Genomic DNA, 40,483 nt, shown 5'->3' with positions numbered 1-40,483 from the left:
ATAGACCACGGTAAATAATTACAATCTGTGGATCACACGCTGATACCACTCAGCCTATAAAGATAAGGGTGGTCTTGGTTTTTTATACAACTGGCCTAAAAATCGAAGATTTTTATGTAGGTTTGCATACAGGTTCACTTAGTAAAATATTAACTTGAAATACAGATATGGTTTCTTTCTTTCAGACCCTTTCCAAAAGTATTATTGCTGTTCAAACAAACTCGACACTAAACAACGATTTCATCCGGCGCCTGACATGGGCTTTTAGTGGTGCAACTATGCTTGATTCTGATAAAGTTTCAGGCTTTTTTGTTGGTCCGCGCAGGGAAATGATCACTCCGTGGAGTACCAATGCCGTAGAAATAACCCAAAATATGGGAATCGAAGGCATTGTGCGTATCGAAGAGTTCTTTCCTGTAAATACCGGCGATGCTGAGCACGACCCTATGCTTCAACGTATTTATGACGGACTGAATCAGGATGTGTTTACTATTAACCGTAAACCCGAACCGATCATCGAGATTGATAATATCGAACTATATAACCAACAGGAAGGACTCGCGTTGAGCAGCGACGAGATCGAATATCTGGACAGTGTAAGCCAAAGATTGGGCCGAAAGTTGACCGACAGCGAAGTATTCGGCTTTTCGCAAGTGAACTCCGAACACTGCCGCCACAAGATTTTCAACGGAACATTTATTATAGACGGAGAAGAAAAAGAAAGTTCTCTGTTCAAACTGATAAAGAAAACATCGCAAACCAATCCAAATAAATTAGTTTCAGCATATAAAGATAATGTTGCTTTCAACAAGGGGCCCGAAATAGAACAGTTCGCTCCGGCAGATGGAGACAAACCAAGTTATTTCGAGGTGAAGCCGATCAAATCGGTTATCTCCCTGAAAGCTGAAACGCACAATTTCCCTACCACAGTAGAACCGTTCAATGGTGCAGCCACCGGTTCGGGAGGCGAAATACGTGACCGCTTAGGCGGAGGAAAAGCTTCCTTGCCAATTGCCGGAACGGCCGTTTATATGACAGCTTATCCACGCACAAAAGCAGGCAAACAATGGGAAGAAGCCGTACCGGAACGCCCTTGGTTATACCAGACACCGGAAGAAATTCTGATCAAAGCGTCGAACGGAGCTTCCGATTTTGGCAACAAATACGGGCAACCTCTTATCTGCGGATCGTTACTTACATTCGAACACGAAGAAAACCAAAAGAAATTTGCATACGACAAAGTAATCATGCTCGCCGGAGGTGTCGGTTACGCTAACAAGCGCGATGCCCTGAAAGGTGAACCTAAACCGGGCGAAAAAGTAGTTATTCTCGGAGGAGACAACTACCGTATCGGTATGGGTGGTGGCGCGGTATCGTCTGTGGATACAGGGCAATTTTCGAGCGGTATAGAACTGAACGCCGTTCAGCGTGCCAATCCCGAAATGCAGAAACGTGCAGCGAATGTCATCCGCGCCCTGTCCGAATCGGATAACAACCCGATCGTATCTATCCATGACCACGGCGCGGGAGGACATCTGAATTGCCTGTCTGAATTAGTGGAAGCTACAGGTGGGAAAATAGATATATCGAAACTTCCCATAGGCGACCCAACCCTCTCGTCGAAAGAAATTGTAGGAAATGAAAGTCAGGAACGTATGGGCTTGCTCATTCCGGCCGACGCGGCAGAACGCATCAAGCGCATAGCAGACCGCGAACGCTCGCCGATGTATATAGTAGGCGAAACCACAGACGATATGAAGTTTGTATTCGAACAGGCTGACGGAAAACGCCCTATCGACCTGAAACTCGAAGATTTCTTCGGCAAAGCGCCAAAAACTATTATGCGTGATGAAACAATCGAAGAAATATATGCGAATCCCGAATATGAGATTTCCAAACTGGAAGAATATATAAAGAATGTGCTCCGGCTCGAAGCTGTGGCATGTAAAGATTGGCTGACAAATAAGGTAGACCGTTCCGTAACGGGAAAAGTCGCCCGCCAGCAAACACAAGGAGAAATTCAGCTACCGCTGAGCGACCTTGGCGCTGTTGCTCTCGATTATAAGGGAAGAACAGGTATCGCCACTTCGATAGGTCATGCGCCACAGGCAGCAATGGTAGATCCCGCGGCAGGATCGGTGCTGGCAATAGCCGAATCGCTGACAAACATAGTATTTGCACCGATAGAGGACGGCATAAAAGGAATCTCATTAAGCGCCAACTGGATGTGGCCATGCAAAAATCCCGGCGAAGACGCACGCTTATACAAAGCCGTAGAAGCCTGTTCCGATTTTGCCTGCGAGCTGGGAATCAATATCCCGACAGGAAAAGATTCCTTGTCGATGACTCAGAAATATGGTGACGAAAAAGTTTATTCTCCGGGTACAGTGATTATTTCCGCCGCCGGCGAAGTGAAAAATATCCGCAAGATCGTATCGCCCGTATTGGCATACATCAAAGGAACATATTTATATTATATCGATTTCTCGTTCGATACTTTCAAACTGGGAGGCTCGGCCTTTGCCCAGACAATGAGCAAAGTAGGAGAAGAAGTTCCGACAGTGAAAGATCCGGAATATTTCAGGAATGCCTTTAACGCTGTACAGGAACTGGTTGACAGGGGGCTTGTGCTTGCCGGTCACGATATATCGGCAGGTGGTCTGGTGACAGCCATGCTGGAAATGTGTTTTGCTAATCCGGACGGAGGTCTTGAAGCACGCTTAGACAAGTTACACCATGCAGACCTGATCAAAGTATTGTTCTCCGAAAATCCGGGTGTATTGCTTCAGATAAAACACAATCATCTGGTAGAAAAAATTCTTGACGACTACGGCATCGGTTTTGGCATTATAGCACGACCGATAGAAGACCGCAAACTGGTTATTCAGAAAGATACTTTCGTACAGGAATTTAATATCGACGAACTGCGTGATGTATGGTTCGAACCGTCCTATCTGCTCGACAGGAAACAATCAGGTGAGAAACTTGCCAAAGAACGTTTCGAAAATTATAAGAATCAGCCATTACAATTCAACTTCAACCCGTCATTTACAGGCAGGTTTGTTCAATACGGAATTAATCCGAACAGAACGGCTCCTACCGGACTAAAGGCTGCCGTTATACGCGAGAAAGGTACGAATAGCGAACGTGAGATGGCTTATGCCCTGTATCTTGCCGGATTCGATGTAAGAGATGTACATATGACCGACCTTGCGTCGGGCAGGGAAACACTGGAAGATATAAATCTGATCGTTTTCTGCGGCGGCTTCTCCAATTCGGATGTACTTGGTTCGGCGAAAGGCTGGGCAGGAAGCTTTATCTATAACGAAACAGCCAAAGAAACCCTCCGTAAATATTACGGGCGCAAAGATACATTGAGTCTCGGAGTATGTAACGGTTGCCAACTGATGATGGAACTTGGCCTTATATATCCGGAGCATGATGTGAAGCCCAAGATGGAACACAACAATTCCCATAAATACGAATCGATCTATTTAACGGTAGAAATTCCTCAGAACAAATCGGTTATGTTCGGCTCATTGTCGGGCAGCAAGATAGGCATCTGGGTGTCGCACGGTGAAGGACGTTTCTCCATGCCGAAGGCCGAATCGGAATACAACGTTATCGCTAAATACATTTACAGCGGATATCCGGGTAACCCGAACGGTTCCGATTATGATATAGCGGGGGTCGTTTCCAAAGACGGACGCCATCTGGCTATAATGCCGCATCCGGAACGGGCTCTGTTCCCCTGGCAGTGCGGACACCATCCTTTCGAACATCGTAAAGATGATTTTACTCCTTGGATGGAAGCATTCGTCAATGCAAGAGAATGGATCAAGAATGTGAAGTAAAAAAAACAATAATAATAAAGAGAGGCACAGGAATTATCTTGTGCCTCTTTCGTTTTATTTTAGTAATAGTCGTTCTCTCGTCATTGGTAGCCTAAAACCCTGCCGGCGCGGATATTTATCCATGCCAACGATAGTTTAGGATTAGGATTTCTTATCTTTCAAACATTTACAATTAATAAATACCACATAGCCGATATATAGTCCCGATATAATAATGATAAAGACCGATGTTATAACGGTGGTTGATTCTGATTCGTTACACAACATATATAATAATAGAGAACATACTCCCAAAAAAATGCTTACTCCAAAGTAAATTATGTAAAAAGGTTTATGGTAATTTAACTTACAAGCATAGATAAGAAAACAAATTGAAGCAAATGCCACTCCTATTGTTGTAATAAATAAGCATCTATCTGAGAATTTGAAAGCTATCCATAAAGATATTGAAACCAATAAATCGGGAATGTAATAATAACTCTTTTTTATTTCTCCAGGGTATTTCTCCTTGAGATTTTTATATAAATGACAATAGTCTGCAACATACATAGCGACAATAAAACATTGTATGAAAAACAACATATCAAACACAAAGCCTTTTCCCTTTGTTGGAAATAAATCATATATCATAGAACCTAAAATAGCAGGATAAATAAGTCCATAAATTAGGATTTCTTTTACGGATTTCTTTTCTGTGCACATAATTTCAAATTTTAGAAGAATTTATAACATCTGAAATCTAGAATAAAATGAAAAAGCCATATTACAAAAAATTCTATTTCTCCGCGCCGGCAACGGGCTTCTCTCGTCATTGTGAGCCTGCAAGGTGAAGCAATCTAGTATATCGGATATAATAATATTCTGGATTGCTTCACTCCGTTCGCAATGACGAGATACTCTCTCAGCGTTTTGTTATTTTCACAACATAACCTCCGCCCGGAGCCATCGAAATCGGCAGCTTCCTGTTTGCGGGTATATCGATTATTTCCTTCTTGTAGTCGCGTCCTACACGGCGGGCATTTACTCCATCCCTGAACACTTCGCCTTTAAAGTTTCCTTCACCCAAAAAAGATAAATCCAGTTCCATATCGCGGGCAGCCCAATTGGTAAGAGCGCCTACGTACCAATCTCCTCCTTTTTGGCGCGCAATTGCCACATACGCCCCTATTTTCCCATCCAGCGATATAGTATTATCCCATACGGTGGGAACAGAAGCAATAAACTCTGTACATTCCTTTTCCGCCATATAATTCGATGGGTTATCGCAAAGCATGTTAAGCGGCGATTCGAAAATTATATATTCCGCCAACTGACGGCAACGTGTACCTTGGCTCATAGCCTCCGAGCTTACCGGACGGAAATTTCCTTTGCCGGCATTACGCATAGCGCCCTGTGTATAATCCATAGGTCCGGCTACCTGACGAATGAATGGAATTGTAACATCATACGTCACCTGATCTAATTCTTCGGTCGACCACTTCAATTGTTCCAGGCCATTCACCCCTTCGAAGTTGATAACATTCGGATAAGTACGTTGTAGCCCTGTAGGCTTGTATGTGCCGTGAAAGTCAATCAGCATCTTATACTTAGCTCCTATTTCCGCTGCCCGGTGATGAAAGTCGACCATAAGCTGGTCATCCCTGTCCATGAAGTCTACTTTAAAACCTTTGATACCCATTTCGCTATAATGCTTGCAGATGCCTTCTATATCCCTGTTGAACGCATAATAACCTGCCCAAAGAATAAGCCCTACATTTTTACTATTCGCATAACTTACAAGTTCTTTCAAATTTATTTCGGGCACAACCTGAAGCAAATCGGCCTTTTTGTTAACAGCCCAGCCCTCGTCAAGAATAACATATTCGATACCATATTCAGAAGCAAAATCGATGTAATATTTATATGTTTCATTATTTACCCCCGAACGAAAATCGACATTATACAAATTCCACGCGTTCCACCAGTCCCACGCTACTTTTCCGGGTTTTACCCATGAGAAATCTCCCTGAGATGGAGTTGCCAGTTTATAAACCATATCGTTATCAGCCAATTGAGAGTCTTTCTCGGCAACAATCACAGCTCGCCAAGGAAAATTCGTTGCTCCGTCATATTTAGCGATATATGATTCACGCGATCTGACAAGTTCCTGCAACATATTATGTCCTCCTTGCTCAACATTTTCAGGATAAGGAGCAAATACACCTTTCAGACCATTCGCTGCGTCTGCAGGGTACAAGAACATGCCCGGATAATTCATCAGGTCGGCTTCTACGATACAAACTTTTTTTCCGTTCGCCCCCTCGACCACAAGCGGAGAAATACCTAACCGTTTTTTATTCCAATCTGATAAAGCGATGTTATGATACGGTTGTTCGAAAGAATTCATGTATTGGCTTTCGAGTGCGCCTTCGGGCTTATTAGCATAAGCTACGAAAATCTTTTGACCGGCCGGAAAATTAAATTCTGCTTTTTCATTATTCACTTCGAAAGGCTTTTTAGAGGCCGAAACAAAACGGTAGGCTATACCATCGTTATATGCCCTGAAGATGATGTTATAATCTCCCTTAAATTTAAGGGTCAGCTCGTTGTAATTGTCGGTAATCCGACTCCGTTTGTAAATAGGCGAGCTGATAAATTGATTGACAGCCCTGGTTGACGATCCTGATAGTTTGGTATCGACACCATATGCCGTACCATCGTTCAACAGTAAAGCAATGGCTGATTTGTCGAGCATAATATCACCCTTGTGAGCGACAGTGTATTCTACCGTTTTTCCGACCGTAATGTTAGCCTCCAGTTTTCCATCAGGAGCCTTCAACGTAAATTGTTTCTGGGCGGACATTGCCAGCGAAAAGCAAAATAAAAAACTAATTAAAATTATCAAGTTGTGTTTTCTCATTATATCGTATTTTTAATTATACATTATTATACAGCAATAGAAACCGAATCTAAAAAAGACTTATGCTAAATTAAGCCTTTTTTTAGATTCAATTCATACAGATTCGAACATTTTTAAGCACTCAGTAAAAATTAATGACGCATTTAAGCATTTCAAATAGCCCTTAATATTTTAATCCTGTTTTTTTGACAGCTTCAGCCGGATTATTTATCGGAATCAGAGTGAATCCCCAATTATATTCCTGATTAGCAAAAATACTGTATTGAGGTAATACTCGGTCTCCCCAACTATCATGTCCGGCAACACCCGATTGCTTCATATCCACACATACTTCGACATAGTCGCGGGGTACAATATCCGCTTCATGTGTTTGTTTGCGCAGTACATTTTTGGCTTTCTCCGGATCGTTGTTTGCTATTTCCTCCGGTGAGAAGTTTCGCCATTGGTAATCAACGTTTTTATTTTCTTCGCCGTCAAAATCTTCCACTGAATTTCTCAAAGCATTGAAGCCGATGGTTTTATCCGCTTCGATAAGAAGACCTTCGCCTTTACCGGTATTCAATGCTACCCAACGGGTATCCATATGATGTCCGTTTTCCTGAGGACGCACATACGGATAATACATATCTTCGGCAGTAGTCTTGTATAAACCAACGATCGTACCCATATGCCTGTCGGCATAGTTATCTTGTGGCCCGCGTCCCAGATATTGCACCTGATTCATCGTCGCAGGCAGGCGGAAACGGACGCCAATACGAGGTACTTCCAGTTTCGCGGTTTTAGATCTTTGCTGGCTGGCGCCTACGGTTGTACTACCCAAAGCCGTAAACTCGAGAGCCTCGCGCGAAAGCTGAGCCTCCCGCTCATTCGCGTCGGCAGAAGTAAATCTGACCGTTGCATTCACGATACCCGACGGATATACTTTATAATTTACGATATAGAAGTTTCCGGCAGCAAGGGCATAAGTAACGGACATAACTGCTGTGTTACCTTCCATTTTTGCTACGGCAGAAGCGATTTTAAAGTTTTTGCTCGATTCTTTCCATATTTGCAGGCGTTGAGGCGCGCCATTGCCATAATCATTATCATTCGGCGCCCGCCAGAAATTAGGCTGTATACCGAATCCACCGGCAAAATATTCCATTCCGTCTACTTTGTAAGAAGTTACGATGCCCTGTTGCTTGTCGAACGTAAAGTTTACTTTCGATGATGTTACCGACAGGTTGTTCCCTGATTCGGATACAGAAAGCTTAGGCCCGTTCGTGTTTGTATAAGCTGATTTTTCTTCTTTTACAGGCAACACGAACTGATCGTATGCTATAACATGCCCTGCCGGAACAAGAGGTTCGGCTACTTTTGACGTAACTTCGAAATTAACGAAATATTCTACACCCGGTTTTGCTTTCAATTGCTCCACAGGGATATTTACAATTACGGAGTCTTGCGGCGCAAGGCTAAGATTCAGAGGGCTTTCTTTAATTATTTTTCCGTTCTCCAAAATCTGATATTTCACATTGTATTTTGACAAATCGGTAAAGTAGAAACGATTCTTGATTTTCACCTGCCCTTTGCTCAGATCTCCTGCTTCGAAGCCCACATTCTGATGCGTATATTTCACCTCTGCCATTGCCGGATGCGGGTCTTGGCCGGGATTGACAATTCCGTCGGCCACAAAGTTCCCGTCCGAAGGCTGGTCTTTACCAAAGTCGCCGCCATATGCCCATATTGTCCTGCCGTCTTTTTCATATTTCACGGCATGGTCTATCCATTCCCAGATATATCCGCCTTGCAGGATCGGATATTTATATATTTCCACCCATTGGTCGTACAAGTTACCATTCGAGTTACCCATAGCGTGGGAATATTCCGACGGAACAACAGGTACCGCATAGCCCGATTGGTGATTTCCTCCGGTTTCAGCCCAATTTTTCAGATGTTTTGCCGTAGGATATTGAGGCACGTACATATCTGTATTCCATTCCCACAGCGATCTCTCATAATTTACAGGGCGCGCCGTCAGGTCTTTGTCCAGTTCTTTCAATAGTACGTAACCATTATAGAAGTTGTATCCGTTTCCGGCTTCGTTACCCATCGACCAGATAGTTACTGAAGGATAATTCTTGTTACGCTCAAACATATTTTTCATACGGGACAAATGGCTTTCCAGGAAATCGGGGTTATGCGCCAAAGTACCACGTTTCCGGCCATCGATGTGCCCTACCGCGCCTTTGCGCATATCGTCCGGCCAACGGGTGTAATACATGCCGTGAGATTCGATATTGGCTTCATCGTAGACGTAAAGACCGTATTCGTTGCACATTTCATAGAATTTACGATCCTGAGGATAGTGGCTCAGACGCACCGAATTGATATTGTTCAACTTCATCAGTTCGAAGTTGCGGCGCATTTGTTCGGGAGTCAGGTAGTGTCCGTTTTCTCCAGTTTCGTGGATATTTGTACCTTTCAGTTTGATAGGTTGGTTGTTTACATAGAATAGTCTCAGGTTTTTACCATTAACTTTCATTCCGCTATCCTTAATTTCTATTTTACGGAAACCGACTTTGAAAGGAACGACTTCTACAACCATGCCGCCCACTTCTACCGTCATCATCAGCTTATAAAGATTCGGGCTTTCGGCAGTCCATGTGGCCACATCCGGCAATGTGTAACCGAAGTCCACGGTAGTGACTCCGTTTGCATTAACTGCGACAAACTTTGAACCGGAAGTAACAGTATTACCGGCGGCATCTGTAAGATCATACTTCACAGTAACATTTTCATCTGTCGGATTGGCGTTTTTCAAATCGATGCCCAGCTTGAAGATACCATCTTTATATGTATCATTCAAGGTAGAAACCACCCTGAAATCTTTGATTGCTGTTTTAGGTTGCGACCAGATAAATATATCGCGCTCGATACCACTCATACGCAGGAAGTCCTGACATTCGAGCCAGGAACCTGTACTCCAACGGAATATTTTGAGGGTAAGTACATTTTTACCCGGATTAAGATATTTATTTATCAGGAATTCGGCGGGATCTTTTGAGTCTTCGCTATATCCTACTTCTTTTCCGTTAACATATACGTATACACCCGATTTAGCTCCGGCGATATGCAAAAATATATCACGGCTCAAGCTCATCCAATCGGCCGGAATATCTATATCGCGGCGGTAGACTCCCACCGGATTGTTTTCAGGCAACAGCGGAGGAGTCGGGTTATATGTCGCAAACTCGTATGGATGGTTTACATAGAAGGCTTCGCCATACCCCTGAAGTTCCCAGTTGCCCGGAACTTTTATATCCGTCCATCCGCTAAGGCTGGTGTTTGGATCGGTAATATTCGCAGGCAGCTTTTTATAAGCATCTACAAAATAAAATTTCCATGTGCCGTTGAGCGGATAATAATACTGACTGTTTTCGTAATGAGAATACGGCGCCGCAATAGATTTAGCAGCATCGGCTGCATTGCCGTAACTCATAAATGTAGTACGCGGAGCCTCTTTATTTACTCCTACAACGCTTACGTCTTTCCAGTAGGGCAACGCTTCCTGTGCTTCTGTGATGGTTGGAAAGATAAGGCATACCAAAATGGTATAAAAAAAATTTCTTGTAATAATGTTCATAATATAGAGTAAAAGTGTTTTATATTTTCAGGAAAAAAGATCACCGGAATAATCCTTTGTCCAAAAGTTTATTTTCAGTTCTTATACCGGTCAGACATCATAACATACCTTCTCCGTAAAAGAAACCACTTATAAAAAACAATACAAATAAATTAATACAGAGTTTAGCCGGCTAAACTCTATACAACATGGGGGAAGTAAATACCTTCTTTCCTAAAATTATAGGCCGAACTGGTATTTAATACAAAAATGGGAATTTATTTTGGAATAAAGAAATAAGGGTGCTATTAATTAGGGCAGACCCATCTAAATTTATTTCTTTTTATGGATTGCTTCACTACGTTCGCAAAGACGAACAATATATCCCGCCCGCAAAGACAGAGCTATCCATTATCTTATCGGCCAATCAATAATCCTCTTCGTTAGCCATGTGCCACATATTCAAGAAGGTGACTTTAGCTATTTCGGTTACTTTATCGAAATTTATTTTATCGGAATGATCCGTCAATTTGTGGTAATCCTTATGCAGGTCGGTATGATAAAAGATGATTGGCGCTCCTGCCGACATAAACGGCATATGGTCGCTGCCTCCGTTCTGATTATCCATTGAACGGAATTCCGGTTCCAAGTTTAGATTATAACCCTCTATATCGTCATTTATCCATGTCTGGAATATCTCCTTTTCGGGAGAATAGTAGGCGATAACGTGTTTTGTATTATCATCCTTGTTCCTTCCCACCATATCGCAATTGATATATGCTTTTATCTCAGGTGCTGCTGTTAACGGGATAGGAATATTTTTATAATAATCGTCTACAAAGTGATATGAACCTAACAGTCCCATCTCTTCACCATCCCAGAATCCGAAAATGATCGTCCGTTCGGGTTGTCGCCCCGATGCCATAAAAGCCTTCGCTACCTGCAATACGGCTGCCACACCCGAAGCATTATCATCCGCTCCATTGAATATACTGTCGTTATCTATCGGGGTCTTTCTTATTCCAATATGATCGTAATGTGCGCCAACCATCACCACTTCATTCGCGTTCTTTCCCCTGATATATCCCAAAACATTACGCATTTCGTTCGATGTAGCTCTGAAACTTGTGCTTGTAAAAGGCTGAAAATAATCTTTTTTCCAAGGTTTCACTCCCATGCTTTTCAGTTCGGCACGAATGTATTCCGCTGCTTTCAAACCTCCGGGTTCCCCGCCTTTTCGTCCTTCGAGGCTATCACTTGCCAAAATAGTTATAAATCGTTCGGCATCGTGCCTGACTATTGACGAAAGACCTTTTTCTTCGGCAGACTGAGAAAAAACAAATGAGGGCAGAATGAATAAAAGTGCTAATAATATCTTGTTTTTCATATAGTTATATTGTATCAAGTAACTAATAGGCATCTGAATTTGCCAAATTCCAAGTGTTAAGGTAAGCAGCTTTGGTGATATCTACAAGCTTATTCCAATTTATTTTATCTGTATGATCGCCCGGTTTATGATAATCAGGATGCCCATCGGTATGATACCAAAGAATGGGAACCCCTCTCTTGGCAAAAGACGCGTTGTCGCTACCACTAACAGGTTTATCCCAGGGACGGTAATCAGGTTTCAGATTTAATCCGTAATCACGAATATCGTTTCGAAGCCAGTCACCGAATGCCGGACGCGAATCTGTATAGAAGAAAACGACATGTTCAGGATTCGACTCATCATTGTTACGCCCGATCATATCGAAGTTCAGGTAAGCTTTGATTTGAGAAGTAACCGGACAATTGAGCATAAAATATTCCGAACCGAGTAATCCAGATTCTTCTCCATCCCAAAAAGCAAAGATTATAGTCCGTCCGGGTTGCTGCCCCGATTCTACAAATGCTTTAGCAATCTGCAATACAGCCGACACGCCGGATGCATTATCGTCAGCGCCGTTGTATATGCTGTCGCCATTCACAGCTTCACCGATTCCCAGATGATCGTAATGAGCGCCTACGACTACAAACCCGGACTCGTTTTTTCCTTCAATAACCCCAAACACATTCTGCAAATCTACCTTACTGTATGTTTTACCTGCCGTCCATTTAGCAATAGAATCGGGATTGACAGAATAACGTTTCCGCCCGTCTGCCTTGTAAGCTTCGAAGTGTTGGAAATAAGTTTCCCTGTAAGGGGATACCCCTATAGCTTGCAGTTGTGATTTGATATACCCGGCTGCAATTCGCCCGCCACGATGTCCGGCTTGCCGTCCTTCGAGGGCATCACTTGCCAAAAAGCCGACATGAGCCTCAGCTGCCTGTCTATTTATCGTCTGCAAACCTTTTTCCTTCGCTGATTGCGGATAAGCAGCCAAAGAAAGCAGGAAAACGAAAAGGAATAAACTTTGTTTCATTCTAAATATTTTGCTAATGACTGATCAAAAATTTCAGGCTTTTTTACTTTTCCATCTATCATACATGCCGTTTCAACCCTGGCGGTCGAACATACTTTATTATCTTTCAAACGAACTATTTTTTGATTGAAGATAATCCGTACCCCATCCCTCTCAACAGAGTCCACGGTGCAAATAAAATCATTGGCTCCCCGCAAAGAGTGCTTGTAACGGATATATACGCTGACCACTACGGCATCGATACCTTTCCCGTGCAATTCATAAAAATTCAAACCGTGTTGTTCCAAGAACTCATGACGGGCAACTTCGTAGTAATGCTGATAGTTAGCATTATTTACAATACCCTGCGCATCACATTCATAATCACGCACTTTCATTTTATATTCGTATACTGGTGTCATTTATTGTCCCGATTTTATGTTTCGACAGGGCAAAAATATAAAAATAGTTGTGAGTAAAAAACATTTTACACTACATGTTTTTTGCCCTTAAGTTTCTATCTTTGTGGTTCTAAAAATAAAAAATAAAAAAAACTATCATATATGACCAAGAAATACAATAGGACTCTTGTTACTTCGGCTCTTCCATATGCTAACGGACCGGTACATATAGGGCACCTTGCGGGTGTTTATATTCCGGCGGATATTTATGTCCGTTACCTCAGACTGAAAGGAGAGGAAGTTATACATATCGGCGGATCGGACGAACACGGAGTGCCTATTACTATCCGGGCAAAAAAAGAAGGTGTAACCCCTCAGGATGTTGTGGATAAGTATCATGCGATTATCAAAAAATCATTTGCCGATTTTGGTATCGCGTTCGATATTTATTCGCGTACCAGCTCGGAGATACATAAGGAAACGGCTTCCGATTTTTTCCTTAAGTTATATAATAAGGGAGAATTTGAAGAAAAAACCAGCGAACAATATTACGACGAAGAGGCCCGTATGTTCCTCGCCGACCGTTACATTATGGGCGAATGCCCTCATTGCGGCAACCCGAACGCATACGGTGACCAATGCGAATCGTGCGGGACTTCGCTTAGTCCTACCGACCTGAAAAATCCACGTTCCACCATATCCGGTTCTACTCCGGTGATGCGCGAAACCAAACACTGGTATTTGCCACTCGACAAGCATGAATCGTGGCTCCGTCGGTGGATACTCGAAGACCATAAAGAATGGAAACCGAATGTATACGGACAATGCAAATCGTGGCTCGACATGGGCTTGCAACCACGTGCCGTAAGCCGTGACCTTGATTGGGGTGTGCCTGTTCCGCTGCCTGACGCGCAGGGCAAAGTATTGTATGTATGGTTCGACGCGCCGATAGGATATATCTCGAATACAATCGAGTTATTGCCCGACAGTTGGGAAAAATGGTGGAAATCGGAAGATACAAAACTGGTACATTTCATCGGGAAAGACAATATCGTATTCCACTGCATTGTATTCCCTGCCATGCTGAAAGCCGAAGGTTCGTTTATCTTGCCGGAAAACGTCCCTGCAAACGAGTTCCTGAATCTGGAAGGTGACAAAATATCTACATCCCGCAACTGGGCGGTATGGCTGCACGAATATCTTGAAGATTTTCCGGGACAACAAGACATACTTCGCTATGTACTTACTGCCAATGCTCCGGAGACAAAAGACAATGACTTTACGTGGAAAGATTTTCAGGCACGAAATAACAATGAATTGGTGGCCATACTCGGTAATTTTATCAACCGGGCATTAGTGTTGACTCAAAAATATTTTGACAATAAAGTACCCCAAGCCAATGAACTGACCGACTACGACAAGGAAACCCTAAAAGAGTTTGCCGATGTAAAAACGGTTGTTGAATCCTATCTGAATACTTTCCGTTTCCGAGATGCGCAGAAGGAAGCAATGAATCTGGCACGCATCGGGAACAAATATCTGGCAGATACAGAACCTTGGAAAGTGGCAAAGGCAGATATGGCGCGCGTGGAAACAATACTGAACATTGCCTTACAGATAACAGCCAATCTGGCTATTGCTTTCGAACCATTCCTTCCGTTCAGCGTGAAGAAGATTCGCCAGTTTATCAACATGGAAAATCTGACATGGGATCAGTTGGGACGAATAGACCTGCTTCCTGTGGGACATCAATTGAATGCTTCGGAATTATTGTTCTCTAAAATAGAAGATGAAACAATAGAAAAACAAGTGCAAAAACTTTTAGATACCAAGAAAGCAAACGAAGCCACAGAAGTGAAAGTCGCACCGCAAAAGGCAAATATTGCTTTCGATGATTTTGCTAAACTCGATTTGCGTGTAGGTACAGTATTGGAATGTATCAAAATGCCAAAAGCAGACAAACTGCTTCAATTCCTGATAGACGATGGTATGAGCAAGCGCACGATCATTTCGGGCATAGCGGCATGGTACAAGCCGGAAGACCTTGTTGGCAAACAGGTTTGTTTTGTAGCCAACCTGGAACCTCGCAAGCTGAAAGGAGTGGAATCGCAAGGGATGCTGCTTTCGGTAGAAGATACCGACGGAACGCTATCCCTGATACAACCGCCTAAGAATGTTACACCCGGTAGCCAGATAGGATAAAACTATCCGATATTATACTTCGGCATTTCCATTGTTTCTACAGCAAAAGGAGATGCCTCACAGCCTCTATAAAACAGAGATATAACATACTCCTGATAAACAAAAAAAGAAGCTGTCCCAAAAGGTCTTTTTCTCCGTCATTGAGACTTTTGGGACAGCTATATTCAAAAGCTAATATAAATTCTAAATCTATTTTATCGGGATACACAGATTTACTAACCAGGGTGCATCAGCATCCTGCATATCGCCCAAGCAACTCACGTATAGCTCATAGTGATCGCGTGTATCGCATTCATAGCCTTTTTCGTTAACCGCAGCGTCCACTTTTTCCCAGGCTTCACCATATTCGGACATAGTTACCTCTACCTGCATCACAAAATACTTACCTCCACTTATTGTATAGCGATGCATTCCATCGCCGGGTTCAATTCCCGAAAGATCTTCCAAACAAGCTTCGGAGCGTAATTTGTCTACCGGAGTACTCATCGGGTCATCATGGTAAATCCCTGCCATTTTTGGAGAGGCTGCCCAAAGATTGTTTGTACCTGCCCACATGGCAAGCTTCTCAAATGTATCGCCAATACCTGAATAATCGCCAATGTGTGAAATTGCAATCGTTTTAATCGGTTCGAGATTTTTTATTTCTTCACTATTAATTTTCATACGTAATAATTTGTTTTTTAATGATTGTATGGAATTTGCATGACATGATCGTGCTCATTTCATACGTCTAATTTCTGAACGATTTGTTTTATAATATCTTTTACTGCAACGGGTTTAACTACCGTTGTTGTGTCGGCATTCGCCAATACCCACCTTGCTATAGGTTCGAGTGAATATGCCATGTAGATTTGTTCTACTTGTCCGTTTTCAAGTTCATTCTCTTCCGTCAGTCCCATAAAATAACATCTGTCGGCAAAATATTTCGACAACTCTTTGCTTGTATGTAATACTACTTCTATCAAACATTGAGGATCGTCACACCCAAGAAGCGATTCCAAAGGCGGGTGCACTTTCGTATGCGCGTTGCCCGTTGTTTTTATATTACTGATACGGTCGAGCCTGAACATCCGGTATTCTTTCCGCAAATGGCACCAGGCTGAAAGATACCACCGAGGATGCGAATAGGTAATACCGACTGCTTCTAATGCTCTTTTACTTTTATTTTCATCTGCATTGGTATAGTCAATTTCGATGATCAGCTTATCGTTTATACTGCCTAATATTACCTGCATCGAATTGGGTAAACTTTCGCCTGCATTCCGGCTTTTATACACTGCGATACTATCGCCCATGTTGTGGAGGTACTTTTTATCCACAGCTCGCAATGCAGCACGAATCTTATCCATTCCCTGACGAAAATAATTGCTGTTCTGGGCATCCGTAAGCTGCTCGATAATCTTTTCGGCAGTAAGGAATGCTATTGCTTCCTCTTTGGTAAACATGAGTGAGGGCAACTTATAACCCTCAATTAAAGAGTAACCGATTCCCGAATTACCACAAATAGGCACACCTGCTTCCGACAGGGTATGCATATCACGATAGATAGTACGAAGGCTTACAGCAAAACGCTCTGCCATTTCAGATGCTTTAACAATCGGCCGTGATTGTAATTGCACCAGTAGCGCGGATATTCGGTCAAACCGGTTCAAGTCTTTATTCACTCTCTCATTCTATAATCAATGCCCAAAGTACGCCAAATTTATCTAAAATTTCTGCATATAGTTTAGCATAACCCGGCTGACAAAGTTCGCATTTTATTTGTCCACCCACAGGCAATTTAGTATAAATATCATTAAGTTGTTGCTCTGTGTCGCAAAATATAGTAATTGTATGTCCCAAAGAACCAAAATCAGCCTTTGTCCCCGGCATTGTATCTGCCACGCTGATAGTACAACCATTAAAACTAAGGCACGAATGGATTATTTTGTCCTTATAGTCAGCAGGACTTTCCATTTCCTTCCACTCCCCATAACGATAGATTTCGCCGATAGTTCCATTGAATACTCCGGCATAAAAGTTTAGCGCTTCTTCTGCATTGCCATTAAACGATAGGTAAGATTTGATTTTCATAATAAAATATTTTAAATTAGTTTGCACTGCAAAGATATTCTCCCGGTTTGACAACAGTATGTCAGTAAGTTTTTTAAATTATACAAAAGATTAAGAGATATGGAATTTATCCATTCTTGAAAACTCAAATCAGAAATAGGATTAATTTCAGCAGTGTTTTAGGGCAATCCAAAAATTTATTTCTTTTTCTGGATTGCTTCACTATGTTACCAATGGCAGATTTTTATATACTGTTGATAATGAGTGAAATGAAAACATATTCAACATATCAAAAATGTAGCGATTTAGCATTCTGTCATATACACATTGTGCCCAAAAAATTGGGTTCCACCTCGCAATGACGGGAGTTTTATCTTTTGACACACCCTCTTTTTTATGTTGTATGATTATCAGTTACATTTAAACTTGTTTCTTCTTAAGAAATAATGAGATGGCTCCCCAAAATACAGATGATATTCCCGCTACCATAAAAGATATCCATATATTGATAAAATTATCAGCATTAGAAAGGTTGATTATCATGTAGATGTTTGAGCAGAGAATGGGCTTTAAGCATCAGGGTGGAGATTTCTTGTTCACTCTTTCCAACCCCAACACTTTCTAGAACTTTATACCGACCCCTTAATTTGGAGATAATTTGAATACTGGTACTGCCCGATTTATTCAACTTTTTACGGATAAACATACGCAAATATAGCACGGGACACCCAAAATAGCAAACAAAGAACCGATTAATAGCTATAAATCAAATAGTTGAATTTTTATTTTTCAGACTTGTCGAAAACAGGAGAACCGTGAAATGTAGGAAAAAACAATAGTGGAAAAAGAAAGAGAAAAACTATAGGAAAACGAGTCATAGGATAAAAAAGGCCATCTCAAATCTATTTTGAGACAACCTCCTTTTTCTTTTTATAGTTAAGCTACTATTTGGCAATAGCTTTTAGTTTATTATTCTCTTTATCTACTTCGAAGCTTATAGTACCGCCCTCTTTTACTACTCCTGAAAGTATCAGTTCGGCGATTTCATCTTCTACATAGTTCTGAATAGCGCGTTTTAGCGGACGGGCGCCGAATTGTACATCATACCCCTTATCAGCAAGGAAGTCTTTTACTTCCTGGCTTAGGTCAATGGTATATCCCAACTCGATCATACGCTTATAGAACCCTTTCAATTCGATGTCGATAATCTTCTCAATGGATGTCTTATCCAACTGGTCGAATGTGATGATGTCATCCACACGATTCAGAAACTCGGGTGAAAAGGTCTTGTTCAATGCTTTTTGAAGCACGCTTCTTGAATATTCTCTGTTAGCCGCATCATGTCTGTTGAACCCGATGCCTCCGCCAAAATCTTTCAGTTGACGTGTGCCTACATTGGATGTCATAATCAGGATAGTATTCTTGAAATCTATTTTACGTCCAAGACTATCCGTTAAATGACCTTCGTCCATCACCTGAAGCAAAATGTTATAAACATCAGGGTGGGCTTTTTCAATTTCATCCAATAATATTACCGAATACGGTTTGCGGCGTACTTTCTCGCTCAATAATCCACCTTCTTCGTATCCTACATATCCCGGAGGCGCTCCGACCAGGCGCGATACGTTGAATTTCTCCATATATTCGCTCATGTCGATGCGAATAAGGGCATCAGCCGAATCAAACAGTTGTTCCGCGATCATTTTCGCTAAGTGAGTCTTACCGACACCTGTAGGGCCAAGGAACATGAACGAACCAATCGGACGGTTAGGATCTTTCAGCCCTATGCGGTTACGCTGTATAGCTTTTACTATTTTGTTAACAGCTTCATCTTGCCCCACAACAGAGGCTTTCAGGCTATCCTTCATGCCTACAAGTTTAAGACCTTCCGATTCACCGATTCGTTGTACAGGTATCCCCGACATCATAGAAACCACTGCCGCTACCATTTCTGCGTCTACAGTTTCCGGCTTCTCTTTCAATGAAGCTTTCCATTCCGCTTCCGCGTTTTCCAGTTTAGCCATCAATTGTCGTTGCGTGTCACGGAAACTGGCAGCTAATTCATATTTCTGTGCCTTAACAGCTTCACCTTTTTGCTCTATTACACTATTTAGTTCTGCTTCTATATCTTCTATCTCTTTCGGTACCTGTATGTTGGCAATGTGCATACGCGATCCGGATTCGTCCAGGGCATCAATGGCCTTATCCGGGAAGTTGCGGTCTGTAATATACCTGTCAGTCAGTTTTACGCAAGCTTCGAGGGCATCCTCTGTATATTTCACATTGTGATGTTCTTCGTATCTGTCCTTGATGTTATGTAATATCTGCAATGTTTCTTCGGCTGTGGTAGGGTCTACCATAACTTTCTGGAAACGACGCTCCAAGGCTCCGTCTTTTTCTATATTCTTACGATATTCGTCCAGTGTTGTAGCGCCGATACATTGTATTTCGCCACGTGCCAGAGCCGGTTTCAGCATGTTAGCCGCATCCAGGGAACCGGTAGCGCCACCTGCGCCCACAATTGTATGGATCTCGTCGATGAACAGAATTATATTCGGGTTCTTCGATAGTTCGTTCAATATAGCTTTGATACGCTCTTCAAATTGTCCACGGTATTTTGTGCCGGCTACAACCGAAGCCATGTCAAGAGCTATCACGCGTTTATCGAAGAGTATACGTGATACCTTTTTTTGAGTAATACGCAGGGCGAGTCCTTCTACTATAGCCGATTTACCTACACCGGGTTCCCCTATCAGTATAGGGTTATTCTTTTTTCGACGGCTAAGTATTTGTGCCAAACGTTCTATTTCTTTTTCGCGGCCAACTATCGGATCTAATTTATTCTCCATAGCAGCCTTGGTCATATCTGTACCAAAATTGTCAAGAACAGGTGTATCCGTTGCCTGACGCGACTGTGTGCCTACGTTTGAATTTCCGCTTACGACTTCATCGTCATCGTCATCGTCGTCCGTAAAATCAGCGCCCATGAGAGGTGATTGTTTATTATTATTGTTGTGTAGAATGTCACTCATACTTTTGATGTAGGTAAACGCTCCATTATAGTCCATATGATATTTTTCCAACAGCATCGCAGCCACATTGTCATGATCTTTAAGTATGGCCAGAAGAAGGTGTTCAGAATCGGTTTCCTGACTTCTGGTTAACCTGGCTTCCAATATGCTCATTTTCAAGATCTTTTCAGTGCTTTTATTTAATACGATTTCACTGTTTGGGTATGCATCCTCCTGTTGCTTTAATATGTTATTATCAATATTGTCTTTTAACTCCAGTAAATCTATTCCGAAATCTTTTAATGCCTGTATGGCTAATCCCTCTCCGTTGCGGAGAATCCCAAGCATCAAATGTTCCGGCGCAAGATAGTTTGTCTGTAGACGTCCGGCCTCCTCACGACTGTAAGTCATGATTTTGCGAACTCTTTGTGAAAAATTATTTTCCATAACCGTTTATTTGATGTTTCCAACGCATGCTACAAATATAAGACTTAATTCTAATTGCTTTTGTCCAATAAATTCTTATTAACTCTAATTAATTTATTACAATTCAAACAAAAATGATGCCATAAAGTTTTTGTCTTTGATACAAAGCTAACTATTATCTTTTAAATATGTTGTAAATTAGCTATCTAAAATGACTTTTTGAATAATTATTTGTTTAGTTTGTGTTACATTGATGTTAAATATTTAATTTTAATGTTATTTTGTTTGTGTATATAAAAAATATCCTTTACATTTGTAATGTATTTTTCATGGTATTAGATTTATGGTTAGGAGTGAAGATTGGTTGTCGTGAGACAACCATTCCTATTTTTATATATACAGACTTATTTTAGTATAAAAATCATATAATAAGCGAGTTATATATATCAAAAAGACGGGCTAAATACCTAAAAAGGCATATTTTTGAAAACTTCCTATGATTTATAAACCCTAAAACCCACTAACCACTATTCGTTCATGTCGCAATTTCATGTTGTAAAATGAAAATGCCGCGATTAAACTCATAACAATTTAATTTTAAGATGTTTACATTAAACTTTAAGGGATCACCAAATCCTAAGAATGATAAACTGGTTAAAATTGAAGTGGTTTTTTACAGGTCTGGTTATTCAGTAAATGATTTGAATGAAAGAGTAACCCAAATCGAGGAAAATCTTCGTAAGTGAATAAGAATACCCATCTGAAATAATGTTGATAACTAAAAGTTAATAAAGTTGCCTCTTCAAACATAACCTAATAATTTTGCACCATTAATTGATCGGCTATGAAATTTACAAATAAATCACTTGGTGATTTTGAGATTCAAACAAAGGAAGACTTAGGGGAACTGATTTCTCAATTAGTAAACAAAGATGTTGATGATTACCGTTTTGCTGATGATGAAAGAGGCGAGTGCCCTGAAGGATATAATTATTTGTTTCAGTTAAAATTTGAGGATGAGGACGGTTACTGGACCGTCGGATACAGTGATATTAATTCCATTAATATATAGATAGGGCAACTATCATTGGTTTAGGTTAAGGCAGTAATTCACTTTACTGCTTTTTTATTAAAAAACCGTCACGATCTCTCATCGCAACGGTCCCTAAAAACCAACCAATCCTGATAGTTATTAACCCAGACCTAAATAATAATTGTCTTCACTACAAACCAACTTGTTCCTTTCAAAGTATCTTCAATTCACAACAAAGAATAGGGTGTTAATATAAAAAAAGTTGAAAAGAGTAAACAAAATTTCTTTAACTTACTGATTAAATACGTTCAAACTCAAGAAAATAATTTAATATTTTTGTGTTAAAATATAAACATCTGTAATCCAGTGTTATATAATTACAGATATTTACATAATAAATAACATATTTGTATAATTTTTCTGCTTTCATAATATACATGCCTGATATTTCTTGCAAATTCACTTTTAAATCGTAAATTTGCAAGAAATGTATTTTACTATGATAGAACGTGAGTTACAAAATAAATTAAAAGAGATGGCGGGAAAATATCCGGTTGTTACTTTGACCGGCCCTCGCCAATCGGGAAAATCAACGCTCTTAAAAACCACATTTCCAAATTACAGCTATGTAACCGTTGAAGATCCCGATATCCGGTTGTTTGCATCAGAAGATCCCCGGGGCTTTCTGGCAACCTATCCGGACAAAACTATAATAGATGAAATTCAGCGTGTGCCGGAGTTATTTTCTTACATACAAGGACATGTAGACAAAGAAAATAAAGAAGGGATGTACCTTCTGGCCGGTTCTCATAATTTCCTGCTGATGCAACATGTCGGCCAATCGCTTGCCGGTAGAACTGCGATTCTACGGCTATTGCCATTTTCCCACTCAGAAATGCAAGCCGGAAACGTTTTGCCGGAAACTGTTGATCAGGAAATTTTCAAGGGAGGTTATCCACGTCTTTATGATAAAGACATTGCTCCTGGCGACTTCTATCCTTTTTATATCCAGACTTATGTAGAAAGGGATGTACGGTTAATAAAGAATATCGGTGATCTGAGCAAATTCATCCGTTTTATAAAACTATGTGCCGGACGTATCGGGCAGTTATTAAACCTCTCTTCGCTTGCCAATGAATGCGGAGTGGCTGTTTCTACCGCACAGGCTTGGGTGTCATTACTTGAAGCCGGTTATATCCTTTACTTACTCAAACCGGATCACAATAACTATGCAAAACGGTTGGTCAAAAGCCCTAAGTTATATTTTTACGATACAGGGCTGGCTTGTTCACTTTTGGATATTAACGATGCCAAACAGCTTTCCACACATTTTCTGCGGGGAGGACTTTTCGAAAATCTTGTGATAAATGAATTTATTAAAAAATCACTCAACACCGGTAAAGAGCCTGAAATTACATTTTGGCGGGATAGTACCGGAAACGAGGTAGATTTACTCAATATTGTGAATGGAAGGCAAAACGCCTGGGAGATTAAGTCGGGAGCGACCTTTTCTTCCGATTATTTTAAGGGCATCGGCAAATGGGCACAATTATCCGGCACAGCTACGGAACAACTTCATGCAGTATATACAGGCGACAAATCGATGAAAACATCAAATGGAGATGTTGTTGCCTGGAAAGATTTAGTAAATTTTATTGAATGACTTCAATATCAATACTTCAGCAAATATCACAATACTATGGATTCAAAGCAGATTGAGCTATTTGCCGCAAACAGGGTCAAGGATAAAATTATTTCAACAGATAGGTAGGCTACCGATTGTTGATTTTTTAATATAAAGCCGCACCAAATAAATAGTGTGATTCCATAAAATAGATAAACCTTAGATCGTATCCCCATTGCTTATGTAAACTTTTCGAATATGTAACCTTTTTTGTACAGATATCTGATAATCAGCATGTATTCATTTCAATAAGATTACATAATATTGAAGGATCAGATCGTATCTCCATCCCTTATGTAAACAAATAGAATTTGTAAAGTTTAAAAGATAAGTAATTGTAATTCAGAAGTAATATAAAATAAATCTTTACATAATAAATAAGAATATAGTATAATTTATATGCTTTATAATATACATGCCCGGTATTTCTCGCAAATTTACTTTTTAATCGTAAATTTGCAAGAAATAATAAACAAGGCCGGGCCTGATGTGGTGATCGTAGCTGTGGGTGCTCCCATTACTTATCAGGCTGCTATAAATGAAGTAGCTTTTACCGGACGGGTAGTTTATATCGGTTACGCCAATACTGGAATAGCCTTTGATACCAAAAATTTCGTACAAAAAGAACTGGACATCAGAGGATCAAGGTATACTAAAGTCACTTTCATACCGGGCAGAATACCAGTGATCTTTTATAAAATATTTTGGGGGCATTATGTTTAAACTTACAATACGCAAAAAGAAGACTATTGTAATTGTCTATCAAATTGTAGCCGATAGAGTTATGAATATTTGGCTCAAAACAGCATAAAAGCTAATAATCAAGAGTTTTATCCATAAAAAAACTCTATAAAATTCTGAAACTAAGAGCTAATATAATACTCTTTACAACATCATTTTTTTGACATTTACTGTATTTTTGAACCTGTATTCACTTGTGGATATATTTTTTTTAGCTTTATTTACACAAAATAATTATATCAGTATTCTTTCTAAGTTGCAATCTCACTAAACTCTTATCCCCTTTTATGTGTAATGTTTTTGTCCCGAAACGCGTTTCTACAACCATAATATTTTTATTATGCGGTTTCTTATATGTCTTTTCACAACAGGGAGAGGCCGTAAATAAAGTTATTGTAAAACTAAAGACAGAACTAGAGAAAGATATCACGGATAAAAAGTCATTGAAGAAAATAAGTGAGCTATTGATTAACAGCGGCGATTACAATCAAACTATACATTATGCACTGCTTTTGGATAGTGTAGCTCGACTAACCAATGATGAAACTGCTAAGATGTACTCCTATATATATCTGGGCCAGGCTATGATGATGAATGGAGAAGAACGGAAATCCAAGTATTATATTGACAAGTCTCTGGAACTGGCTACAAAATTATCCAACGATTCTGCATTAGCATCTGTATATAACGGATTAGGGCTGTATGCATCTAATGTAGAAATGGACTATTACAGGTCTGTTAATTATTTCTTTCAAGGCATCGAAGCCGCAAAACGAAGTTCTCACGAACGTTTATATTCAATATTACTATGCAACATATCCGGGATATACTATCTGAAAAGAGATACGCAAGGCCTCAAATATGCATTGGAATGTTATACTTTGGGACACGAAAAAGGTGATGCCTACCTTATTTATTGCGGCTCTACCAATTCGGCTTATATGTTCTTCTTGTTGGGAAACTATGACGAAGCACTGAAGTATATTAAAGAAGCTGAGTTTATTACTGAAAAAAATAATTTCCACGACAAAACGAATTTATATAACTTATACGGAAATATATTATTCAAGTCGGGTGATAATAAGTCTGCAATAGAAGCTTATAACAAGGCTTTGAAATTTAAAGACCAATCCCAGATTTCTTCCATAGCCAGTACATACCTTGGTATGTCCAAAGTTTTTATTCAACAAAAGCAATATAAAGAATCTGTCCGGTTACTACAACAGGGGCTGGATATTTCTTTAAAAAACAAAAATACGATTCATGTCCCCGAATTATATGAGTATATATCCATCTCTTATGAGCTGGATAACGATTACGGTAATGCATTGAAATATTATAAGATTTTCCAATCCTTTTCGGATAGCATATACAATGCAGAGAAAGAACGTTCCTTAAGCGAACTGAGAATAAAGTATGATACTGAAAAGCATGAAAATGAAATAAAACAGAGTAAGCTGAGTTTGCTACAGAAGGAAAAAAAATTCCAGCTACTCCTTTTCGCTTTTATCCTGATCTTTCTTATACTAGGAGGAACCTATATTTCTTATTATAAAAAAAACAAATTATACCTTCAAATAGTAAAAAGAAATAAGGAAGCCATAAAAAGAGAAGCAGACCTGAGGGAACAAATTGATGAATTCAAAAATAAAATGGGAAAAGAGCCTGTTCCGGAAAAGTATTCCGTATCGTCGATGACAGAAGAAAAAGAAATAAAGCTATACGAGGAACTCTCTACCCTTATGCGCAATGAGCAATATAAACAAAAAGACCTGACAATAGAAAAGTTGGCTGCGCTCCTTAATACAAACAGGACTTATCTGTCGCAGGTCATAAATAAATATTCCGGTTTGTCATTTACTCATTTCATCAACACCTTTCGCATAGAAGATGCCCTTCGGGTTCTGTCCGATCCCGGTAACAACATTCCGCTCAAGGCTCTTTCCGCCGATCTTGGATTTAATTCGGCGACAACTTTCTATACCGCATTCCAATCTTCGGTTGGTATGGCACCGTCTCTTTACAGAGATAAAGTACATCAATTGGAAAAGCAGGAGCGAAAGAAATTGTGACCGAATGCTTGCTTGTCGTTGATAGTTTTGCCATTTTATCACTAAAAGTTTTACAAAAACAACAATTGTTAATATTGATATACTGTTTTCGGTTGTTTTAACAATTGTATTCTTTTATTTTGCCCTCTCGAATGTATTATTTGAAATAAGGTCTAATATGAAGAAAACCATAGCTTTTAGTATTCTTATGCTCTTTATCTTGTCAGGTATAGATAAAGCAGATGCACAAAACAACACGAAATCTGAATTTACAGTTTCCGGAATTGTTACTGATGAAGACCAACTCCCGATAATAGGAGCGGTCATTTCAGTAAAAAGAGATGGAAAAATTACAGGTGGTACAACAACGGAAACTGATGGGCATTATACTATAAATGTCAGGTCGGAATCGGATTCTCTTATATTCTCATATTTAGGATATATTCCCCGGAATTATATTATAGGAGGAAGGAGGGTTCTGAATGTCGAGATGCGATCATCGATAACGGGTCTGGATGAAGTAGTTGTTACCGGTTATCAGACTATCTCGAAAGAACGGGCTACCGGATCTTTCTCTAAGGTAACATCAGGAACACTTGACAAACAACGGCTGAGCGACCTCAATACACTCCTTGAAGGGCAGGTTGCCGGTTTTACCGGAGGATTATTGAGAGGTACAACCTCAATGTATGGAACAACACAACCATTATATGTGGTAGACGGTTTCCCTATAGAAAATGTCAGGTATGATGCATATACCGGCAAAGCGACAGAAGGCCTCCCCGAACTTAATATGGAAGATATAGAAAGTATTACAGTATTGAAAGATGCCGCTGCAACATCTATTTATGGTGCCAGAGCTGCAAATGGAGTCGTTGTTATTATCACAAAAAAAGCATCGAAAGGAAAAGTGCAGGTATCTTTCTCCAGTACGTTCACGTTTTCTCCATATTCTTATTATAAAGACGGATTAACCAATTCAGGTGACATTATCGATATAGAAAGGGAATGGGCTTCAAACAATAAATCATTACAAGGTACCGATGCCCCGGCTTATGCTCAGCGTATGCTTGATTCCAATATATATCCGACCCAGGGAATAACATCTATTCTTAATTATTATGCCGGAAAGATATCCGAAACTGAACTTGAGCAGAAATTAAATACACTCTCTGCGCAAGGTTACAGCTATTATAATGATGTAGAGAAATATGCTAAACGAAACCCATTTTATCAGCAATATAATCTGTCGGTAGGAAAAACAACAGATAATAATATGTTCAAGACCTCCATTACATATCGCGATAACAAGCAGGCAGACCGTTACACCGACGATCAGTCAATAGGTGTTAACATTACAAATAACCTTGAGGTAACCAAATGGCTGAAACTTGACATAGGAACTTATAATTACTACCAGAAGCAAAATAAACAATCTTATGATGCCTTATCTCCGGGATACAAGTATATGCCTTATGATGTACTGAAAAACACAGATGGCAGTAATTATACGTCATTAGCTTCGTCACGGTTGACTAACGATAATTATGCGCTGATAAACGATTATGGTTTGTATAATATGGATATAACTCCGCTTAACGAACTGGGTCTGAATAGAGCGAAAACCAACAGTTTTCAAAACAGGACTTATGGCAGATTAAACATAGCATTTGCAGAATGGCTCAATTTCAGTAGCATGTTCCAATATGAATATGGTTCTGACCAGTATTCTAAACTATCAACCAAAGATTCTTACGCTGTACGGTCAAGGGTGAATAATCTGGCTTCGCGGACAAACAATACAACAGTATTTAATATTCCATATGGTAATATTTATAATACGGTTGATTTTTATTCTAAAGCATACACATTGCGCCAGCAACTCAATTTTGATAAAACTTTCGGCCAGAAACATCAGGTAACCGCTTTGATCGGAAATGAGGTCCGCGAAAATAAATATGAAATATCCAACAATACATTATTTAACTATGATCCTGATATTCTATCATATACTCTTATCGATGCAGCAACATTAGCTAAAGGAGTAAGTCCTTTCTGGGGAGGAACATTCTATTCTTCAGACATTGCTTCCAGGAGTGAAGTGACAAACAGATTTGTTTCTTATTATGGAAATGCTGCTTATTCCTACGATGATAAATATTTGTTTACAGGGAGTTTGCGTTGGGACAGGTCCAATCTTTGGGGAACAGCCTCCAAATATCAAAACAAGCCTATCTGGTCTACCGGCTTGGGCTGGAATATAGATAAAGAACCATTTATGACCATTGGATGGATAGATCGCCTTAAACTGAGAACTTCTTATGGGATTGGTGGCAATATAGCTAAAGACAAAGCCCCGTATATGGTTGCTTATTACTCAACAAATGCAAATGTGGGAGGAACTCAGGGATCTATATCTTCTCGTCCCAATCCTTCATTATCATGGGAAAAAACAACCACAACTAATATCGGTATAGATTTCGCCTTGTTTAAAAACAGATTAAGCGGGACTATAGAATATTATAATAAATACGGTAAAGACCTGCTTTCGAGCACAATGGGGGTACCAACCGAAGGATTCGGCTATTCCACGTATCAGATCAATAATGGTGAAATGAGAAACAGAGGTGTGGAAATAACCTTATCCGGAGATATTATCCGCACTAAAGATTTTACTTTAAACTCTACTTTAATTTACGGATACAATAAGAATAAAGTAACATATGTGAATGTTGAAGCACCCGTTTACTATCTTCAGATAGACTATCCGACAGCTTATCCCCGCATAGGAAATCCATATCAGGCTATATATGCCTATAAATGGGCCGGACTCAGCGCCGACGGGCTACCTCAGGTATATAATGAAAAGGGAGATGTTGTATCCTCTGTGCCTACCAGTCTTGATGCGATTGTATATGCAGGTACTACAGTACCGGTTCATAGTGGTTCGTTTAGCAGTAATATACGTTATAAGGATTTTGATTTATCGTTTATGTTGATATATGAAACAGGACACAAAATGCGTAATACTTTCTTGCCTACATTAGGTACTTCATATTCCAGCGCAGCTTATTCTTATATAACCAATATTACCGCAACCAACAAAGATATTGTAAACCGTTGGCGTACCTCCGGAGATGAAGCTCATACAAATATACCTCGCATTATTTTTGCAGAAAGCCCTTTCTATAGTAGTGATCTGTATAGTATATATGCCAATGCGGATATAAATGTAATTGATGCAGCCAATCTCAGATTGAGTAATATTTCCCTGTCATATAGCGTTCCTGCACATATTTGCAAGAAGGCATTCCTGCGAAACGCACGTTTACAGTTCAATATAGAGAACCTGTTCACTCTCACTAAAAGCCATGAGGCCAAATACCTGCTAGGCGGATACAATAGCCCTAACTATGTATGGGGATTATACTTAAACTTTTAAATAATTAAATACAATTTGATATATGAAAACCAATATATTTTCCATAAAATCATTATCTGTATTTCTCCTTATCTTGTCGTTTACAGCATGTAACGATTATCTCGATATTCTGCCGAAGGGTCAAAGAATTCCTACCACCCTTGCCGATTTTGAGGCTTTACTGAGAGATGAATACGGAGTTCACAGGCTGGATGCATCCAATGCTATCAACCTGCTGAATGACAGGTATCAGACAATTTCCAATTTGAATTATTATCCTTTAACCAAGGCAAACTATATGTGGGATGAAAATGCAAACCGCATAGAGCTGAATAATTCGGATGAAACAATGTATTACGCCACTTATGCCTCTATCTCTACATGTAACCTGATTATAGGACATGCACCAACTGCGACAGAAAGCACAGATGCTGAACGTAATGAAGTTATTGCCTATGCAAAAGTACTACGTGCTATAAATTATTTTTATCTGGCAAATTTCTATGCTGATACTTATCAGGAGAGCAATGCCTCTGCCAAAGGAGGAGTTCCTCTAATAACAAGTGCAGACATAAATGCCCCTTATCAACAATTGACTTTAAAAGGAATATACGATTTTATCCTGAATGACATGCAGGAAGCCTTGCCATTCCTGAAATCTGAATCACCAACTCCTTTACATCCGAACTTAGGAGCAGCTTGTGCATTCTATGCACGTGTGTATCTACAGATGAACAATTATACGAAAGCCCTGGAATATGCAAACCTGGCTTTGGCCGAGAATAGCCAATTGTATGATTGGACAACGTATTATTCAGAAAATAAAACACAGATAGAAACTCCTGATTCATACACCACGACAGCTTCGCCAACAGGACATTACTATATTGAAAATTATTATTTCAGGCATGGAGCTTCATCCTATTCTTCAACAGAAAATCCTATTTCTGTCGAACGCAAAGCTAAATTTGAAGATGGGGATGCCAGAGCTGCAGCTCGCTGGAAAGTCAGAATTGTAGGGTCGGAAACATATTGCGTAAGCACTACCCGCGGATTCTTCAACGCAGGAGGTATCACGACTACAGAAGTTTATCTTATTAAGGCGGAATGCCTTGCCCGTAGCGGAAAGTACAGTGAAGCAATGAATGAGCTCAACAGGGTCCGGGAAAAACGTATTTTATCCGAAAAATATATGCCACTTACAGCTTCTACAGAGGAGGAAGCGATAGAATATATCCGCCGTACGAAAGACAATGAGTTGATATTGACTATTATTCCTTTTGCCGATGCACGCCGATATAATACTGAGAGTAAATATGCCCGTACACTGAGCAAAATGGCAGACGGACAAACAATTTCACTGTCACCGGCATCTCACATGTGGACAATGTCTTTCCCTATGGGAGCAATTAAGAATCCGGGGAATGGTACAATTATACAAAACGTAAGTAAATAATAAAAAACATAATCGTCATGAAAATTTTAAAGAATCTATCGGCTTTTTTAATAGCAAGTACAATAATGATTTCTTGTACTGAAAAACCAGCTACATCATACACCATTGAGGGAAACCTTCAAGGCATACCGGATGGGGCTAAAGTTGAATTAATTACGGGAGCTACCCATAAGGATGAAAAACCTGTTGCAGAGTCTGTTGTTACAGATGGAAAATTTACATTTACAGGAGCGACCGATGAACCCCGGATATTTTATATACATATAGCTGAAAGCCGGGGCTTGGCAAAACTTATGGTTGAAAACGGGAGAATCGAAGTAACCGGAGATGTAAAAAAGAATGAACAAGCTGATAATATTAATTATAATTTCGACGGTATACTGGTAAAAGGGAGTAAATCACATGACCTTTATCTGCAAAAAATATCTCCGAGAAAAATGTTGGACTCTTTATACACTGCTTACCATGACAATAATAAGGAAATATCAGAAGCTATAGGTCAGGCGCATGCAGTCAAAAATAAGGTTCTGTTGGACTCATTAAACCAGACTGATGCTGCAAAGAAACTGGCTGCAGATGAAAAAAACTTCTTTGAAACTGTAGAAAAAACAATGAAGGGTATTATCATGGATAATAAGGACTCATGGTGGGGTCCGATGCTGATGCTGGATGTTATGGGTTATTTTACTGAAAAAGAAAAGCCTTGGTATGAAGAGTTCTCTCCGGAAGCAAAAAACAGCTATTATGGAAAAATCCTTAAAGCTGAATTATTCCCTGAAGGATTTGTAGGAAAGGCCCTGCCTGCATTTAACCTCGTAGGCAAAGACAATAAAGACACAACTGTGGGAGAAATAAGTAAAGCTAAGAAATATACTCTTATCGATTTCTGGGCTTCATGGTGTGGTCCTTGCCGTAAGGAAATTCCTAATCTGAAAAAATTATATGGAAAATACTCATCCAAGGGCTTTGAAATTATCAGTATTTCGATAGATAAAAAAGAAGCTGACTGGGAAAAGGCCTTAAAAGAAGAAAATTTGACGTGGCCTAATTTCCTGGATACAAAAGGAGCCAGTGATTCTCTTAATGTGAAAGCTATCCCGGCAATGTTTTTAATCGATGAGAAAGGTGTTATTATCGCAGAAAAAATAAGAGGTGAAGAGTTAGAAAATAAACTTGCAGAGTTGTTTAAATAAGTTATCACTAATAATTATCACAACATTTCACCTTTCAACCCCTCGCCCTTAGGACACTCCCTTTCTACGAGGGGAGAGACGCAAAGCGGGATGTCGTCCGTCAGGCATTCTTCCCTTTTGATAAAGGGAAGTCCCCAAAGGGGCAGGGTTAGAATGTTGTAATAAATCATTTTTATTACTTAAAACAAGGCAGCCTATGAAAAAAATATTTTTTGCATTATTACTCTCCGTTTCTGCAATCGGTTCCATTGCTCAGATTCAGGAACCTGTAAAATTTTCGGCCGAACTGAAAATTACTTCAGATTCAGAAGCGGAAATAATTTTCACAGGAACGATTGATGATGGCTGGCATGTTTATTCTACTGAGCTACCATCCGGAGGCCCAATTTCCTCATCCCTTACGATAGAAGAAATCAAAGGAGCTGAAACAGATGGAAAACTTACATTCAGAGGCTCGGAAATTAAAGCATTCGATAAAGTATTTGAAATTAATCTTCGTTATTTTGAGAAAAACGTAGTATTTGTTCAAAAAATAAAGATTACAGCTCCCGAATATCAAATAAAAGGGTATCTCGAATATGCAGCATGCAATGAGGAAAGCTGTTTGCCTCCGGCAGATGTTTCTTTCAATTATACAAACGGGAATGTTGAGGTTACAACCGGGAACAGCCAGACTGGCGTTTCCGGTGTATCCGGCCTATCGGAGGTAAGTTCAGACTATTGGACGCCTGTCATCAAAGAGTTGGATAGCTTTGGTGAAACATTTGGAAAGAGTGACATATCCTGGATATATATTTTTATTACCGGTTTTTTAGGCGGACTGCTTGCATTATTCACTCCTTGTGTATGGCCGATAATACCTATGACCGTGAGCTTCTTCCTGAAAAAGAATAAGGACAGGAAGAAAGGTATCAGGGATGCTATAACTTATGGTATATCTATAATTGTGATATATGTTCTTCTGGGATTGGCCGTAACTCTGATATTTGGGGCCAGTGCGCTTAATGCGCTATCGACAAATGCAATATTCAATATATTGTTTTTCCTTATGCTGGTTATATTTGCTGCGTCATTCTTCGGAGCTTTCGAAATCACACTGCCTTCCTCGTGGAGTACCGCAGTAGACAGCAAAGCTGAGAAAACCGGAGGGCTTATAGGTATTTTCCTTATGGCATTTACTCTGGCTTTGGTTTCATTTTCCTGTACCGGGCCTATTATAGGGTTTCTGTTAGTAGAAGTATCTACGACCGGGAGTATTGTGGCTCCGGCCATCGGGATGCTAGGATTTGCAGTAGCTTTGGCTTTGCCCTTTACATTCTTTGCTTTGTTTCCGTCTTTTCTTAAATCAGCGCCGAAGTCCGGTGGATGGATGAATGTGGTAAAAGTCTTTTTAGGATTTATAGAACTTGCATTCGCCCTTAAATTCCTATCCGTTGCAGATCTTGCGTATGGTTGGGGAATCCTTGACAGGGAAACATTCCTCTCGCTATGGATCGTTATATTCGGCCTGTTAGGGATATATATGCTCGGCAAGCTCAAATTTTCCCACGATGATGACGGTACTAAAGTCAGTATCCCGCGTTTCTTGACCGGCTTGTTTTCTATTGCTTTTGCAATATATATGATACCCGGATTATGGGGAGCCCCGTTAAAAGCGATCAGCGCTTTCTCTCCGCCGATGAATACTCAGGATTTCAATCTGTATACAAAAGAAGTACATGCGAAATTCGATGACTTCGATATAGGTATGGAGTATGCAAAAAAGAGCGGGAAGCCTGTCATGATTGATTTTACCGGATATGGGTGTGTAAACTGCAGGAAAATGGAATTAGCGGTTTGGACCGACAGTAGAGTAAGCAAGATCATCGATAATGACTATATACTTATTACATTGTTTGTTGATGATAAACGACCACTACCACAACCGATAACAGTTAATGAAAACGGAAAAGAAATTTCGCTTAAATCGATTGGAGACAAATGGAGTTATCTACAACGGATAAAATTTGGCGCAAATGCTCAACCATTTTATATACTGCTCGATAATGACGGAAAGCCTCTTAACAAATCATATGCTTATGATGAAAGTATATACAAATATGTCGAATTTCTGCAAACAGGCCTGAATAATTATAAAAAGTAAATAATACTCTTTTCTTACAGATGATCATAGAGGGAATTTTATAGTATTAATAATACTGAAGTTCCCTCTGGTTATATTTTATAAAAGATACAGAAAGAATAGATATGAAAGATTACGAAAAAATAATATCTCTGATAAAAAAGGAGGTTATTCCTGCTATTGGCTGTACCGAGCCTATTGCTGTAGCTTTATGCGCGGCTAAATCAAGAGAAATATTAGGAGGCCTGAGCATATTCAAGTACGTTTAAGTGAAAATGTTCTTAAAAACGCAATGGGTGTAGGTATTCCCGGTACCGGAGGAATGATTGGTTTACCTATTGCTATTGCATTGGGGATATTGGTAGGTAATTCCGATTATCAGCTCGAAGTCCTCAAAGATGTTACACCTGATGTGGTTGAAAAGGGAAGGATGATACTTCATTTTAAGCTGTTTTATATGAGAAATATTGTATATATTTGTCAAGCGTAAAAATTATAGTATTAACCGAGTCTACGTTGCGTTTTTTTGTCGGATATTGGCATTTTGGACTTATAAGGTTTTAATGATACTGAATTATAGCAAGTTACAACCCACGATTGGACTTCGGGATGACAACCTTTTCTTTTTTATATAGGTTTGCAAAATTTCAGAGAAAAACACCTCCCTTTTTGGTATGATATTCCAATAGTCTTTTTTACCTTTGGTCTCAAATTCGATAATAAAAATATCCCGATGTCTCAAAAAAAGTTCTCTACACGAATAATTAGTGAAAAATTTAACAAAAAAGACGTACACGGTGCTATTACCATGCCGGTTTATCGCAATGCCGCGTTCGAATTTCCCGATTCAGAAAGTATCGCTGCTGCTTTCCAGTACAAAGAAGAAATAGCCTCGCATACATACACGCGTATAACGAACCCTTCGGTGGAGAATCTGGAGCATAAAATTAAAGTTGCGTCGGGTGCGGAAAATGTAATGACCGTAGCGTCGGGGATGGCAGCTATATCCAATACATTTCTTTCCATAGCATATGCGGGAAGCAATATTGTTACCTCGCCCCATCTGTTTGGAAATACTTTTTCGCTGTTCAAATTTACACTGGCGGCATTCGATGTAGAAGTCCGATTTGTAAACACCGACAATCCGGAAGAGATAGCTTCGGCGATAGATGAAAACACATGCGCTTTCTTTTGCGAGCTTATCACAAACCCGCATATGGAGATAGCCGATCTTCCGGAAATATCTAAAATATTAAAGGCCAGAAACGTTCCAATGATAGTGGATACAACCATTGTACCCTGGTGCGGCTTCGATGCAAAAAAAGCAGGAACCGATATCGAAATCGTTTCTACGACAAAATATATATCGGGAGGTGCAACCAGCATAGGTGGAGCGATTCTTGATTACGGAACTTTCGACTGGTCGCACAATAAACGTTTACAATCTGTAAATAAAACCGAAAACATGTCCCAATTCTCATTCAAATTGAAAAGAGAAATAGCCCGCAATATAGGAGCCGCGATGGATCCTGATTCTGCCTACATGCAAGCATTGGGCATGGAAACCCTGCAATTACGATTCGAACGGGTATCTTCTTCGGCCTTTGAATTAGCTCAATTCTTAGAAGGTTTGGAAAAGGTAAAGAAGGTAGGTTATACCAAATTAACCAGCTCGCCTTATAAAAATATATCGGATAAGCTATTTACAGGTAATCCGGGAGCTATGCTGACTTTCAACCTGAACAGCAAAGAGGATTGTTACCGCTTTATGGATAAATTGAACGTTATCCGCAGGGCAACCAACTTATTCGACAATAAAACGCTGATCATCCATCCCGAATCTACCATTTACGGAACATTTACGCCCGAAATGAAAAAGGTGATGGGGATAGAAGATAACCTGTTGAGACTGTCCGTTGGCCTGGAGGATGTGGAAGACCTGGAACAAGATATCTTACAAGCTTTAGAAAAATAGAACAAATACAATCACTAAATGGATTGCTTCGGGGCAAACCCTACCAATGACGAAAACACTTAAAAACGTCATTGGTAACGTAGTGAAGCAATCCGGAAAAGACATAGATACTCATAAGGTGTATTCTATGCTGATAGCTGTAGGTAGTTTTCTCTTTCTATTTTGGGTTTTTTACAATATCTTTTTGAACAATATTCTATGGATTGCGTTTATAGTGTATCTGGCTCTAAGAGGGATAATTCAGAGCTTTATGGCACCCTCTATTTTGAATGATTCCAGATAATTGATAATCAATTACCTAAAAGTTATGAGTAAAATTGCAATAGTTTACGGCTCGTCTACCGGAGCAACAGAAGCGGTAGCAGAAAAAATTAAAGCATCTTTCGACGATGCTACCCTTTTCAATGCTGATGGTGTTAGTGTTGATGATTTGAAACCGTTCGATTTTTTAATTTTTGGCGCATCTACAACAGGTATTGGCGACTTACAGGATGACTGGGAGATGCTTCTTCCTAAAGTAGAAAAGATGGATTTTTCCGGCAAAAAAGTAGCTCTTTTCAGCTTAGGCGACAGTGCTTCTTTTTCTGCAAGCTTTGCCGGAGCAATGTACCATATATACAAAACGCTAAAGGGAAAAGTGGAATTTGTGGGTTCTGTTTCTACAGACGGATACAGCTTTGATGATTCTGATGCCGTAATAGACGGAAAATTTATAGGTCTTGCATTGGATGAAGATAACGAATACAACGAAACCGATGCTCGTATTGCAGCATGGGTAGAGGATTTGAAAAAGTACGTGTAAATGAGATAAGTATATTGTTTAGTGTGTAGAGAGAAGCTGAATCTTAAAGATTCGGCTTCTTTTATAATATACTCTTTATTTCATCCAGTTTCTTTACGGTATAAGTTGGCTTTATATCGCCGGGAGAAAGATCTTCCGGGTTGAACCATATTTGATCTATTTCGCAATTATATGCACCTTGAATATCATTTACCACATTATCGCCAATCATTATTACCTCTTTTTTATCCTTTTGCACTTCATTCAGGGCATACGTAAAAATATCGGGATGCGGTTTATTGACGCCTACTTTATCGGAAAGAATAACCTTATCGAAATAAGAGGATAATCCGGCGCTATCCATCTTCTTATATTGCATTTCGGTAAAGCCATTTGATAGGATATGTATTTTATATTTAGGGTATAGATAGTCGAGTAGCTCTTTTGCTCCTTCTATAAGGATTCCTTTCTCCATTACGCGGACGATGAAATCGTCATTTATAGCCAAAGCCTGTTCGTCGCTTATTTCTTCAACCATGCTTAAAGCTCCGACAAAACGTTCTCGCTGCAATGTTTTTTTAGGTATTTTGCCTTGACTATAAAGCGTCCACAAACGGCTGACATTAGCATAATATATTGCGTAGAAATCGTCAAAAGACGGAAAATAATTACCAAAATTATAATCTTCATATATTTCGCTGACAGTCACGCGCGTATTCTCGGCTGTATCGATCAGTGTATCATCCAAATCGAGGAATATATCAGTATATCTCATTCTCAATCTATAAACCGTTTCGTTATATCCCCGAACGCATCGATACGCCTGTCGCGGAAGAAAGGCCACCAACGGCGTACCTGTTCCGAACGTTCCATATCTATTTCTACGATTTTTACTTCTTCCTTACCGTTCGATGCCTGCCAGAGCAATTCACCTTGTGGCCCTGCGACAAAGCTGTTTCCCCAGAATGTAATTCCGTTTGTTTGTCCTGATGGGTCGGGTTCATAACCCGTACGATTTACCGAAACTACATGCAGGCCATTGGCAACGGCATGCCCACGCTGAGAGATTATCCATGCACCAAGCTGGCGATCCTTCTCGTCCTGTATATCGGTCGATTCCCAACCGATAGCAGTAGGATATATCAGCAAATCGGCCCCTTTCATCGCCATTAGCCTTGCAGCTTCGGGATACCATTGATCCCAGCAGACAAGCACTCCCAGCTTACCAACCGAAGTATTGACAGGCTCGAAGCCTAGATCGCCGGGTGTGAAATAGAATTTCTCGTAATAAGCCGGATCATCCGGTATATGCATTTTACGGTATTTTCCCGCGATAGTTCCGTCTTTCTCCATTACCACGGCCGTATTGTGATACAATCCGGGAGCTCGATGCTCGAACAGGGAAAGGACAATAACCACACCCAGTTCTCTTGCCAATGCGCCAAACTCATCGGTAGACGGGCCCGGTATCGTCTCCGCCAGATCGAAAATATTAGTATCCTCCACTTGACAGAAGTACAAAGAGTTGTGAAGCTCCTGCAAAACAATCAGTTCCGCTCCTTGTTCAGCGGCGTCTCTTATATTGTTTTTCAGCTTTTGTATATTGCTTTTTATATCGGGCGTATTGGCCTGTTGTATTAATCCTATTTTCATATCAATCGGGTAGTTTAATTGTGTCGGGAGACATTGCTATATGTTTCTCAAACTCTTGTATCCGTAATAGTATATCGTCCAAAAATTCCTGTGTGCAACCTGCCGTTTTCGCATCCTCATAATATCTTTTCAATAAGGGTAAAAACAGAATATCATTTCCTGAAAATACCATCGCGGGGACATCGTTTTTCAGGCATCTGAACAATAATGCTTTTTGATCTTTCATGAGTCGTTTAATCAATAAAATTTTCAGGATACTGCATCGTTATGCAATGTAATGATCCATGCTGGCGAATCAACGGGGAACAATCTACGCCCAGAATGTCTTTTTCGGGGAAAGCCCTTTGCAATTGAGCTTTTGCTTCCCCGTCAGTCTCCATATCATTATAGAACGGCATCAGCACAATATCGTTCATTATCAAAAAATTGGCATAAGTAGCCGGTAATCGCTCGTTGTCTTCATCATAAACGGCTTTTGCCATCGGTAAAGCGATCAGATTGTATGGCTTACCTTTATAGTCGGTAAACGTTTTCAATTGCTCCTCCATTTTAAGTAAAGTATCGTAATGCTCATCGTTCTTGTCGTCGCACTTAACGTAAACAATCGTATGTTCATCACAATAGCGGGCCAATGTATCTATATGACTATCAGTATCGTCTCCTGCCAGATAACCATGATCGAGCCACAATACACGGTCGAGCCCGAATGTTTCTTTCAGGTAATCTTCAATGCCTTCTTTCGACAAATAAGAGTTTCTATTCGGAGATAACAAACATTCCGATGTAGTCAACAATGTGCCTTTACCATCGGATTCCAAAGCACCACCTTCGAGAACAAAATCTTTCTTGTTGCCAAGCTCTACATCGCCATTAAATATCTGTTTAGAGAAAAGCCCACGGGTTATTTGATTGTCGAAGTTTGAAGCGAACTTTAATCCCCAGCCATTAAACGTAAAATCGCAAATACATTTTTTACCGTTACGAAAAACCGAAATGCCGCCATGATCGCGAGCCCATGTATCATTTGTAGGGAGTTCAACAAGCGTCAGGTTGTTAAAAAGGTTTTCATATTCCTTTAGCACATATTTTACGACTGCCGCATTGTGGCAAACGATGATTAGTTTTTGCCTTTTCAGTATTTCCACAGCGATATTCACATAGCAGGCAGTCACCTCCTCGAGCATATAGTACCAGTCCGATTCGGGATGCGGCCATGTAAGTTGTATCGCGCTTTGGGGATACCATTCGGGAGGTAAAAGTATAGAATGAGCCATTTTAATTGTTTTTAAGTCACAAAAATACAAATAAGTAGTCAATTATCATTGTTAGTTAATAGGGCAACCGCGTCAAAATTTTGACCCCTACCTTTTTAACTAAAAAGTAACAAACTCCCATAGTACATGACAAAAAATATTGCAAAATCTTATATTGCCCTTACAGGGCGCGGTTTCAGGGGATTTCGTTTTCCCACCCAAGGCGTTGCCATTGGGCTATATTATGTAGCCCCTTCAGGGCATCAAGGAAAGAAACAGGCTGAAAGCCT

General features: G+C 40.0%; 24 protein-coding genes and 2 pseudogenes. 13 read left to right on the top strand and 13 right to left on the bottom strand.

What is annotated here, in order from left to right; genetic code table 11:
- The first annotated feature begins 167 nt into the window (after nucleotides 1–167).
- The gene (gene purL / locus ACYPZI_RS10890) at nucleotides 168–3,854 is read left to right on the top strand and encodes a phosphoribosylformylglycinamidine synthase (RefSeq protein WP_459601473.1); all 3,687 of its coding nucleotides are present in this window, start codon (nucleotides 168–170) and stop codon (nucleotides 3,852–3,854) included.
- A gap of 901 nt (nucleotides 3,855–4,755) precedes the next feature.
- Here the strand turns inward: purL and ACYPZI_RS10885 are convergent.
- From ACYPZI_RS10885 to ACYPZI_RS10865, 5 genes are all read right to left on the bottom strand, one after another.
- Nucleotides 4,756–6,753, bottom strand: coding sequence for a glycoside hydrolase family 97 protein (locus ACYPZI_RS10885; protein ID WP_459601471.1), 1,998 nt, complete (start codon nucleotides 6,751–6,753; stop codon nucleotides 4,756–4,758).
- Between the two features lie 163 nt (nucleotides 6,754–6,916).
- Nucleotides 6,917–10,378 carry a glycoside hydrolase family 2 TIM barrel-domain containing protein gene (locus ACYPZI_RS10880; protein WP_459601469.1) on the bottom strand — a complete coding sequence of 1,154 codons (3,462 nt, stop codon included), beginning with the start codon at nucleotides 10,376–10,378 and terminating at the stop codon, nucleotides 6,917–6,919.
- A gap of 406 nt (nucleotides 10,379–10,784) precedes the next feature.
- Nucleotides 10,785–11,744 (bottom strand): M20/M25/M40 family metallo-hydrolase, encoded by a 960-nt coding sequence (locus tag ACYPZI_RS10875; protein WP_459601467.1) that lies wholly within the window; start codon nucleotides 11,742–11,744, stop codon nucleotides 10,785–10,787.
- Nucleotides 11,745–11,766: 22 nt separating this feature from the next.
- On the bottom strand, nucleotides 11,767–12,759 hold the full coding sequence (locus ACYPZI_RS10870) for a M20/M25/M40 family metallo-hydrolase (RefSeq protein ID WP_459601465.1): 993 nt from the start codon (nucleotides 12,757–12,759) through the stop codon (nucleotides 11,767–11,769).
- Nucleotides 12,756–13,160: an acyl-CoA thioesterase gene (locus ACYPZI_RS10865; protein WP_459601463.1), complete on the bottom strand. Its 405-nt coding sequence runs from the start codon at nucleotides 13,158–13,160 to the stop codon at nucleotides 12,756–12,758. The genes ACYPZI_RS10870 and ACYPZI_RS10865 overlap by 4 nt, the downstream gene beginning before the upstream one ends.
- Before the next feature lie 141 nt (nucleotides 13,161–13,301).
- Between ACYPZI_RS10865 and metG the strand changes: the two genes are divergently transcribed.
- The gene (metG, locus tag ACYPZI_RS10860; RefSeq protein ID WP_459601461.1) at nucleotides 13,302–15,341 is read left to right on the top strand and encodes a methionine--tRNA ligase; all 2,040 of its coding nucleotides are present in this window, start codon (nucleotides 13,302–13,304) and stop codon (nucleotides 15,339–15,341) included.
- Nucleotides 15,342–15,530: 189 nt separating this feature from the next.
- Here the strand turns inward: metG and ACYPZI_RS10855 are convergent, their stop codons facing one another.
- From ACYPZI_RS10855 to ACYPZI_RS10840, 4 genes are all read right to left on the bottom strand, one after another.
- On the bottom strand, nucleotides 15,531–16,004 hold the full coding sequence (locus ACYPZI_RS10855) for an AraC family transcriptional regulator (protein WP_459601459.1): 474 nt from the start codon (nucleotides 16,002–16,004) through the stop codon (nucleotides 15,531–15,533).
- Between the two features lie 59 nt (nucleotides 16,005–16,063).
- Complete coding sequence (locus ACYPZI_RS10850; protein ID WP_459601457.1) at nucleotides 16,064–17,005, bottom strand: helix-turn-helix transcriptional regulator; 942 nt, start codon at nucleotides 17,003–17,005, stop codon at nucleotides 16,064–16,066.
- Nucleotides 17,006–17,009: 4 nt separating this feature from the next.
- Nucleotides 17,010–17,414: a VOC family protein gene (locus ACYPZI_RS10845; protein WP_459601455.1), complete on the bottom strand. Its 405-nt coding sequence runs from the start codon at nucleotides 17,412–17,414 to the stop codon at nucleotides 17,010–17,012.
- A 923-nt stretch (nucleotides 17,415–18,337) separates the two neighbouring features.
- Nucleotides 18,338–20,851 (bottom strand): ATP-dependent Clp protease ATP-binding subunit, encoded by a 2,514-nt coding sequence (locus ACYPZI_RS10840; RefSeq protein WP_459601453.1) that lies wholly within the window; start codon nucleotides 20,849–20,851, stop codon nucleotides 18,338–18,340.
- Nucleotides 20,852–21,674: 823 nt separating this feature from the next.
- On the opposite strand from ACYPZI_RS10840, the gene ACYPZI_RS10835 reads away from it, so the two are divergent.
- The 11 genes and pseudogenes from ACYPZI_RS10835 (at nucleotide 21,675) to ACYPZI_RS10785 (ending at nucleotide 37,308) form a co-directional block, all read left to right on the top strand.
- Nucleotides 21,675–21,902, top strand: a complete 228-nt coding sequence (locus ACYPZI_RS10835) for a hypothetical protein (protein ID WP_459601451.1) — start codon at nucleotides 21,675–21,677, stop codon at nucleotides 21,900–21,902.
- 460 nt (nucleotides 21,903–22,362) lie between these two features.
- The gene (locus tag ACYPZI_RS10830; RefSeq protein ID WP_459601475.1) at nucleotides 22,363–23,526 is read left to right on the top strand and encodes an ATP-binding protein; all 1,164 of its coding nucleotides are present in this window, start codon (nucleotides 22,363–22,365) and stop codon (nucleotides 23,524–23,526) included.
- A gap of 477 nt (nucleotides 23,527–24,003) precedes the next feature.
- Nucleotides 24,004–24,195 (top strand): annotated as a pseudogene (locus ACYPZI_RS10825) (zinc-binding dehydrogenase); the annotation flags it as partial.
- Between the two features lie 380 nt (nucleotides 24,196–24,575).
- The gene (locus ACYPZI_RS10820) at nucleotides 24,576–26,360 is read left to right on the top strand and encodes a tetratricopeptide repeat protein (RefSeq protein WP_459601449.1); all 1,785 of its coding nucleotides are present in this window, start codon (nucleotides 24,576–24,578) and stop codon (nucleotides 26,358–26,360) included.
- A 157-nt stretch (nucleotides 26,361–26,517) separates the two neighbouring features.
- Nucleotides 26,518–29,781: a SusC/RagA family TonB-linked outer membrane protein gene (locus tag ACYPZI_RS10815; RefSeq protein WP_459601447.1), complete on the top strand. Its 3,264-nt coding sequence runs from the start codon at nucleotides 26,518–26,520 to the stop codon at nucleotides 29,779–29,781.
- A gap of 22 nt (nucleotides 29,782–29,803) precedes the next feature.
- Nucleotides 29,804–31,216: a RagB/SusD family nutrient uptake outer membrane protein gene (locus tag ACYPZI_RS10810; RefSeq protein WP_459601445.1), complete on the top strand. Its 1,413-nt coding sequence runs from the start codon at nucleotides 29,804–29,806 to the stop codon at nucleotides 31,214–31,216.
- A 17-nt stretch (nucleotides 31,217–31,233) separates the two neighbouring features.
- Nucleotides 31,234–32,409, top strand: a complete 1,176-nt coding sequence (locus ACYPZI_RS10805; RefSeq protein WP_459601443.1) for a redoxin family protein — start codon at nucleotides 31,234–31,236, stop codon at nucleotides 32,407–32,409.
- A 196-nt stretch (nucleotides 32,410–32,605) separates the two neighbouring features.
- Nucleotides 32,606–34,552: a protein-disulfide reductase DsbD family protein gene (locus ACYPZI_RS10800; RefSeq protein ID WP_459601441.1), complete on the top strand. Its 1,947-nt coding sequence runs from the start codon at nucleotides 32,606–32,608 to the stop codon at nucleotides 34,550–34,552.
- A 104-nt stretch (nucleotides 34,553–34,656) separates the two neighbouring features.
- Nucleotides 34,657–34,970, top strand: a pseudogene (locus tag ACYPZI_RS10795) (serine dehydratase subunit alpha family protein); the annotation flags it as partial.
- Nucleotides 34,971–35,264: 294 nt separating this feature from the next.
- On the top strand, nucleotides 35,265–36,506 hold the full coding sequence (locus ACYPZI_RS10790; RefSeq protein WP_459601439.1) for a PLP-dependent transferase: 1,242 nt from the start codon (nucleotides 35,265–35,267) through the stop codon (nucleotides 36,504–36,506).
- A gap of 307 nt (nucleotides 36,507–36,813) precedes the next feature.
- Nucleotides 36,814–37,308 carry a flavodoxin gene (locus tag ACYPZI_RS10785; protein ID WP_459601437.1) on the top strand — a complete coding sequence of 165 codons (495 nt, stop codon included), beginning with the start codon at nucleotides 36,814–36,816 and terminating at the stop codon, nucleotides 37,306–37,308.
- Nucleotides 37,309–37,369: 61 nt separating this feature from the next.
- On the opposite strand, the gene ACYPZI_RS10780 is transcribed toward ACYPZI_RS10785, so the two are convergent.
- Genes ACYPZI_RS10780 through ACYPZI_RS10765 form a run of 4 tightly spaced genes read right to left on the bottom strand, consistent with a single transcriptional unit; the run spans nucleotide 37,370 to nucleotide 40,214 of the window.
- Nucleotides 37,370–38,062 (bottom strand): YjjG family noncanonical pyrimidine nucleotidase, encoded by a 693-nt coding sequence (locus ACYPZI_RS10780; protein WP_459601435.1) that lies wholly within the window; start codon nucleotides 38,060–38,062, stop codon nucleotides 37,370–37,372.
- Between the two features lie 2 nt (nucleotides 38,063–38,064).
- Complete coding sequence (locus ACYPZI_RS10775) at nucleotides 38,065–38,940, bottom strand: carbon-nitrogen hydrolase (protein WP_459601433.1); 876 nt, start codon at nucleotides 38,938–38,940, stop codon at nucleotides 38,065–38,067.
- A 1-nt stretch (nucleotide 38,941) separates the two neighbouring features.
- Entirely contained in the window at nucleotides 38,942–39,166 is a 225-nt protein-coding gene (locus ACYPZI_RS10770) for a hypothetical protein (protein WP_459601431.1), read from the bottom strand.
- 7 nt (nucleotides 39,167–39,173) lie between these two features.
- Nucleotides 39,174–40,214 carry an agmatine deiminase family protein gene (locus tag ACYPZI_RS10765; protein WP_459601429.1) on the bottom strand — a complete coding sequence of 347 codons (1,041 nt, stop codon included), beginning with the start codon at nucleotides 40,212–40,214 and terminating at the stop codon, nucleotides 39,174–39,176.
- Between the last annotated feature and the right edge of the window lie 269 nt (nucleotides 40,215–40,483).

This window comes from Dysgonomonas reticulitermitis (assembly GCF_054601275.1).
This window is presented reverse-complemented; position numbering and strand designations above follow the sequence as displayed.

Coding starts and splice junctions, on each gene's coding strand:
- purL (WP_459601473.1), top strand. CDS start 168: ATGGTTTCTTTCTTTCAGACCCTTTCCAAAAGTATTATTGCTGTTCAA.
- ACYPZI_RS10885 (WP_459601471.1), bottom strand. CDS start 6,753: ATGAGAAAACACAACTTGATAATTTTAATTAGTTTTTTATTTTGCTTT.
- ACYPZI_RS10880 (WP_459601469.1), bottom strand. CDS start 10,378: ATGAACATTATTACAAGAAATTTTTTTTATACCATTTTGGTATGCCTT.
- ACYPZI_RS10875 (WP_459601467.1), bottom strand. CDS start 11,744: ATGAAAAACAAGATATTATTAGCACTTTTATTCATTCTGCCCTCATTT.
- ACYPZI_RS10870 (WP_459601465.1), bottom strand. CDS start 12,759: ATGAAACAAAGTTTATTCCTTTTCGTTTTCCTGCTTTCTTTGGCTGCT.
- ACYPZI_RS10865 (WP_459601463.1), bottom strand. CDS start 13,160: ATGACACCAGTATACGAATATAAAATGAAAGTGCGTGATTATGAATGT.
- metG (WP_459601461.1), top strand. CDS start 13,302: ATGACCAAGAAATACAATAGGACTCTTGTTACTTCGGCTCTTCCATAT.
- ACYPZI_RS10855 (WP_459601459.1), bottom strand. CDS start 16,004: ATGAAAATTAATAGTGAAGAAATAAAAAATCTCGAACCGATTAAAACG.
- ACYPZI_RS10845 (WP_459601455.1), bottom strand. CDS start 17,414: ATGAAAATCAAATCTTACCTATCGTTTAATGGCAATGCAGAAGAAGCG.
- ACYPZI_RS10840 (WP_459601453.1), bottom strand. CDS start 20,851: ATGGAAAATAATTTTTCACAAAGAGTTCGCAAAATCATGACTTACAGT.
- ACYPZI_RS10835 (WP_459601451.1), top strand. CDS start 21,675: ATGAAATTTACAAATAAATCACTTGGTGATTTTGAGATTCAAACAAAG.
- ACYPZI_RS10830 (WP_459601475.1), top strand. CDS start 22,363: ATGATAGAACGTGAGTTACAAAATAAATTAAAAGAGATGGCGGGAAAA.
- ACYPZI_RS10820 (WP_459601449.1), top strand. CDS start 24,576: ATGTGTAATGTTTTTGTCCCGAAACGCGTTTCTACAACCATAATATTT.
- ACYPZI_RS10815 (WP_459601447.1), top strand. CDS start 26,518: ATGAAGAAAACCATAGCTTTTAGTATTCTTATGCTCTTTATCTTGTCA.
- ACYPZI_RS10810 (WP_459601445.1), top strand. CDS start 29,804: ATGAAAACCAATATATTTTCCATAAAATCATTATCTGTATTTCTCCTT.
- ACYPZI_RS10805 (WP_459601443.1), top strand. CDS start 31,234: ATGAAAATTTTAAAGAATCTATCGGCTTTTTTAATAGCAAGTACAATA.
- ACYPZI_RS10800 (WP_459601441.1), top strand. CDS start 32,606: ATGAAAAAAATATTTTTTGCATTATTACTCTCCGTTTCTGCAATCGGT.
- ACYPZI_RS10790 (WP_459601439.1), top strand. CDS start 35,265: ATGTCTCAAAAAAAGTTCTCTACACGAATAATTAGTGAAAAATTTAAC.
- ACYPZI_RS10785 (WP_459601437.1), top strand. CDS start 36,814: ATGAGTAAAATTGCAATAGTTTACGGCTCGTCTACCGGAGCAACAGAA.
- ACYPZI_RS10780 (WP_459601435.1), bottom strand. CDS start 38,062: ATGAGATATACTGATATATTCCTCGATTTGGATGATACACTGATCGAT.
- ACYPZI_RS10775 (WP_459601433.1), bottom strand. CDS start 38,940: ATGAAAATAGGATTAATACAACAGGCCAATACGCCCGATATAAAAAGC.
- ACYPZI_RS10770 (WP_459601431.1), bottom strand. CDS start 39,166: ATGAAAGATCAAAAAGCATTATTGTTCAGATGCCTGAAAAACGATGTC.
- ACYPZI_RS10765 (WP_459601429.1), bottom strand. CDS start 40,214: ATGGCTCATTCTATACTTTTACCTCCCGAATGGTATCCCCAAAGCGCG.